This window comes from Mycolicibacterium lutetiense (genome assembly GCF_017876775.1).
Classification (GTDB): domain Bacteria; phylum Actinomycetota; class Actinomycetes; order Mycobacteriales; family Mycobacteriaceae; genus Mycobacterium; species Mycobacterium lutetiense.
Map to the genome: position 1 here is coordinate 226,820 of NZ_JAGIOP010000002.1, position 55,925 is coordinate 282,744.

The window sequence follows — 55,925 nt, forward strand, 5'->3', positions numbered from 1 at the left end:
CGACCCCGACGCCGCGGCTGGTGCCGGTGACGATCGCAATCTTTCCGTCAAGTGAACCCATCGGTGTCTCTCTTCTCTGCTCAGAAGGCGCGAATGCCGTCGCGGTGCGGTCGCATGCCGCCCACCGCTGGGGTAAGTGGAAGGTGTAGGGCGTCGACGATGCCTGGTTCGGCCTCACACACCCACGGGATCGCGTTGAGCGCCCGCATTCCCGTCGCTAACAGCCCTTGGTTACTGGTGTTTTCGCCGGGCCGAAACCCGACCTGGAACTCGGCGTCGAAGCTGGGTTCGCCGTCGATGATGACCCGCCAGATGCCGTCGGTGCCGCCGTCACGACCTTTGGGCCAGTCCGGCGCGAAGTCGTCGGCCATCCGGTCGATGTGCTCGATGGTGATCGCTTCCACGCCGTCGACGACGCCGATGCAGCGCGTCCACACCGCTCCGACTTTGCCCTCCTCGACGACCCCGGACGCCGCATCGATGCGTCGTGTCGCCGGTGCAAACTCACACGATTCCCGGATCTCGTCGAGCGTGACGCCCATGGCGTCGGCCACCATGGTCACCGCTGCGCCCCACCCGAACCTCAACGCGCCCGGAGTGCGAAGTCCCCCTTGATAATCCAGCGGCATGCCGAACCCAAAGGTGTCGCGCACATCGAAGGCGACTGGATACTCCGAATAGTTGGTGATCTCGAGACCCCGGATGGAGTACACGGTGTGTGACATCGTCGTCAGCGCGATCGGCAGTAGGTCACAGCCGAATCCTGGCTCCACGCCCGAGGAGAACAACGAACTTCCTCCGGCAAGCGCGGCTTCGCGCAGCGGGCCCGTGTAGCGGGCCGATAGCGAGCCACGCTCGTAGACCAAGCCCGGAATCGACGTAGTGACCAGGTTCTTGCCCGCCCGCAGGATCCGGCAGAAATCGTCGCGGGCCTCTTTGGGCCGCGACGTGCCGGGCCCCACGTACATCACACAATCGGCGTCAGACGCCAACAGCGCCTCGGCGTCGCGGGTGGCGGCGATGCCAATCGCGTCCAGACCAGCCAACGTGCCGGCGTCCTGGCCGTCCTTTGATTCCGAATGCACCCACACTCCGGCCAATTCCAGATTGGGCCGGTCAAGGATTGTGCGGATGGCGAACCGTCCGATGGTGCCGGTGGCCCACAGGATCACCTTGTACCGCTTGCCGTTTGCCAGGGGATCGCCCACGGTTTCTCCTTCGCATCGACGCCGAAGCCGACCGACGCTGCGGCGCCGACCACCAGTGTCAGAACCATAATGCTATTAATGTTTTGGTGTCAATGTTTTCTCTGGGCCGCGGCCGGTGTGGTCCCCTTAACGGTATGGCTCCCCGAACTGCTCCACGCCGACCCGCGCATGGCAACCAGGCACGTGCTGAGCGCACCCGTGCCCTGGCCATAGATGAGACCGTGCGGTGCGTGCTGGAGGAAGGGTTTGCTGCTGCTAGCGCCAAACACATCGCCGAGCGGGCCGGAATGACCTGGGGTGTCATCCAGTACCATTTCGGTGATCGCGATGGCCTGCTGATGGCCGTCGTCGACCAGGGCTTCGCCGACCTGTTGGCCACGCTCCGGGCGCTTGCGCCGCCCGCCGCGGAGACCGACACCAGACAACGGCTGGATCAGGTGGTGAATGCGGCATGGGAGGCGATGTCAAGCGCTACGTCACGGGCTGCGATCGAGATTCTGATCGGAACCCGCGCCACGCGGGGAACCGCGGCCGCCAAGCATCTGAATCGTCTTGCAAAGACGTTTGCGGCGTTGGGTAGTGCGGTCGCCGCGGACCTCGATGCCACGCAGAGCGTCGCCCTTGGCAACCTTCTGCTGAGCAACCTTCGCGGACTGGTCGCGACCCAGCTGATCATGGCCCGACCCGTCGATACCGCCAGCGACAGAGCGATACTCGCCGACGTCATCAGTAGTTACATCGATAAGGACCGTTGACGGAATGCGTTCTACGGGCGCCGGGCCTTTCCAATTTGGCGACCTGACCATTGCTCGATGCCCAGGAAACTTCACGCGCGCGCGTCACCTGATGCGTGTGTCAACGGAGGGTGTTGCTGCGGGTGTTGTGTTGCTCGCCCGGTGATGGCGGTCGTGCGGACGGCCGGAGGCACGTCGCTCACACTCAAGTAGATTTCAAGCGCAACTCGGCTCCCAGAAAACCTCTGGAAATTCAGTGAATCCGATCAGGACATTATGTATGCCGACAACTGTCGAATGGGCGAGTGAAGCACCGTCTCCTGCATCACCAGTGCGCGGCTGCGCTCGGCGCGCTCCTGACTGCCGCCGGGAGGCCTCCTGGGTGCCGGACGTTGCGGTGCCATGGTGTCTAGATCACCACACGACCAGTCGACATGGTGTTCACGGCGCGCCACGGTGTCGAGTCGCTGGGAGCTGGGACCGTCGCGACAGGGGGAGACTGCTGCGCAATCCTTTTCACGCCGCAGTTTTCAGCGACAGATATCCGTCTGGCCCATTTAGCTAAGTCGCTGTTGTTGGGTCGGCCCTGCTGACGCCACCAAGCAGTTTGAACGGCCCCCACGTGTCGACGCCGCGACACGCGAAACTATTGAACCGCCGACCGCCATCGCGGTCGCTGTAGGTGGATCTAGCTAGCTAGAACTGACCCGCACATGGAGCAGGGACAGCGTCGGACACCCAGCGCTCTCGTACGCTCGCGCAAGGTGCCACCCTCGATCTTCCTACGCGGCACTTGTCAGCTGCACCACAGACGACGGCGAAACAGCCGCGGCGTCTTTGGTCGGCAGCCCGAGCTGCATGCTCGACACATTCAGCACACCCAGTGTCGGAATGATCTGCTGGTACGTGCCCGCCGAGGCGACCAGCTGCAGGGTCACCGTCTCCCCCGGCCGCAGCGTCTGCGCCACCTGCTCCAGCGCAACGGTGACCGTACGCGTCTGCCCGTCCAACGTCACCAGGATCGGAGTGACATGACTTCCGAGCACCAGACCGGTGGTGTCGTCGACCAGCTGGGCGAAGACGTGGCGACTCGAGCCGGTGCCGGAATAGGTGAAAGTGAGCTGCGGCGACCCCACGATGTAGGTGGTCGCGGTCGCCGCCGGGACGGTCAGGTTCAGCGCGTTGATCGCCTTCGTGCCGAACGGAATCAACGGCAATCCCGAGCCGCCGAGGACCGGAAGCAGCGGGAGCACTCCACCGATTGACGTTGCGCGCCACGGGTGAGGACGCCCGCGTGCGGCCCGAACAACTCGACGAGCTGTGCCCTGACTGGCGGGACCGGCAAACCTACGCGTGTGGACCCGGCGCCATGCTCGAGGCGTTCGAGGCTCACTTCAACGCCGCCGGGATTGCCGAGCGAATGCACGTCGAGTCTTTCGAGCACCTACTGATCGGCGGCGTCACCGGCGACGGTGGAACGGTCACCTTCACAGGCAGCGGGGTCACTGCCGAGTGCGACGGCAGGACGCCGATCCTGGTCGCTGGCGAAGCCGCCGGCGCGGTCCTGCCCTACGGATGCCGAATGGGCATCTGCCACACCTGTATCGGCAAGCTCAGCAGCGGATCGGTGCGCGACCTGCGCACCGGTGACGTCACTGGGGCCGGCACCGAGATCCGCACCTGTTTGAACTGCCCCGACGGCCCCGTCACTATTGAGCTTTAGGAGACACGGTATGTCCGAATCGATGATCGAAAGCCCGCTGGCCCGCCTCAGCGCCGAGGAGATCGAAGCGATCGGTAGGGAATTCGACGCCATTCACGAGGAGGTCTTCAACAGTCTCGGTGACCGCGACGCCGACTACATCCGCAGCATCATCGCGCTGCACCGCCAACTCGCACTGTTGTCCCGGGCGATCCTGCTCGGCTCCCGCTACAAGCCGGCGTGGATCCTCGGCACATCGGTGCTGGGGATCGCCAAGATTCTGGAGAACATGGAGATCGGGCACAACGTGATGCACGGCCAATGGGACTGGATGCAGGACCCGCGGATCAACTCCGCGTCATGGGACTGGGACGCCGCCTCCACCCCGGAGGCGTGGAAGCACTCCCACAACTACGTTCACCACACCTATACGAACATCCGCGGCAAGGACAAGGACCTCGGCTACAACGTCATGCGGATAGATCCGCACCAGGAATGGCGCCCGATCTATCTGCTGCAGCCGCTCTACAACCTGCTCCTGGCCGCCTTCTTCGAATGGGGTGTCGCGGCCCACGACCTCGACCGCGACGCGATCAAGGCAGGCACCAAAGACAAAGAGGAATTGCGCCGCCAACTCCGCGGGATGGGCAGCAAAGCCTGGCGCCAGATCGTGAAGGACTACATCGCCTTTCCATTGCTGTCGGGTCCGAAGGGTTTCAAGAAGACCCTCGCAGCGAACTTCACCGCAAACATCATCCGCAACGGGTGGTCCTACGCGATCATCTTCTGTGGTCACTTCCCCGATCAGTGCTACACCTTCAGCGAGGAAGAGGTCGCAGACGAGACGCGGGGCGGGTTCTACATCCGTCAACTGCTCGGGGCTGCCAACATCGAGGGCTCGCCGATCTTCCACGTCCTCTCGGGCAATCTCGGCTACCAGGTCGAGCACCACATCTTCCCGGACATGCCGGCAAGCCGGTACGCGCAGATCGCCCCGAAGGTCAAAGACATTTGCCAGCGCTACGGTTTGCCCTACAACAGCGGTCGGTTCGGCCGGCAAATCGGGTCGGTGCAACGCACCATCCTCCGGCTGGCATTCCCCGGCGGCAGTCCCGCAGCCAAACCCGGCCCCTACCAGCCGGTCGAGGACGACACCATCACGCGCCCGTTGATCGCCGTCTAACGCTGAGTGGTTCCGCGCACCTGGCGAAGCTTGGCCCAGTCCCCGGCCGAGCCATGAGACCTCGGCCCGTCGCCCTCGCGGCAAATCTTTGAGCACCTCAGCCCGCGCGGTGCCTAGGGCCGAATCGAGTTCGGCGGCCCTGTGGAGGAAACGAAGCGATTCGCGAGACAGACGGCCGTGTAAGCATCGTGAGACAGTCCAAAAACCCTAGATCGAACGCCGTGGTCGACCGGATATACGAACGGCGACAACGGCGCAGCCGTACCCGCGGCGACGCCGGCAACGATGAGGAAGGCCCAACGGATGAATGTTCATCCCAGCCACGAACAGCAGAAATCGACGCGGACCGGTCCGTCGCCGCTGCTTCCCGGTGAGGATCCGTTTCATGAACCGCCGGCCGGGTTCGAAGCGTTGCCGCCGGGCACGGTCCTACGCGCCCGCGAGATCGAAATCGCGTTGTTCGGCATTGTGCTGCAGAGGGTTTCGGCGTGGCAGCTGCTATACCGCAGCAGTGATCTGAACCTGCGTCCGGACGCCGCAGTGACCACGGTTCTGCTGCCCGCCTGCGCCGATCCGCGCGAGCCGCGACCGGTGTTGGCCTACCAGTGCGCGATCGACGCGGTCGTCGACCGGCACTTCCCGTCGTATGCGCTGCGCCGCGGCGCCCGATCACCCGGCTGTGTCCCGCAATTCGAACTGCTCGTCATCGCCAACGCGTTGCGCCGCGGATGGGCGGTGTCGATCGCCGATCACGAGGGACGCGGCGGGCACTTCGGCGCACCGCGCGAGCCGGGCTATCGGGTGCTCGACGGCATCCGCGCGGCGACGTCCTTCGAGCCGCTGCTCCTACATCCGGATGCGCCGGTCGCGGTGTGGGGCTACTCCGGGGGCGGCATGGCCAGCTCGTGGGCCGTCGAAATGGCTCCCTCGTACGCGCCCGAACTTCGCATCGTCGGCGCCGTCCTCGGCGCCCCCGTGGGCGATCCCGGACAGACGTTGCTCAAACTCAACGGCACCTGGCTGGCCGGATTGCCCACGATGGTCATCGCAGCGATCCGCCACGTCTATCCCGCCCTGGACCGCCTGCTCGACATCCACGTCACCCCCACCGGGTTGCGCCGACTCGACGAGATCACGACGGTGGGCACGATCGCGGCCATCAAACGATTCCGGTACGACGACCTCGACGACTACATCGACGTCCCGCTCGCCGACCTCCTGGCCTCACCGGAAGTCGCCCTCGTCATCGACGACCTGCGGCTGGGCATGCGCGCGCCGACGTGCCCGCTTCTGGTGCTACACCCAGTGCACGACCAGTTCATCGACGTCGCCGACGTCGACGGCCAGGTACACCGCTACCTCGACGCCGGGGTGCACGTGCAATACCTGCGCGACCGCCTCAGCGAACACATCACCCTGATGCCCCTGTCGGCGCCGACAGCGCTGAATTGGCTGACCGACCGCATCGACGGACGGCCGCTTTCCCCGCCGGGCATCAAGACGGTGTGGTCGACAGCAGCGTCGCCATCGGGGATGCGCGGACTCCTCGCCATGGCGCACGTCGCAATCCGAGTCCTCATGGGTCGAACGTTGACGCCCCGGTCGTGGAAGCAGCACCCCGTTGATGTAGAAGATCGCCAGCCCGCGGCCTAACGTCTGGCTCAACTGGAGCACCGGCTCCGGGTCGCTCCGCGCGGTTGAAATAAGCGTGCCGCGTTGAGCCACCTCCAACCACGCTTTTTGGCCGCAGGCGACAAAACATCCCGGAATCGTTGACCCCTGCGGGCAAGATTTTGTTCCAATTTTCAGCCACACTTTACAAACGACGGGACAAACCGGGGCCGACGTGTGCAACCGCCGGCGATTTGGTTCGGTGATCAGCAGCCGTCCATCATCGCGTCACGTCAAGTGGCGGTTGCCAGCCCGATAGAACGCGTCGAACCAAGGGACGCAGGAAAGCGACTTCACCATGGGACACTTCCGCAGCAACATCCGTGACATCGAGTTCAACCTGTTCGAGGTGTTGGGCGTGGACCGCGTGTTCGGTGTCGGCCGATTCGCCGAACTGGACGTGGAGACCGTACGCGAGATGCTCGCAGAGATGGTGCGGTTGGCCGAGGGGCCGATCGCCGATTCGTTCGCCGACAGTGACCGCAACCCGCCGGTATTCGATCCCGCGACCCACAGCGTGACGTTGCCCGAAGCCTTCAAGAAATCAGCGCGGGTGGTGCTCGACGGCGGCTGGCACAAAGTGGGCGTGTCGGCCGAACTTGGCGGGATCCCGGTGCCGCGCGCACTGGTATGGGCGCTGCAAGAGCAGGTGCTGGGCGCCAACCCCGCCGTCACGATGTACTGCCTCGGCAGCGGGTTCGCCCAAATCTTCTCCGACATAGCCACCGACGAGCAGAAGGAGTGGGCGAAGATCGCCTCCCAGCGCGACTGGGGATCATCAATGGTGCTCACCGAGCCCGACGCGGGCTCCGACGTCGGAGCGGCCCGCACCAAGGCCGTCCAGCAGGAGGACGGCTCCTGGCACATCGACGGCGTGAAGCGGTTCATCACCTCAGCCGATTCCGACGACCTGTTCGAGAACATCTTCCACCTGGTGCTGGCCCGCCCCGAGGGCGCCGCGCAAGGCACCAAGGGTCTGTCCCTGTTCTTCGTGCCGAAGTTCCTCTTCGACTTCGAGACCGGCGAGCCCGGCGAGCGCAACGGCGTCTACGTCACAGGAGTCGAGCACAAGATGGGCCTGAAGGTCTCGGCAACCTGCGAGCTGACCTTCGGCCAGCATGACAAGCCTGCCAAGGGCTGGCTCGTCGGCGAGGTACACAACGGCATCGCCCAGATGTTCGACGTCATCGAGCAGGCCCGAATGATGGTGGGCACCAAGGCCATCGCCACGCTGTCGACCGGCTACCTCAACGCACTCGAGTACGCCAAGACCCGCATCCAGGGCGCCGACCTGACCCAGATGACCGACAAGGCCGCGCCCCGCGTGAGCATCATTCACCACCCGGACGTGCGCCGCTCGCTGATGACGCAGAAGGCCTACGCCGAGGGCCTGCGTGCGATGTACCTCTACACCAGCACCTACCAGGGCCAGGACGGCGTCGCCGAGACGTTGCACGGCATCGACGCCGACCTGGCCGTGAAGATCAACGATCTGCTGCTGCCGATCGTCAAGGGTGTCGGCTCCGAGCAGGCCTACGCCAAGCTGACCGAGAGCCTGCAGACCTTCGGCGGCTCCGGCTTCCTGCAGGACTACCCGATCGAGCAATACATCCGCGACGCCAAGATCGACTCGCTCTACGAAGGCACCACCGCCATCCAGGCGCAGGACTTCTTCTTCCGGAAGATCGTCCGCGACAAGGGTGTTGCGTTGGGCTACGTCGCAGGAGAGATCGAGCAGTTCATCAAGAACGAGTCCGGCAACGGCAGGCTCAAGGCCGAGCGCGAGCTGCTGGCCACCGCTCTGGCCGACACCCAAGCGATGGCGGCCGCGTTGACTGGGTACCTGATGGCCGCCCAAGAAGACATGACGAGCCTGTACAAAGTCGGCTTGGGTTCGGTGCGCTTCCTGATGAGCGTCGGCGACTTGATGATCGGCTGGCTGCTGCTGCAGCAGGCTGCGGTGGCGATCGACGCGCTCGACGCCGGAGCCGGGCTGCCGGCGACATCGGGCCAGGGCGCCAGCGGTGTCGACAAGGCATTCTATGAGGGCAAGATCGCGGTGGCGTCGTTCTTCGCGAAGAACTTCCTGCCCCAGCTCACCAGCACCCGCGCGGTTCTCGACAACCTCGACCTCGACATCATGGAACTCGACGAAGCGGCTTTTTGACGCAACCGGCCCGTTCTGGCTCTCGAGAACGGAGGCAGAACGGCTCATCCCCGATCGACTTGCCCACCCCGAAGACCCTCAATCCGCTCTTCGGAAGCTGAGACTGCGACTGTTTGGCGGGACGGTGTTGGCTCGACGCCCAGCGCTACCGTCAGGTCGAGGATCATGCGGGGATCGGTCAAACGCCCGCCGTAGAGTTCCCGCAGCTGGCCGAGACGGTAGCGCACGGTCCCGGGATGGACGAACAGTTCTGCAGCGATGTCATCTCGTCGTCCATGATGAAGAAGCCAGGATCGCAAGGTGGCGATGAGGTTGTCGCGCACGACGGGGCGCAGCTCGCTCAACGGCGCCAGTGTCTGCGAACGGAGATCTGCGAGTGCCTCGCTGTCGGCTCCCAGCACCAACTCGGTCAGGAGGCGTTCGGTGTCGGTGACCGGTTCAGCATCCAAGTTCATCACCAGTGCCCGTGCCACCCGACGCACTGATTGGCCTGCCTGCATCCACGGCCGCGCCGGGCCGACGACACTTCCTTCTATGGAGAACGACGATAGGAACTCCTCACGCGCGGAACCCCCGACATCAGGGACCAACACCAACGACATCGGGCGTTCAATGGGTCCCACCGCGTCGTCGGGCACCTCCAGGGTGCGACGATCGATCATCATCGCCGTAGCCACCGCCCTGCCGCTGCGCACCGCCACGGCTGTCAACGTTCGCGGCGGCGACCAGTCGGCGCGCTCCGCGCTGACGAGCAGCTCCTCGGCGCTCGCCGAACCGATCAAGCGGCGTGTCAACAGTTCCCGCGCGCGTTGGCGAGCTAAACCTGTCTTGGCGAGTTCGTCGGCATGCCCGGACACCGCCGCCGCCGACAACCGGTCCATGTACGCGAAGATCAGCTCCGCGAACACGGCGAGCTGATCTCCAGGCAAATCGTGAGTGACGGCAAGGCTGCTCCACTGGCGCCAGACCGTACGAGCGCCGACCCGATAGGCCGCCAACAACATCTCCGGACTGCGACTAGCGCGGGCCTCAGCCCTGCCCAACGAGTAGCCCCCGTCCAAAGCGGGATCCTGCGCTGGTGACGTGTCGGGGTCCTTCCCCTCGGCGACGAGTTCGATGAAGACGGTGATGGTCTGATCCACGGCATTCTCGATTAGGCGCCGCTGAGCGCCGACGGCATCGGCATAGGCGGGCACCTCGGTCAGGACACGGGCGATGGTGTGCTGCGACAGCAGGGGCAGTCCGTCCCGAACGGCACGCAGCAACGAGGGCGGCAACCGCAGTCGCAGCGACTGACCGGCCGCTGCCTGCGGATCATTCGACAACGTCATGCGATCCCGACAGACCGTGTCCGTTGGCCAGGAAGAGTAAATGGTACTTCACGGAGGGACCGTTCCGTTGAATTGTTGTGCGCTGAGTATAGGGCCCCCGTACCAATGCGCCGCAGGTCAGGCGCCGCCGTCGTCCACCGTGTCACCTTCAACGCCGCACATCCTCAAAAGCCGGCACTATCAGCTTTGCCGAAACCTCGGCGACTGCGACTCGTTCGAGCTCGACGCCGACACGGTGTTCGTGCGAAGCGGTCACGCGCCGAAACTCGGCAAGTGGTATGTCCCCCGGCTGATGCGCTACGACTCGACCAGTGCCTTAAGGCGCTTCAGCGAGCGTATGCCCTACCTGGCGGGTCGCGAGTCGGTCGGCAATCAGGCCCAGCACACCGCCCGGCGCCTGATACGACAGACGGAATGTCATCTGGGTCCGGCCGTCCCCGTCGTCGCGCAGCCGGAAGCGTCCACGCAGAGTCACGCCTGTGATGCCGATGAAAGCCAGGTCGCGCGGCTCGTCGAACTCGACGATTTCGATCAGGCCACCGACCGGCACTGAACCGATCTTCCAGTGCGCGGTGTAGCGAGCTCCAATCCGGGCCGTCGGTGATCGTTTCCCACCGCGCCAGGTTCGCCATGAACGTCGGATAGCAGTCGGGGTCGCCGATCACTTTCCAGATGGTGTCGCGGTCGGCGGTCACCACGCACCGGCGCTCGACGCGCATCAGCCGAGCACCGGGAAACGACGTTCGGCGGCCAGCCGGTCCACGCCGGCTTGCAAGCTGGCCATCACCTTGTCGTGCACGGCCTGGTCGTCGCCGTCCACGTCGATCGGGTCTTGTACTTCGAGCGCGATCTTGGCCGGCAGCGGAATGTGTCCGGCCAGGTCGCCGATGTTCAGTCCCCACGGCAGCGCGAGGGAGATCGGAACGCTCTTGAGCCGCAGCAGTTTGTCGGCGAGCAGCAGTTTGGCCAGCCACTGACCCCGGTTCAGGAACAGCGCCTCCTGGCCGCCGACGCTGGCCAACGTGCACTCCGCCGATACCACACACGCCGTCCTGGGTGAGCCGCCAGCCGAAACCCTGTTTTTCGTGACCATGTCCGCGGTGTACGGATGTCGCGGCTCAAGGCCGAGCAGGTCGTCATTAGGCCGCGGGTCGGCGATCTCGTGTGTCGGCGGGTGGTGGGCTCCAGGACCGGGGGGTGAGCCGTCGGCCCAAGACGACCTTCGCGGCAACGAGAGCCATGTTGAGCAGTCCGCGTATTCCGTTTAGCGACGCTGCTGTCGACCACACCGTCTTGATGCCCGGTGGGGGAAGCGGCCGTCTGGCGATGCGGTCGGTCAGCCACTCCAGCGCTGTCGGCGTCGACAAGGGCATCAGGGTGATGTGCTCGCTGAGCCGGTCGCGTAGATATTGCACGTGCGCCCCGGCGTCGAGGTAGCGATCGACCTGCCCATCGACGTCGGCGATGTCGATGAACTGGTCGTGCACGGGCGCCACGACCAGCAGTGGACAGGTTGGCGCCCGCTGTCCGAGCCGGAGGCCGTCGATGATGGTGACGATTTCTGGTTCGGCGAGCAGGTCGGCCATCGGTATGTCGAGGTAGTCGTCGCTCATCCCGCGCCGGCGTCGCTCGAACCGTATCGGGCGTTCGTGCCGCTGCCCGCGTTCAACGCGGACTCGAACTTCATCCAGTTGAACCGCGACATACTCGACCTGCCCCTCCCGCAGGCAGACCCGTACGCGGCAGCGGCCACCCAAGAGCAATGCCGACACATGCTGGCCCAACGTCGTGCGCGATCCGGGTACGCGGGACAGGTCCGCGATCGATTGGTGCAACAGCCGGGGAATCTGCCCGACTTGGAGGCCGTCGCTTCAGAACTTCACATGAGTTCGCGCACGCTGCGGCGCAACCTCACCAAAGAAGGAACCTCCTACCGGAGCCTCGTCGATGAAGTTCGCGAGCGTCTCGCCGACGAACTCCTCGCCACCGGCGCACTCAGCGTCGCCGAGATCGGCCGACGTTTGGGTTATGCCGACACACCAAGCTTCACCTCCGCCTTCAAGAGATGGAAAGGCGACGTTCCGCCGCGTACATACGCCAAATATGTTCGGCAGCAATCCAACCGAGGCTCAGACTAACGTTTAGCCGGATGAACAAGCGCGTGCCCAACACCGACGACGACGCCACCGAGCTGTTAGCGATACCTGCCATATGAGCTTCGGCCTGGCCATCTCAGCCCGGCCATCTCACGACCGTACCGGCATGACAAAGCCGAAGCGGATTCCGGTAGCCACCAGGAGTTGTGCGGAAACCCATGAATCCCCGTCGTCGTCTCGTTACGTTTTCTGTCTCGGAGGGCGACGGTTCCCAGCCAATCTGACTAGTCACCACGATTGCAGCATGTGACCCCGCCGTCACGCGTTGGCTCGTCTGTAGAAACGAGACAGCCAGCCGACGCCAGTGCCGACCGGATGTATCCGCAGTTAACGTTGTCTCATTTCCTGTCTTGTCTCCCATGTCGGGCGATCATGATCGGCTGGGTGGACAACTGTCGAATGGGCGAGTGAACCACCATGCCGTGGATGCGCAATCGCCACTCGTCGCGGCTCAACTGCGGAACGCTGAGTGCGGTGTCCACGCGGTAGAAGTCCGCGCTGTCGGTGATGAAGCTGGGCAGCGCAACGTTTTTGGGCTGGGCGTCGGGCGGTAGCGGGGGAGCCGGCACGCGCGGCATCGGCAGCTCAGCGGTGTCGCGTTCTGCCGCCACCGAACTCGTCATCCGGCCGACAACGACACCCAGAAGTCCGGTGGCCGCACCGAATCCGAGCAGACCGGCGGTGGCCAGCCACATGCGCCTGGTGGTGTCGAACTGCTCGGCATCGTCGTTCGGGGTGGTCCACAGTCGCTGCACGAGCAGTCGCAGTACCGCGACTCCACCGGCGGTGCCCACCACCGTCGGCACGATGTCGGCCATTGTCGCGCCGGGCCGCGAGAGCACTGCCGCGCAGGCGACCAGTCCGGCGACCACGAAGATCGCGCTGCCGATCCGGCGGCGCCGGGTTTCGTACGTCGCGGCGATGGCCGCGATGGTGGCGATCACCGCCAGCACGACGACGGCGAGGAACAGTTTGTCCAGGCTGCCCAGCGTTTGGATCACGAACTCTTTGACCGGGCCCGGGGTCAGGTCCACGATCGCCGAACCGACCGCGTTGAGCGGATCGGCCGGTGCCCCGAACGGAATGGTGACAAGCTGAGCGATGCCGAGCGAGACCGCGGCAGCAGCAACTCCGCCGAGCATCCGTGCGTTCGACGAGGGCTCGGGCGAGGGCTCGGACGAGCCCTCGGATGAGGACGTTGAGGAGTGAGCCATCGTCACCAAGCTACTCCCGGAAACCGAACAGGGAGCCTGTCGTGGGGGTGACGACAGGCTCCCTGGTTTGGTTGATTGCTAGGTGGCCGACTGTGCGCCGAGCACCCGCTGGATATCGGGCTTCATCTGCTGCAGCTGCTGTCCCCAGTAGTTCCAGGCGTGCGTGCCGTTGGCCGGGAAGTTGAACACCCCGTTGGTGCCGCCGGCGGCGATGTAGTTGTCCCGGAACGTCACGTTGGTGCGCAGGGTCAGCCCCTCGAGGAACTGGGCCGCCAGCAGGTTGCCGCCGTTGGTCCCGGCATCGAGGTCCGACGGGGTACCGGTGCCGCAGTAGATCCAGACGCGGGTGTTGTTGGCGACCAACTGGTTGATGTTGACCATCGGGTCATTGCGCTTCCAGGCCGGGTCGGTCGATGGGCCCCACATGCTCTCGGCGTTGTATCCGCCGGCGTCGTTCATCGCCAGGCCGATCAGCATCGGCCACCAGCCCTCGGACGGGTTCAGGAAGCCCGAAAGGGTTCCGGCATAGATGAACTGCTGCGGGTGATGGATCGCGTAGGTCAGCGCCGCGCTGCCTGCCATCGAGATGCCGACGACGGCGTTGCCGGTCTGCGAGACGCCGCGGTTGGCGGCCAACCAGGTCGGCAGCTCGTTCGTCAGGAAGGTCTCCCACTTATAGGTGTAGTCCTGACCGTTGCCCTTCGAGGGTTGGTACCAGTCGGTGTAGAAGCTGGACTGGCCGCCGACCGGCATGACCACCGACAGGCCCGAATCGTTGTACCACTCGAATGCGGGGGTGTTGATATCCCAGCCGCTGAAGTCGTCCTGGGCGCGCAGGCCGTCGAGCAGGTAGACCGCGTGCGGCCCGCCGCCCTGGAACTGGACGCGGATGTCGCGGTTCATCGACGGCGAGAACACGTCGAGGTATTCCACCGGCAGGCCCGGCCGGGAGAATGCACCAGCGGTCGCCGAACCCCCTGCGAGACCGATCAGCGCGGGCAGGGTGGCGGCTGCCATTGCCCCAGCCGCCAGTCGGCGCATCCACGCTCCGCGAATCTTGTTGAGGACCTTCATAACGGCAACCAACCGTCCTTTCTGCACGTGTTCCAAGCAGTTTGCCGCTTGCCTCGGTAGTGAAACATGTGCCACACCAGTCACACGCGCAACAACACCGGGCGGGCAGATCGCGGTTTACTAACGGTTGGAACTCGGCGCCGAGACACTTGACGAGTCAGTGCGGCTGGATGATCAGCCACCCGTGTGGCGGAACCCCGGTCCGGGTGACGTCGTCCTGGGGCGGCGCGCCCGAACCCGCGATCACCCGACCCGACCTCACCCCGAGGTCGGGCAACGACAGTGAAAGCGGTGCGTCGTCGATGTTGAACGCGACGATCAACGACTCGGGGCCGGCGCCGGTCCGGTAGACGTAGTGCGTGTTGGTCAGCAGCAAGGGCGCGGTCCTCGCCGTGTGCAGCCACGGATGGCGCCTGCGTAATCCGATCAAATACTGATGCAGCCGTAGTGCATCGGAATCATCTGGGGGAGTAGAGAATTCCGGTCGGACGGCGTCGTCGCCACCGCGACGTTCCTCTTTGACGCCGCGGTAGGCCGACTCGTCGCCGGCATAGATACTCGGGGTTCCACCGCTGGTCAGCAACAACACCAGCGCGTGTTCGAGGTGCGCGGAATTCTGCAACTGGCTGGCGATCCGGGTCACGTCATGGTTGCCCACGAAGGTCAGCGGTACGAAGGTGTCGAGGAAGTCGTTGTGCCGCTTCAGCGCCCAGTCCAGCTCGTGGAAGTTGCCGTCGTTCAGGCTGCTCCAGATGGCCTTCCACAGCTCGTACTGGGTCACCGAGTCGAAGGTGGAGGCGCGGACGGTCGCGGCGTAGTCGCCGTGGATCACCTCGCCGACGAACCAGGCCTCGGGGAACTCGCGACGCACCGACGGCAACACCTGCGCCCAGAACCGGTCGGGTACCGCGTACGCGGCGTCGAGGCGCCAGCCGTCGGCGCCGCGGCTCAACCAGTGCCGCATCACGGCGGCGGTGTGGTCCACCACTGCGGGCTCATCGTGGTCGAGCGTGATCAGCTCGTCGTGTCCTTCGAATGTGTCGAACCGAAAGTCCTTGCCGCGGCGGCGAAACCAGCGGGATGCGGGGTGATCCGGTCCGCCCTCGACGGCCTGACGGTACCGGGCGAAGTCGGTGCCCACGTGGTTGAACACCCCGTCGAGCAGGATGCGCAGTCCGCGTTGTCGGGCCTCGGCGACCAGATGGTCGAAGTCGTCGTCGTCGCCCAGGCGTGGGTCGATCCGGAAATGGTCGGTGGTGTCATACCCGTGGGTGCGTGACGCGAAGATCGGCCCGAGCGCGATGCCGGAGGCGCCGAGTTGCACGGCGTGATCCAGCCATTCGGCGATCCGGCGCAACCGGTGTTCATCGGTCGACGGCGGCTGGTCGGTGGGAAACGCACCGACGAAGCCCAGCGGATACACCTGCCACCAGATGGCATGCGCGATCCACGCGGGCTCAGGCACGAAACCTCACCGCGTACAGGGCCTTCATGGTCTCGGCCAGTTCCGGGGCTGGGCCGTCCACGTCGATACCGGGGGCCACGGTGGTGATGGGTAGCGGCGCCACCGGACCGGCCGGCACACCCCATTCGGACAGCCAGCCGCTCAGTTGCGCCGAGGAGGTGGCGTAGACGATCCGGTTCAGGCCGACCCAGGCGTGCGCGGCGGAGCACATCGGGCAGTGCTCACCTGAGGTGTACACGGTGGCGCGGGCCCGGTCCTCGGGGCTCAGGTGCTCGACGGCCCAGCGGGCGATGGCGAATTCGGGATGTTGGGTGGCGTCCCCGTCCTTGACCCTGTTGCGGTCGGTGAACATCGTCGTGCCAGCGTGATCGACCAGTATCGATCCGAAGGGTTCGTCGCCGTCGTCGAGCGCTTCGCGGGCCAAATCGACACATTTGCGCAGCTGACCCAGGTCGTTGTCGCTGATGGCCACGGAGGCGAGTTTACGCCCGAACCGATGTCGGACCCCTCAGTCGCCGTCACAGCATGGCTTCGCCACGTCGAGTCGGCAGGCGCAGGACGCGCGGATCGCGACGTCCGCGCGCGCCGATGCCAACTCGAGTTGCTGCCCGATGATGAGCGCCTCGGCGTCGCGGCCCAAGCGCGAAAGACACTCGTGGTAGCCGTGCAGACTCCACACGTTGTTCGGATGATGGCTGGACCGGCTCAGGGTGGGGTCCAGGCCGAGGTCGGCGGCGTAGACGCGGGCGGCCTCCTCGACATGATCCTGTTCGAGCAGGAGCGCACCGTAGGCATGCCGGGTCGGCTGCATCCAGCCCCACGGTTCGTCGTAGGGCAGGGCGTCGTCCAGTTCGATGGCCCGGCGCAAATAGCCGAACGAGGTGTCGTAATCACCTTCCCGGTAGGCGATTTCGCCGTTGAGCATCTGCTCGGCGATGGCCAGGATGTCGCGGCTGGTGTTGTTGAACAGGTAGCGCGTATCGGGGATGCGCCGGTACGCCGAGAGGAATTTCTCCCGCTCGGCGCGGGCCTGCTCCAGCTGCCCGGTGGCCGCGTAGGCGACGCCGCGGCCGTAATGGATCGTTGCGGTGGTGGTGCAGTACAGGTCGGGATCGGTGGGCAGCGGTTCGGCGATCAGGTCGTCCCAGCGGCCGAACCGCACCAGCACGTGCACCCGCAGGGGCACGAAGGCCTCGAGCCAGTCGGCCATCGGCGGTGAGGAGACCGAGAGCACATCGGGGGTGAGTTGGGCGGCGAGTTCCTCGGCCGCGTCCAGGGCGATCTGCGAACTGCCCTCGAACATGGCCGAATACACCACGAAATGCAGGTCGTGCGCGCGATACAAGGAATAGAAGTTGAAGGCGCCCTCGCGTGCGACGAATTTCCGGTCAGCGTGTACCGCAGCGAGGTTGGCCGTCACCGAGTTGCGGTAGTCGCCGCACAGTACGTCGATGTGGCTGGCCATGTGTTGCAGATGTCCGGCGTCGGGAACCAGTCCGCGCAGCAGGTCGGCGGCAGGCATTGCTGCCTGCGGTGTTGTCGACATCTCCATTGCGTGGATGTACAGGTGCAGCACCCCCGGGTGTTGCCGTCCGGCAGGGGTGGCCAGCGCCGCGTCGAGGATCCGTTTCGCCTCCACCACACGAGATCCCGGTGCGGGCTCACCGGTGCGACCGTCCCACAACGCCCAGGCGGTCACGTTGAGCAGGGCGTCGGCGGCCAGTGTCTGCACGTCGATGTCGTCGGGATGGGTGGCGGCCAGTGCCGTCATCGCATCGGCGTAGTCGGCATGCCCGGCCGTCAGGGCCTCCGCGTCATCGGGGTCGGCGGTCGGAAATCGCTTGTGCAGAGCGGTGATCAGGTCGCGCTCCAGCGCCGAGGCGCGGCCCGTGGCAGCGCGCTCGAGTTCGGCCAGGGCGCGGGCCAGCGAGGTGCTCAGGTCGGTGGGGTCGAACGCGTCCCAGGCCTTGTTGTAGTTGGGGCCGACCGCGTAGGCGATACCCCAGCGGGCGAGGGCGAAATCCGGGTCGAGCTGCAACGCACGCTCGAAGCACCGGATGGCCTCTTCGTGGTTGAAGGCGTAGGACCAGACCATGCCGCGGTCGAACCAGACCTGCGCCGGCGGTGAGGGGGTGTCCGTCGGACGGTGGTACGTCCCGAGTCGGTAGTACGGTTCGGTCTCGGCGAGATCCGTCACGGTGCTGACGCTACCTGGACGGGTCGACACCGGAGCGCCGAACATGTTCTAGTTCACCCATGCCGGGTTATACCCATGTCGAGGGTCTCAGTTCCGCGGACGTGCAGCGTCTGCGGTCGGTGTGGGCACCGCTGGCCGATTCCGTGCGGGCACTGATTGATGCCTCGATCCGTTCGGAGGTCGACGCCGACGAGGTCGCGGCCGTGCAGGCCCAGATCGATGCGGCGACCGCGCGGTTGCAGGCCAAACAGATCGACGGGCCGTTCGGCGTCCGGTTCACCTCGGACGGCGACCGGATGCCGTGGGGCAACCCGGCGATCGGCATCCGCAATCCGATCGCACCGCCCCTGGTGATCGTCAAGGATCCCGACGGTGGCGTGCGAACCGACTTCCACCTCGGTGCGCCCTACGAGGGGCCACCTGGTCACGTGCACGGGGGCATGGTGGCGATGGTGCTCGATCATGTGTTGGGGGAGGTGGCTGCCAGCGACTCCGATCGCCCGCGGTTCACCGGCACCCTGACCATCCGTTATCTGCGGGCCACCCCGCTGGGTGATCTGCACGCCGAGGGGCGGATCACCCGCACGGACGGGATCAAAGCCTTTGCCTCCGGCCATGTTTCCGATGCCCAGGGAATCACCGCCGAGGCCGAAGGGGTGTTCATCCTGCCGAAATGGGCGCGCAGCTAACGCGAATCACCTGCGGGTTCCACGCGATCGATGGCGATGTCCTGCAGGCTGCGGGTGATCGTGGTCAGTTCGCCGATCAGAATGCGCGCCGCGCCGTTGTCGGCAGACAACGTCGATGCCACGTTGTGGACCCTCCGCAATGCGGCCGACAGTTCGGCGGTGTCCAGGCTCCACGGCACCGCGGGGCTCGGTGGCGCGCCGCGCAGGGCCTCCACGTAGTCGTCCACCGCAGCGATGAACTCGCCGTGCAGGGCCGACGAGGGATGTGTCGGCAGGCTGTTCTCCAGCGTGGTGCACGCGCTGGTCACCGAATTCAATGCGGAGCGGTAGGACCGCAACCAGCGTCGCAGGAGCGGCGGTTCGAGGCTGGTGGCGCCCCACGCGGCCTCGAACGCCGCACGGGCCCGGAAGGCCCGTTGCCACGCCGCCGAGAGGATCTCGGCAGGATGGTCGATTTCGTGCACGAATGCCTTGATCACGAGTGCGGCGTAGTCGATCTCGGTCATCAGCAGTTCACCGGCGCGCTGGCGCAGCCGGATGAGGGCGTGGTCGGGCAGCGCTACGTGGGCCATCACGGCCAGGGCGCCGCCGATCATCATGGCGAACAGTCGGTCGGTGTCACCCGACCACGGCGCGGACGCGCTCACCCCGACCGCGAACATGACGATCGCGCCCACCGCCGCGCCGACCGGGAGATAGCCGAACTGTGCGACGCCGTAGGCCAGCCCGACGAACAGCAGCGCGCATATCGCCGAACCGATCGGGCCGGGTTGCCACACAAGCGTGATGGCCGAGGCAACGATGATGCCGACGCCGAGTCCGGCGATCCGCCCGGCACACCGCGTGTAGGTGTGCGCCGTTTCCGGCCGCAGCACCACCACGGCGGCCAGGGGCATCCAGTAGCCGTGCTCCAGCCCGCTGTAGCGGGCCGCTGCCACCGCCAGCGCGGCGGTCACCGACAGTCGGATGGCGTGGCGCAGGATCGGCGAGGTCCAGGTCAGGTGTGACCGGACGACGGCGGGCGCCGAGGCCAGCGAGCCGATCAGGTCGGGCCGGTGCAGGCGGCCGAACCTCAGCACCGCGGCCTCGCGCAGCTGTTCGCAGAAGCGTTGTGCCAGAGCCGCTTCGGGTCCGGTCACGGCGGCAGCGGCGGTCTGAACCCGCACCAGGGCATGCTCGGCGTCGCGGCGTGCGGTGTGACCGTGGTCGGCGATCGCGTCGAGCAGCACCGCCGCGGCGGTCAGAAGTTGGGGAAGTCCGGTGTCGCCCGGGTTCGTGTCGTCGGTCGGGTCGTCACGGTCAGCGGTGGCGCGCAACGCGGCCAGGGTGCCGGCGAGGCGCTCCGGGAGGCGAAATCCGCCGTGGTAGGCCCGTGGCCGTTGACTCACCTGACTGTCGGCGAACACCTCTCGCAGCCACGTGAGCGGGGAGTCGTCGACGGTCGCGGTGCAATCGGCTGCGACCTTGCGGGCGTCGCCGGCCAACGACTGGTAGGCCCGGGTCAGCCCGTGGCGCTGGGCGCGCCAGCGCCGCGGCGGCCACACGGCGATCAGCGCCGCCTGGACCACTCCGGCGACGATGACCAGGGTGGGTGCCAACAGCGACTGCCCCAGCGTCGGTGGGATCGGTGGCGCCAGCACCAGCAACGCGCTGGCCGCGGAGGCCACCAGGCCGGAGTTGGCACCCAGCGACCACTGCATGCCCGCGGCGAAGCACCACAGGGCAACCACCGCGATGAAGACGGGACTGTAGCCGCCGACGAGGGTGCCCAGCAGCACCGCGATCGCCAACTCCACGGACCCGGTGACCACCAGCGGCACCCGGCCGCCGGGACTGCGCTGCAGCGCGATCGCACCGGCGATCACGCCGCCGCCCAGCGTCCACATCGCTGTCGCGCCGGAACCCCATGCCAGGGCGACCGCAGTCACCGCCAGAACGCCGATCAGGCTTCGGGTCACCGCACCGGCGTCAGGAATATTGAGCCGGAGGGCGTCGGCTGCCTGTCCACCTGTGTGCACCTCACCATTCTTGCTCGCAATCGGCCGTCGGTGGGGCAACCGCCCACGCGTGGCGCACATCACGTACCCGGACGGTCATAGTGGAACGTGTTCTAGTTAGGCTGCAGCGGCCACGGCGCGCACGCGAGGAGTGAGAGATGACCCTGCTGATCGAGGACAACAATCGGGTTCGCACGCTGACCCTCAACCGTCCCGACGCGCTCAACGCGTTCAACGAGGCGCTGTACGACGCGACGACGGTCGCCCTGCGTGCCGCTGCCGAGGATCCCGACGTGGCGGTGGTGCTGCTGACCGGGGCCGGCCGGGGATTCAGCGCGGGCAATGACCTCGTCGAGATGCAGGCCCGCATCGCCAACCCGGAATCCACCCCCGGTGAGCACGGGTTCTACGGGATGCTCGAGGTGCTCGCGGATTTCCCGAAACCGTTGATCTGTGCGGTCAATGGGGTCGGTGTGGGTATCGGCGCCACCATCCTCGGGTTCGCAGACCTGGCGTTCATGTCGTCCTCGGCCCGGTTGAAGTGTCCCTTCACCAGCCTTGGGGTGGCCCCCGAGGCGGCTTCGTCGTATCTGATGCCGCGAATGCTCGGCAGGCAGAACGCCGCCTGGCTGCTGATGTCCTCGGAGTGGGTGAGTGCGGCCGAGGCCCGCGAGATGGGTCTGGTGTGGAAGGTCTGCGAGCCCGACGATCTGCTGAGTGAGGCCAGGGGATACGCCGAAATCCTGGCAGCCAAGCCGATTTCGAGCCTGATAGCCGTCAAGCAGGCGATGGTGGCACCGATTCGCGACCAGATCTCGGCGGCCGTGGAGCGGGAGAAGGCGTTGTTCGCCGAACTCGTAGGTGCGGCGGCCAACGTCGACGCATTGGCTCAGTTCGCCGATCGTAAGGGCTAGTGGGTGGCCCGTGACGGGCAACCGTTGGACTGGTTGGGGCACCCCTCAGCCGCCTGATGGGCGGCGATGATGGCGCGGATGGTGCGTCGGCACCGTCCGCAGTCGGCGCCGGCGCCGCAGGCCTCCGCCACCGCTTTGGAGGTGGTGGCGCCGGACTCGACGATCTCGGTGACGACCTGACTGGTCGCCCCCGTGCACAGGCAGACGAACATCAGTCGTCCTGCTCGTCGACGTTCATGATGTGGGCCAACTTGCCCACGAACAGGCTCGGGTAGGCGCCGAAACCGGCTGTGGTCATCCACTCGGCGGCCGCATCCGGATGATCGATCCACTGCCGGGCGCTGATCTCGTCGGAGACCTCCTGCAGGATCATCACTTCCTGGCCGTCGTCGAGTGCCTGATAGACCCAGATCTTCCGGATACCGCCCTGCTCGAAGCGCTCGAGACCGTCGTGCACCTTGCGCATCAAGGTCGGCACGTCGTCGACGGTGGCCACCGCGCCGACGATCACCCCGGCCACGTGCTCGTCCGGGGCAGGTTCGGTCAGGTCGATCTTCTCCACCACTTCACCGCCGAATATCGGTGGAATATCTTCGACGCCGGAAATGTCGAACCACTCAAAAATTGCCGGTGAACGCAGCACGTCGCGGATTGACCGGGCGTGCCGAATTCCGATCGTGACCAATACCCGGCCCGGCTCCCAAATAGATTTGTAGAGCACCACGTGATGGGCGCCGATCGATAACAATCCCGAGCGATGTTTCTTCATCCATTTCCACATTTGTTCGACATCGTCGACGCGGAAATCGCAGGATAAAATGAGCGAGTGTAAATCGTACTCACTCATTTGTTACCGACCTTTCATTCGGGACCTGGCGTTAATATTAGCGCAGTCTAACCTTAGTTAGGACAGGCAGTCCACTCTTCGTGGCCACGCTTCGGGTGCGGTGACACCGGCTCTCCGGTAATGCCGCACGAACACGCCGAATTGGGCGTCATCATTGCGCTACACCGTGATATCTGGACTAGATTGGATGTGCGCGGTAAACAGCAACACTTGACCAGCCCTCAAGGTGCTTAGGAGTGATCATGCAAGGCGATCCGGATGTTCTGAAATTGCTCAATGAGCAATTGACGAGCGAACTCACTGCAATCAACCAATATTTCCTGCATTCGAAGATGCAGGATAATTGGGGATTTACCGAACTGGCTGAACATACCCGTGCCGAATCATTCGAGGAGATGCGGCACGCGGAGACCATCACTGATCGAATCCTGCTGCTGGACGGTCTTCCGAACTACCAGCGGCTGTTCTCGTTGCGCGTCGGACAGACTCTTCGTGAGCAGTTCGAGGCCGATCTGGCGATCGAGTACGAGGTGGTCGCCCGGCTGCGTCCCGGAATAATCATGTGCCGGGAAAAAGAGGATGCGACCTCGGCGCGGATCCTGGAGACGATCCTCGGCGACGAGGAAGGCCACATCGACTACCTGGAAACCCAGCTCGAGCTCATGGAGAAGTTGGGCGACGCGCTCTATGCCGCGCAGTGCGTCTCCCGGCCACCTCAATAGGGGTCGGTAGCGCAGCCAGTTTCAGTCGTGGCCGCCCTGGGTAGCCGGTGCACCGCCGGTTGTCCGGGGCGGCTTTGCTCGTGCTGTAACTTTCATAGCTTGCCTAACGATATGGATACTGGACCGTACCGGCAGGCCGGCGAAAGGAATCCATGACGAGCCCGACATCAACCGCTGAGCACCCCTCGGGTCCGCCGCTGCTGGGTGTGCGCAGGCGCAACCTGGTGTTCGTCGCGGTCCTGCTCGGCATGCTGCTGGCCTCCCTCAACCAGACGATCGTCGCCACCGCGCTGCCCACCGTCGTGGCGGACCTCGGCGGTGCCGGTCATCAGGCATGGGTGGTGACCAGCTACCTGCTCGCCTCCACCGTCGTCACCGCCGTCGTCGGGAAAGTCGGCGACATCTTCGGCCGCAAAGTGGTCTACCAGGTGGCGGTCCTGTGCTTCCTGGTCGGATCGGTTCTCAGCGGACTGTCGGGATCCATGACCATGTTGGTGGCCGCGCGGGCGCTCCAGGGGATCGGCGGCGGCGCCATCATGGTGACGTCGTCGGCGCTGATCGCCGAGGTCATCCCGCTGCGAGACCGCGGGCGTTATCAGGGTGCGCTCGGCGCCGTATTCGGCGTCACCACCGTGGCCGGCCCGCTGTTGGGCGGTTTCGTCACCGATCACCTCGGCTGGCGCTGGGCCTTCTGGCTCAGCATCCCGGTCGGCGTCGTGGTTCTGATCGTCGCGGCCGCGACCATCCCGGCGATGGCCTCCCGTGGCGCGCGCCCGGTGATCGATTACGCCGGAATCGTGTGGGTCGGACTCGGGGCGTCGGGTTTGACCCTGGCCACCAGCCTGGGCGGTGAACTGGCCTGGACCTCGCCGACCATCATCGGGTTGGTCATCGGGTCCGTCCTGGCGTTGGCGATGTTCGTCCGGGCCGAAACCAGGGCGGCCGAACCGATTCTGCCGATGCGTCTGTTCCGTAATCCGGTGTTCACCATGTGCTGCGTGCTGTCGCTTGTCGTCGGTTTCGCAATGCTGGGCGCCTTGACGTTCATGCCCACCTTCATGCAGTTCGTCGACGGCGTATCGCCGTCCGAGTCCGGACTGCGCACCATGCCGATGGTCATCGGGCTGTTGATCACCTCAACCGTCAGCGGCAGCCTGGTGGGCCGCACCGGCCGGTACAAGATCTACCCGATCGCCGGCACGGCGATCATGCTCGTGGGCTTCGTGCTGCTCTCGCGGATGAACGCCGCGACACCGATCCCGATCCAGTCGCTCTACCTGCTCATCCTGGGTGCCGGCATCGGCATGTGCATGCAGGTGCTCGTCCTCATCGTGCAGAACACCTCCGACTTCAACGATCTGGGTGTGGCGACCTCGGGAGTGACGTTCTTCCGGACCATCGGAAGTTCGTTCGGTGCCGCGATATTCGGGTCGCTGTTCGTCGGATTCCTGTCGGATCGGCTGCCGGGCGCACTCGCGGCCAGCGGCGCTCCACCGGTTGCGGGCGATTCGCCCAAGGCCTTGCACGAGTTGCCGCCCGAGGTTGCGGCCCCGATCGTGAACGCCTACGCCGATTCGCTGGATCTGGTGTTCCTCTGTGCGGCGCCGGTGGCGCTGGTGGGCCTGATCGCCGCGCTGTTCCTCAAAGAGGTGCCACTGCTCGAGGCGGAGGCGACGATGGCGGCCGATCTCGGCGAAGGCTTCGGCATGCCGAGCTCGGAATCGGCGGACCAGGTGCTCGAGACCGTGATCAGCCGGCTGATGCGCAGTTCACCCGAGATCCGGCTGCGAAACGTGGCCGGCGGGCCGGGATGCGAGCTGGACGTGGCGGGGTTGTGGGCGCTGCTCAAGATCTATCGGCACGGCCAGATCTTCGGCTCGGCTCGCCTGACCGAGATCGCCGATCGCCTGGTCGTGCCGTATGAAGTGCTGGAGCCGACCTTCAATCGGTTGGTGCAGGACGGCTATGTGTTGCGCACCGGGGACACCCTCTCGCTGACCCAGAGCGGGGCGCGGCAGGTCGATGGCGTCTCCGCCGCACTCGTGGGGCGGATCGTCGACAAACTGGGCGATTCATCGACCTTCGAGGGCCGCCCGGACCGGGCCCAGGTGGAGGCCGCGCTTGAGCGCATCGCGCACCGGGTGGTGGTGCAACGGGACTGGGGTGACGATCACCGAGCCGTCGAGCTGACCCGTTCCGAAGCCAAAAACTAGAACTTGTTCCAGAATGGCCGGGTTTTACGTACGATTCACCATATGAGCCGTATCGGAGAATTTCCCGACGACGACGTGGCCGGCTGGATCCTCAGGTCTCCCGAGATCGGCACCGCCATGGCCAACTTCACCAACGCGGTGTACACCAAGGGGCGGCTGCCCCTTCGGGTGCGCGAGCTCGCCCGGATGGTGATCGCGCTCGACAACGAGTGCGTGGTGTGCCAGAACACCCGCGACTCCGATGGGGCCGCGGCGGGGGTGGACGAGGATCTCTACGATCACGCCGCCGAGTGGCGGACCTGGCCGGGTTACAGCGCGCAGGAGCGGATCGCCGCCGAGTTCGCCGCGCGCTTCGCCGCAGATCACACCGGGCTGCGCGACGACGAGGACTTCTGGGAGCGCGCCGGTGAGCAGTTCGATCCCGAACTGCTCACCGACCTGTCGCTGTCGTGTGCGATGTGGCTCGGAATGGGCCGGATGTTGCGGACACTCGACATCGGCCAATCCTGCAAGATCACACTCTGACCGACGGGGTCAGACCAGTCCGGTGGCGTCGAACACCCACGACATGTCGGCCGTGGCGAAGTTCTCCAGCCAGTCCGGCGGGGCGTGGTTGGCCAGGCCGCCCATGTCCCAGTAGTCCTTCCACATCGTCACCTTGCCGTTCTCGATCCGGTGCACGGTGACGAACTTCAGCACGGCGGATTCGCCTGTGGCCCAATGCCATTCTTCGTGATGTTCGTACATGGCATCGCGCCCGTTATCGACCAGCAGGCCCGGGAAGTTCTCGTAGGAGGCCAGCGGTTCGAGACCGATCTTGAGCCGCTTGACGATGTCCTCGGGGCCCTTGGCGGCCGCGGCCGGGCCCACCGGCACGTCCAGGTAGATGCAGTCGTCCGACAGGTACGTCTTGAGTAGTTCCCAGTCGCGTTCCGACAGCGCTTTCCACATGCCGTGAACGGTTTCCTCGATCGAGACGTCTTCAACGGACACTGGTCAACTTCCCATCTTCGGCGGAGATTGACGGGACGCGGTGTGCGGCCCGCAGGAACTGGCCGGTGCGCTGATTGCCCACCAGGTCGGTCAGTGCACCGTCGGCGAACACGGTGCGTCCGCCGACGAGCACCGCGGTGACGGCGTCGTCGTTGCGGTTCACCATGCGGGACAACCCGCCGTACTGTTCGACGGTCTCCTCGGCGTAGGCGTCGAGGGAATCGTCGAGGTGGGCCGGGTCGATCACCACGACGTCGGCGCGGTCTCCGATGCGCAGGTGGCCGGCGTCGAGCCGGTACCAGTCGGCGAGTTCACCGGTGAGCCGGTGCACCGCCTGCTCGACCGATATGAACGGCGTGCCCGCCTTCTCGGCGTCGTACACGTGCCGCAGCAGGCGCAGTCCCATGTTGTAGAACGCCATATTGCGCAGGTGCGCACCGGCGTCGGAGAAGCCCATCTGGATACCCGGATCGCGGGCGAGTTTCTTGAGTACCTCGGGGCGATGACCGGAGATCGTGGTGCGCCACCGCAGTGCGGTGCTGTGTTCGAGCACCAGGTCGAGGAAGGCGTCGACGGGATGCAGGCCGCGATCCAGGCCGACCTGTCCGAAGGACAGCCCGATCACGGATTCGTCTGGGCAGTCGACGATGTCGGCGTCGAAGAAGTCGCGCTGCCAGACCCGCACACCGAGCTTGTTCTCGTAGTCCTTGCGGAACGTGCGGCGGTACTCCGCATCGCGTAGGAGGTCGTGGCGCTCCACCTCGTCGCGCAGGTGCAGGGCCGCGGCTCCGGAACCGAACTCCTCGAACACCACCAGGTCGATGCCGTCGGCGTACACCTCGAAAGGTACCGGCAGGTGCTGCCAACGGAAATTGCCGCCCAGCGCGTTGATCACCCGGGCCAGCGGACCCATCAGCAGGATCGCGTACGGGTTGGACTTGACGTCGGCCGCCGAGAGCAGGCTGGTCTTGAGTTGGTTGCGGAAGAAGCCCAGCGACTGAGCGACCTGCGATACGAGGTTGAAGGGGTTTGCGATGTCGGGGCCGGACTGCATGACGCGCCCGGTCCGGCGCAGCAACGACTTGAGGCGGCGCAGCTCCCGAGGCTTCGCGTAGGTGGACGGCAACGTCCGAGAACGGCAGACCTCACCGTCGATCTTGTCGAACAGCAACTGCATGGACGACATTCCGACGAAACCGGCGTCCAGTGCCTCGGTCAGCATCTGCTCCATCCGGGCCTGCTCGGCACGGGTCGGCCGCTGGTCCTTACGGGTGGCCCGGTCCAGCCCCATCACCGCGGTCCGCATATCGGAGTGGCCAATGAATGCGGCCAGGTTGGGTCCCAGTGGACGCGCTTCCAGCGCCGCCACATACTCGTCGCAGTTGGTCCAGGTCTTGTTGTCATCGACGGCGGCGATCACGTGTTCGCGAGGGATGGCTTCGACTCGACCGAACAGATCGCCGGCGTCGACGCCGCCGACATGGACGGTGGACAGCGAGCAAGATCCGAGCATCGCGGTGGTCACGCCATGGCGCAGTGACTCCGACAGCGACGGGCCGTTGAGCACCTCGACGTCGTAGTGCGTGTGGATATCCAACATCCCGGGCATGACCCACTTGTCGGTCGCGTCGATGACCTGCGGGCAGTCCGTCTCGTCGAGACGGTCGGGGGAGATGGCGACGACGTGCCCGTCACGAATTCCGATGTTGCGCACTGCTGACGGGGCGCCGGTGCCGTCGAACCACCGGCCGTTGCGAATGATCGTGTCGAAGCTCACCCAGCCATAGAACAGGCCGGTAACGCCAGTGTCAATGAAAATAGTGAACAGATTTGAAAAAATGTCTACTGCCGAGGTGGGAAGCGCGCTCACCTGGGCTTATAGCGGCGCCCACGCGTCCGGGACCCGCCCGTCGAGGTCGGTGAACCCGTAACGGCGCGCCAGTGCGGCCGAGCTGACCGAACGTTGGTTCCACTGGGCTCGCTGCGGGTCGGCGGCCACCCCGGCGACCCCGCGCCCGACAAAACGAGGGGACTCGGATTCGGCGAATCCCGGCGGCGCGGCCGGATAGCCGTCGGTGCGGGCGAGGTCGAGTGCGCGCCGCCAATTGGTCTCGTCGACGCCGTAGTTGTCGAGCATCATCTCCGACCGCAGCCATCCCGGGGTGACCGCGACGGCGGTCGCGCCGAACGCGGCGAGCTCGTGCCCGTGGCTGAACGCCAGTCGGTTCACCGCGTTCTTGACCAGGTCGTAGAACACCGAGAGTCGAGGGTTCTCCGCATTGAATTCGGTTGTTCCATCGGTGATCTCGACCAACAGCCCACCGGGGCGGTCGGCGAGCAGCGGCAGCAGGCAGTGGGACGTGATCAGGTGCGTGTCCAGTCCGAGACGCAGCATCCGTAACCCGTCGTCAAGATCGTGCTGCCACATCGGTCGTCCCCAGGTATCCGGCGGCCCCTTGAGTACCTCGGCTCCCCAGATGTCGTTGACGAGGATGTCGATGTGTCCGTAATCAGCCTTGAGCCGCCCGGCCAGTTTGCGCACCTGCGTGACGTCGAGGTGGTCGACCTGAACGGCGACGCCGGTCCCGCCCAGTGCCGTTACCAATTCGGCGGTTTCTTCGATGGTTTCGGGCCGGTCGTAGTCGGAGAGGCGGCTTCCGCATCTACTGCTGCGACCGGTGCACACGACGGTCGCACCAACCTCACCCAGCGCTGCGGCGATGCCCCGACCCGCGCCACGGGTGGCCCCGGCAACCACGGCAATGTGTCCCCGCAGCGCCTCCGGGTCGGGTGTCCAGGTCATCCGACGAGTATCGCTCGACCTGCAGTTCTATAGCTGCGGTTCGGCATTTCAGGAGTATTCGCCGGCCGAAACGCTGCCGAGGGTCGATAATCGGCCCACGACCGCGACATCGAACTCAAGGGGGCACGCCATGAACCGGGCGACGGTATGGGCTGCCACCGTGTTGATGGTGGTCGGCACGGCGGTGGCATGCGGGCAGTCGAACACCCCGGCCGACCGTGGGCAGGGCTCGCCTGCAGCGACAGCCGGTCCGGCCACGTCGGTCCCGGCCGGCCCGGTCATCATGATCGAGGGCATGGGCTTCAGCGCCCTGGGACCCGTGGCGCCGGGCACCCAGATCACCATCGTCAACAACGATGAGGTCGAGCATTCGGTGACGTCGCGAACCAAGGGCTTGTTCGACGTCCACGTCGACGGAAAGGGACGGGCCACGCTGACCGCTCCGCAGGAACCGGGTGACTACGCGTACTACTGCCTGTATCACCCCGCGATGCTGGGCACCCTGACGGTCATGTAGGCCAGGCCACCGGCATGCGCTTGATGCCGTGGATGAACGGCGACAGGAGTCGGTCAGGTTCCTCGGTCACCATGATGTCGGGCAATTGGCGGTGCAGTTCCTCGAACGCCACCGTGATCTCGCGGCGCGCCAGGTTAGCTCCGAGGCAGAAATGTGCCCCGCCGCCACCGAATCCGAGGTGAGGGTTGGGATGGCGGGTGATGTCGAACATCCATGGATCGGCAAACTTCGACTCGTCCCGATTCGCCGATCCATACCACAGCGTCACCTTGGCCCCGGCGGGCAGTGATGTCCCGCCCAGCACGGTGTCCTGGGTGACCGTGCGGCGCATGTAGCTCACCGGCGACGCCCACCGCACGATCTCCTCCACCGCGGTGGGAGCCAGTTCCTCGTAGTGCGACCACCACTTCTGACGTTGCTCGGGGTAGCGGGTGAGCGCGAGCACGCCGTGGCTGATGGCGTTGCGGGTGGTCTCGTTGCCCGCGACCACCAGGAGGATGAAGAACGAGGCAACCTCAGCGGAGGTCAACCGTTCCCCGTCGACCTCCGCCTGAACCAGGCTGGTCGTCAGATCCTCGGTGGGCGTCGCGCGCCGTTCGTCTGCGAGCGCGGTCGCGTAGGCGCCGATATCCGTCGCGACAGTGACGAACTCGTCGAAATCGGTGGTCAGGTCGGGGTCGCCGAATCCCAGGATCACGTTGGTCCAATGGAAGATCCGTTGATGGTCGTGCTCAGGGATCCCCATCATGTCGCAGATGATCTGCAGCGGTAACGGTCCGGCGAGTTCGGTGACCAGTTCGGCGGTGCCGTCAGGATTCCTGGCCACCATCTCACTGACCAGGCGCCGGGCCCGGTCCCGCACGGAACCCTCGATCAGCGCCACCACCCGCGGCGTGAACGCGCTGCGCACGATGTTGCGAAGCCGGGTGTGGCGGGGGTCGTCCAATGCAATCATCGAGCCGAAATACTCTGCCAATTCCGCGGTTTGATCACCGATGGTGATTCCGGAGGCAGAGCTGAAGATCTCCGGATGGCGGCTGGCGTGGAACACGTCGTCGTACCTGGTCACCGCCCAGTGCCCGGCGCTCTCCGGCAAGCCGTCGAGGCCGCAGGCCCGGTGGAAGGAGATCGGGTCATCCCGGCGCAGCGCGGCGAACGCCCCGTCGCGGGCATCGTCGTCCGCACGCCAGAACTCCCACAATCCGAGGTCGATCTCCGAGCGTGGCACGTCGACAGGAGGTGCCCCATTGATCCGCGGTGCGATACCCACCCCGCCAGGGTAGGGCCGGAACGGACCGAAGAATGGGTAACGCTCGGATCGGTGGGGGCGATACCCCACGGGGTGCACGTTTCACCGCTCGCAGCCAGATGTGTTGCAAGGCGTTGCGGCGCCGGGCCATTGGGGGATGGCCGGCGTCGGGGTCACGGCCGTAGGAGGTTCAGGTATGAAGCTGACCAAGTTCGTGGCGACTGCGTTGACAGTCGGCGCGTTCGGAATGGGCGTCACGGGGTTGGGGGCTCCGGTGGCGTCGGCATCACCGGTTGCGCCGGTTCCGCTCAAGCCGGGGCACGGCAACGACGACTGCTTCCCGTTCTGTGACGGCGGCGGGCCGCCCGGCCATGACCGTGATTTCGATCGTGGCCGTGATTTCGACAACCGCCGTCCTGATTTCGACAACCGGGGCCACGATTTCGACAACCGCCGACATCGGGACGACAAGGGTCCCTGGTGGTCGAACAACCGGCACGACTGGTGGGATGACCGCCAAGGCCCGCCGCCGTGGGGCTGGGGTCCGCCGCCACCGTTCCAATGGCGGGGCGGGCACCTACCGCCGACCATCAACTACTGGGGCTACAACCTGAACCCAGTCTGGGACCACGGGTTCCGGCAGTGGGGCGTATGGCTGTTCGGCGTCTGGATCCCGATCCTCGGCGTCGGCTGATGCCCCGTCGGTAGCGGTCAGCCGCTCTCGCGGGCGGGGCCCTCGTCGCCGACGTCATCCTGATCGTGACGAACGACGCGGACCCGCCCGTGCGGCAGGCATGCGGCGTAGCCGTGGTGCTTCCCGTACAGCTCCCACGATGTCCGGTCCTCCTCGGGCCGGACATCGATGCGGTGGCCGTCGGAAAAGCTGAGGTGCAGGCTGCCGTTGTCCTCCCAGTCGGCATGCGTGCAGCGCTGCCCCGCGAAATCGAAGAGCGGCCGAACCTCGTTGCGCAGTGCTTGCGGGTCCAGTGACACCACTTCCGAAGCGTCGGCACCGATGGCCGGCAGCGTGAGTTCCAGCGGGACCGAGATGACCAGTTCGTTGTAGTCGTCGAGGTTGAGCACCAGGCCATCGCGAAACGCGATCCGCTGGACCAAGCACCCTTGAATCCATTGTTCGCTCATTGTCTAACTCTGAACCGCCGGACGACCGGGCACAAGAGGCGCCAGCGAGACGTTGCGCTAAACATGGATGGCATGGGAAACGTCCGATGAAGGTCCGGTTCGGGGTAGGAGTCGGCGCCGATACGGTCCCGGACGAACTGGGGGACATCGTCGATCACCTCGAGAATTCCGGGGTCGACTCGCTGTGGTTCTCCGAGCTGGTCTACACGCCGGCGGTGGATCCGTTCATCGGCATGGCCTACGCGCTGGCACGTACCCGGCGGCTGAAGGTCGGGACCTCGGTGGCCATCCTGCCGGGCCGCCATCCGGTACTGGTGGCCAAGCAGCTGGCGTCGTTGGCGGCGCTGGCGCCCAAACGGGTCCTCCCGGTGTTCGGCCTGCATTCGGCCCTGCCGGCGGAACGCGACATCTTCGTGGTTCCCGACGGTCGCCGGGCCGCGGTCTTCGACGAATCGCTGCATCTGTTGCGGTCGGTCCTGAACGGCCATGACGTGTCGTTCGAGGGGGAGTACTTCACCGTCCACTCCGCGCAGGTGCAGCCGGTTCCGGCCAGGCCGATCGACATCTGGTTGGGCGGATCGGCGCCGGCGGCGCTGACCCGCATCGGCAGATACGCCGACGGGTGGCTGGGCAGCTTCCTCACCCCGGACGAGGCGGGCGCGGCGCGTCGGCGCATCGAGGCAGAAGCCGCGGCAGCCGGCCGGGCCATCGAACCCGACCATTACGGCATCAGCCTCGCCGTGGGGGACGGTGCACTGCCCGCAGACCTGCTCGCCGCGGTGCGTCGCCGCAGACCCGGCGTCGACCCGGCCGAACTCGTGGCCGCCGACTGGCCCGACCTGCACCGCCAAATCGATGGCTACCTCGCCGCCGGCCTGACCAAGTTCGTGGTCAGGGCTGCGGGCTCCACAGACCGCGCCGCATTCCTGGACCGGTTCACCACTGAGTTGTTGCCCCGGCAGAACTGACCCCGGCGAGAACTCCGAGGGTGAACCCGGGGGTGTCGACTTCCGTATTAGGGGGTATGCGCAGGCCGTGCGTGTGCTGCGCCCTGAGCGAAGGAGACTGCCATGACGTTGCGACTCCCGCGGTTGCACCGATCGGTCCTATCCGGCCTGGCCGGCGTGCTGGCGGCAGTTGGGGTGGTGTTGGCGCTCGTCGCGGCACCGACCGCAGCCGCCGACGACCGGCTGCAGTTCACCGGCACCACCTTGTCGGGCGCCCCGTTCAACGGGTCGAGCCTGGCCGGGCGGCCTGCGGTGCTGTGGTTCTGGACGCCGTGGTGCCCGTTCTGCAACGCCGAGGCACCATCGGTGAGCCAGGTCGCTGCGGCCAATCCGCAGGTCAGCTTCGTCGGTGTGGCGGCACACTCAGATGTCGGGGCCATGCAGGGATTCGTCGACAAGTACCACCTCAATTTCCCCAATCTCAATGATGCCGACGGGTCGATCTGGGCCCGCTACAACGTCCCGTGGCAGCCGGCGTATGTCTTCTACCGCGCCGACGGAACGTCCACGTTCGTCAACAACCCCACGTCGGCGATGCCGCAGCAGGAGCTGACCGAACGGGTCGCGGCCCTGAAGAGCTAGGCGCCGGGCGTGCCAGACAACCTGGTGGCATTGGCGTTCGGCGCCGGACTCGTCGCGGCACTCAATCCCTGCGGTTTCGCGCTGTTGCCCGGCTACCTGGCGCTGGTGGTGCAGGGCACCTCGCCGCGCGGACCGCTCAACGCGGTGGCGCGAGCACTCGTGGCCACCCTGGTGATGACCGCCGGATTCGTTGCGGTATTCGGCACCTTCGGCCTGCTGACCGTCGCCGCCGCAAACACTGTGCAGCGATACCTTCCCTACGTCACCTTGCTTATCGGGATCGTCCTGATCCTGCTGGGGGTCTGGTTGCTCGCGGGCCGCGGACTCGGGTTGCTGCTGCCCGACGCGGTGGTGGGCCGTGCCGGATGGGCACCCACTGCGCGGCTGGGCTCGATGGCCGGATACGGCGTCGGATATGCGCTGGCATCACTCACGTGCACCGTGGGGCCCTTCCTGGCGGTCACCGGCGCAACCCTGGAATCGAACACCGCGCTGCACCGGGTAGCGGTATTCGCCGCGTACGCGGGAGGGTTCGCCCTCGTCGTCGGCGTGCTGGCCGTGGCAACAGCGTTGGCCGGCACCGTCGTGCTCGACCGATTGCGCCGCGTCGTCCCCTACATCGGCCGGATCAGCGGCGCCCTGCTGATCGCCGTCGGCGCCTATGTCGCCTACTACGGCTGGTATGAGATCCAATTGTTCAGCGCCGCAGGGAATCCCGATGATCCGGTGATCGCTGCCGCCGGCCGCCTGCAGGGCACTTTGGTGGGATGGGTGCACCGGAACGGCGGATGGCCGTGGGTGCTGGCCCTGCTGGTATTGGTGGCGCTCGGTGTGTGGCGGGTCAGATTCGCCGCGAGAACTCGCCGCGCACATCCGGCCACGGTGGACGACGCACCATAGCGATTGTTGCCAATGTCGCTGCCACCAACCCGATCAGTTCACCCATCAACGCGATCCGCGTGGTGTCCACGGCAGGGACCCAGGTGGATTTGCCGTCCTTGACGACGAAAATCCCGAGGGGCCTGGACATGGACCGCCCGCTGTCGGGCCGGTGCCAGACCTTACTGGCCGGTATCACCGTCGCCCCGTCGGGCGTCACATAGGGGTCACCGAAGACCCGTGAGGTCGTCGCGGTATCAGCAGTGATGCTGTCGAGCGCATCGGGAAGGCGCACGCCGGGCATCCTTTCATTCAGCGGTCAAAGTCGGACTCGTCGTCGAGCGGCACGACGATCGCCTGATCGATCAGGTCGGCCTCGGTGGCTTCCACGTCGGGTGAGATGCGCACCCGACGCAGATCCGACAATGCGTCGTCCTCGTCGTCGACACTGACCGGTATCAGTTGTTCCACGACGTCGGCCTCTGGGGCGTCGTCATCGAGGCTGTCCTCATCGAATCCGCCATCGTTCGCGTGCGTCATGATTTCCCCTCACCGACCGGCATCGCCGTGCATACCGATTGTGCTACTTCTGAACTCGCGTTTCAACGCGAATTTCGGTCCATTCAGCGCGCGGGCGGGCCTGCCGGGGTCTCGGTGGCGTCGCGGCGCCGCGCCGCCATCCCGGCCAGCGCCTCGAACACCACCCGGTGCGCGGCGTTCACCGTGAGCTCGGCGTGGTCGTAGGCCGGGGCCACCTCCACCACGTCGACCCCGACGACGTCATGGGCGCGGCACAGCTGTCGCACCATCCGCAGTAGGTCGGCGCTGGTGATACCGCCGGGCTCCGGCGTGCCGGTGCCCGGCGCATGTGCCGGATCGAGGACGTCGATATCGACGGAGACATAGAGCTTTTCGGCTTTCTGTAGTGCTTCGGAAACCGCGTCGGCCATCACCTCCTTGAATCCGCGCTCCCAGATCTCCTGCATGGTGTGCCACGTCATGCCCTGCTCCAGCATCCATTCGAAAGTGTCCTGCGGCGGCCAGTAACCCCGCAGCCCGACCTGGACGAAATGGGTGCCGGGCACCGCGCCGGACTCGATGAGCCGACGCATCGGGGTGCCGTGACTGGCCAGATTGCCCTCGATGTTGTCGGCGGTGTCGGCATGCGCATCGAAATGCACGATGCCGACGTTGCCGTAGCCGTGGACATCGGCCACCGCGGTCGCCGAGGGCCAGGTGATCGAATGGTCGCCGCCGAGCACCACCGGAACGATCCCGCGCGAGGCCACCGCATGAACCCGCTCGCGGATGTTGGCATGGGAGACCTCGGCCTGCCCGTGCGGGCAGTACGCATCGCCGAAGTCGACCACTTCGAGCCAGTCGAAGATCTCCAGGCCCAGGTCGAGGTGATAGGTACCCGGTTCGTAGGCCGTCGCCCGAATCGCGCGCGGACCGAACCGGGCGCCGGGACGATTGGTCGTCGAAATGTCGAACGGTGCACCGACGATCGCCACATCAGGCTGCCAGGTGTCGAGTTGCGCCGCCTCGGTCAGGAACGGCCGGTGCCCGAACGAGACCATGCCCGAGTGCGGCAGGTCGAGTTGCTCGGCCATGCCGGGCGGCAATTCACGCTGTGGATCGTGATCGTGCTGATCGCCCATGTCCAGACATTACCGCCGCGGGCACCGCGGTACGGCCGGGTCGAAAGATTCATTGGCGGGCAACGGAACTGAGCGCGCTGCGAACACATTCTGGAACGGGTCGCTTGGACCAGTCACCGGTCGAGACCACGACGTAGACGTTGCTGCCGCAGACTCTGGGCTGCTCGTCACCGGAGGCGTCGGTGCCGAGCACCGTGAAACCCAGGGTGAAGCTGGTGGTGCCGATGTGCTCGCACTGCACCGCGACCCGCACCGATTCCCGCCACCGGACCGGCGACCGAAAATCGATCTCGGTGTGCACCACCTGCATGTCGAGTCCATCGGCGATCAGGTCGGCGTAACTCACCCGCAGGTGGTCGAACAGCCCGGTGCACGCCTCGTCGAACCAGGTGAGGTAGTGGCCGTTGAACACCACACCCTGCTGGTCGATCTCGGCGTACCGGGGAACGATGCCGAAGCTGTACCGCGTCACCGCTCCACGGTAACCGGTGTTCGGGAGACACTTGCCTGGTGAACCTGGTGACCCTCGAGGACATCGACGCCGCTGCCCGGCGGATCGATGCCGACATCGTGCGAACCCCGCTGCTTCCCGCCGGCTGGGGAGACCGTGAACGGCCGTTGTGGCTCAAGCCCGAGAATCTGCAACCGATCGGCGCATTCAAGATCCGCGGCGCGTTCAATGCGTTGGGTCGACTCGATCCCGGCGTGCGGGCCGCCGGAGTGGTGGCGTATTCCAGCGGCAATCATGCTCAGGCGGTGGCGTATGCGGCCGCGGCCTTCGGCGTCACCGCACACATCGTGATGCCCGAGGAGACGCCGACGGTGAAGGTGCAGGCCACCAGGGATCATGGGGCGCAGGTGGTGTTGTGCGGGGCCGGGCAGCGTGAGTCGGTCGCCGCCGAGCTGGTCGAGCGGACCGGTGGGGTGCTGGTGCCGCCGTTCGACCATCCCGACGTGATCGCCGGTCAGGGCACCATCGGACTGGAGATCGCCCGGGATCTTCCCGATGTTGCATCCGTGTTCATCCCGATCAGCGGTGGCGGACTGGCCTCGGGTGTGGGTACCGCTGTCCGTTCCCTGTGCCCGCAGGCCAGGATCTTCGGTGTAGAGCCAGAACTCGCCGCCGATACCGCCGAAAGCCTGGCTGTGGGTCACCGCGTGGACTGGCCTGTGGCGCAACGGAACCGGACCATCGCCGACGGGCTGCGGTCGACACCGTCGGCATTGACGTTCGCCCACCTGCAACGTGTTCTCGACGATGTCATCACCGTGACCGAGTCTGAGATCCGTTCAGCGGTCCGAGAACTCGCGTACCGTGCGCACTTGGTCGCCGAACCCAGCGGTGCGGTGGCGCTGGCGGGTTACCGCAAGGCGACCGCGCCGTCTGGTCCGGCGGTCGTGATCGTCTCGGGCGGCAACATCGAACCGCTGTCGTTGGCCGAGATCCTGTCCGGGGGTCAGTGAACACCTTCCATCAGGCGGCTGATCCGCGGTGACATCAGCAGGACCACGACACCCGCGAGGATGGCCACCGCCCCGAGAATCCCGAAGTAGGCGAACTCGTCGGCGGGATCGTAGTGCTGCGCGAGGACACCTGACATCGCCGTGCCCAGTCCTACCGAGAAGAACAGAAGTGCCATCATCTGAGATCGGAACGCTTCTGGCGCAAGCTTTGTCGTCACCGAGAGTCCGATCGGCGACAAGAGCAACTCGGAAACCGCGAACACCACCATGATGCCCGCCACCAACAATGCCGGCACCATCTTGCCGGTGGTCTGTGCCATCGGTAGGAACAGCAGGAACGCTGCGCCCACGCCGATCACCCCGTAGCCGAACTTGTGCGGTGTGGTGGGTGCCCGGTTGCCCAGCCGGGTCCACAGGATCGCGAACAAGGGGGAGAGCAGGATGATCCAGACGGGCTCGATCGACCCGATCCAGCTCGACGGCGCGGTCCAACCGAAGACGGACCAGTTGACCCGTTCGTCGGAGTAGATGGCCAGCACGGTGAAGATTTGCTGGAACAGCGACCAGAACACGGCGTTGGCGATGAACAGTGGGATGAAGGCACGAACGCGGATCCGTTCGGTGTCGGACACCTTGGTGCTGGTCAGCATCACCACGAAGTACATGATCGAGGCCACCACGAGAACGGCGGTGGTGAACTGCGACAGGGTCGCCAGTGTGATCAGGTGCGCCGAGAACAGCGCCACCACCGCCAAGGCCAGTGCGGCCACGATGCCGATGGCCTTGCCGATTGCCCTCGGCGGCAACGGGTTCGGCACGATGCGTCCGTGACTCCCGAGGTTGCGCCGGAAGATCACATACTGCGCCAGCCCCAATGCCATACCGATGGCAGCGGCACCGAAGCCGTAGTGGAAGCCGATGCGCGACTGCAACAACCCCGTGGCCAGCGGCCCGACGAAGGCGCCCAGATTGATACCGAGGTAGAAGAGGGTGAATCCGCCGTCGGCGCGCGGATCGTTCTTGTCGTAGAGCGTGCCCAGCAGTGAGGATGCGTTGGCCTTGAGCGCTCCGGATCCAAGCGCCACCAGCACCAGGCCCACCCCGAGGCCGGCCAGCCCGGGAACGACGGCCAGTGCGATATGGCCGGCCATGACGACCACGCCGCCGTAGAACACCGTCCGCTCCATGCCCAGGAGGCGATCGGCGATCCACCCGCCGAGCACGGTGGACAGGTACACCAGTCCGCCGTAGGCGCCGACGATGCCCGTGGCGGTGCTCTTGGGCAGCCCGAGTCCGCCGTCGGCGGCCACGTAGTACAGGTAGTAGCCAAGGATCGTGAGCATCCCGTAGAAGGAGAAGCGCTCCCACAGTTCCACGCCGAACAAGTTGGCCAGCCCGACGGGATGGCCGAAGAAGGTGCGGCGACGCGATGAACCCTGCACTTCCTGCATGCGCGCCCACCTTGCCATGCGATCGTCGCCGGCCGGTTGAAATTGACGGCATCAACGGCAAACTGGTACTGCGTTGTGTACTGGCGATTCTGCGGCACAGCACATTTCGGCGGAGATGCTGAACGGCGACCGACGGTGCGGGGGGTGGGCACGAAGCTGCCACCGGGTAATGTCACTGTGAAACGTTTGGACGACGGCCACGCTTTTCGGGGGTGTATGTGGACGCGGTGCTCGGTGTTTCGTTGACACCGTCCACCGTCGGTCTGGTCCTGGTAGAGGGCTGCGAGGCTGACGGAGCGACCGTCGACCATGACGCCCTCGACATCCGTGGCCTGGCGCCCGCGCGAACCGATGACATCTGCGCCGATGTCGTGAAGGCGGCTCGGCGCGTCGAAAGGGTTGCGGCAGAACGCGGTCTGCGATTGACCGCGATCGGTGTCACCTGGAGTTCCGGGGCGGCTGCCGAGGGTGCGGCGTTGTTGAGGAAGTTCGCCGACGCCGGGTTCGCCGATGTGGTTCCGGTGCGGCTGCCCCAGGCGACCGATGCTTTGGCGCGGCGTGTCGCCGGCATCGTCGGATTCGACACCACCAGCGTGTGCGTCCTGGAACCCGATGTCGTGCAGGCGATGACGGTGGGCGGGAACAATCCGGTACAGACCGCGGTCAGCCGTGGCATCGAAACCGTGGCCGGCCTGACCACCTGGTTGGCCGACATTCTCGGCGCGGCCGATCCGCGGCCCGATGCTCTGGTGGTCGTCGGGTCCGCGGTGGACCTGGACTCCGTGCTGCCGAAGCTGCAGCAGGCCCTCCGGGTGCCGGTGTTCACACCTGCCGAACCCGGTTTGCCGTTGGCCAGGGGTGCCGCGTTGGCCTCGGTGCGCCGCGACCGGTCGACCTTCGATGACGACGGTGTGGCACCATCCGGGTGGCGGTGGCCCGCACGGCAATTGACGCCGCTGGCGATATTGGTCGGTGGCGTGCTGGCGTTTGCGGTCTCGCTCTCGCTGGCGATCGGCCAGCAGCTGATACCCGGTTCGGAGCCGACACCCCACAAGAGCACACGCCCAGTGGTGAGTACGTCGGGTGATTCGGCTGCCGTGCCACAGACTTCCGCGGTCATGTCTGCGGTGCCGACCGCCTCGATATCCGAAGCGCCATCGGTACTCGAGCCCGTGGTGCAGGATGCTCAGCCCGAGTACGTCATCGATGAATCCACGATGGTCCCACCGGAGACCACGGCATGGCCCGACGAACTGATGGCACCAGAACTGCAGCCGGAAGCGCCTGTGGACCCTGCGATGCCACCCCCCGAGTCGGGACAGCAGCCCTTACCTGCGGGTGAGGCGCCGCCTGACCCGCAGGCCGAGACGGTGGTCCCGCCGGCACCGCCACCCCCGACGCCCGAGTTGCCTCCGGTTCCGGAGGCGCCGCCTCCCACCGTGGAGCCTGCCGTTCCGGCACCGGAGGCAGTAGTGCCCGTGCCCGAGCCAGCCCTGTCGGAGCCGGTCGCGCCCTGACCGCTGCGACGTTGCTGGAGACCCCCGCAATGTCGCCGATGCCTGCGGTGAAACGTTCTGGGTCGCTGGGCCGATGAGTTCACCATGGGCAACCTTTCGCGCCACCGCCGACCTCGAATTGCCGCTCCCACGCTGCGCCTGAGAGGTGCAGTGCCGGCGCTCACCTACACTGGTGGAATGCTGAATGCCCCATCGTCGTCATTCGGAACCGTTCGAGTGTCGGTCCGGAAAGTGTTTGCGGCGATTGGTGTCGCCACCCTGGCAGCCGCGAGCACGGTCAACGTGGCATCTGCCGCAGTGAGCACGCCTGCACCCGGTGCGGCCATCGAGCCCGCAGCGGGTTCGACCGTCGGTGTCGCCATGCCGCTGACGGTGACGTTCGACAACCCGGTGACCGACCGGGATGCGGCGCAGAGCAGTCTGAAGATCAGCTCGCCCGACACCCCGACCGGCACCTTCAGTTGGCTCAGCGACGATGTGATGCAGTGGAAGCCCGATCAGCTGTGGCCGGCTCATTCGAAGATCTCGGTCACCGCCGGCGGCGCGAAGACCAGCTTCGAGACCGGGGCCCAGGTGCTCGGTGTGGCTGACATCAGTGCCCACACGTTCACGGTCAGCATCGATGGTGCGGTGGCCCGCACCATGCCCGCATCAATGGGCAAGCCCAAGTATTCGACCCCCATCGGTACGTTCACTGCACTGTCGAAAGAACCTGTCGTGGTGATGGATTCGCGGACCATCGGGATTCCGCTGAGCGATCCCGAGGGGTACAAGCTCACCGTCTACGATGCGGTCCGGGTGACCTGGGGTGGCGTCTACGTGCACGGCGCACCGTGGTCGGTGGGATCGCAGGGTTATTCCAACGTCAGCCACGGGTGTATCAATCTGAGCCCCGACAACGCCGACTGGTACTTCAACACGGTGAACCTCGGCGATCCTATTGTCGTGCAGTCGTAGTCGCGTGCAGGTTCTTCGACGTCGGTGAGGTGGGCACCTCCGCCGGGTCGGGATAGGTCCGCAGTATCCGGTCCGCGGTTCCGGCGGTGGTGACGGTAAACCAGTAGTGCTCGTTCTTGTAGTGGTGTTGCCGATGGTTACGCCAAACCGCGCGGTAGGCACTGCCTTTCGGCGTGTAGTCGGTGTGGATCAGGTAGTGGCACCACTCGTAGCACAGCCCCAGCACGCTCACCACCGACAGGAATGTCAGCCCGAGGCCGGTCCGCGGAAAGGCCAGGAATGCCACCGTCATTGCGACGGGCAGAATCCACAGCAGGGCGCGCCACGGTATGAAGATCAGCGGGATATCGCGCGGGTCGATGTGGTGTAGCCGGTGGTCGCGGGCCAGCAGCGAATCCAGTGTGATCCGACCGAACCGCCGCGGCCGCCAGTGCAGTACGAAAACGTGGACGATCCATTCGAAGAGCGGGAACACCGCAAGCATCACCACGGGCACAAGCGCGTCGGTGAGTTGCCAGTCCCCGACGGCGCAGCGCGCGACGACGCTGGCGACCAGCGCGGCGCCGATCATCCAGGGGGAGGGGTGGCTGACGAATTCGCGCGCCGCGTCGCCCAGCGTGAAAGCCTTGCGCGTCATCGGGATTCCTCCAGTGCCTTGAGTGCGCCCAGGAGCGCGTTGGTGGCGGGCTTCAGTAGGTCCTGAGCCGCCCGGTGCGCGGCCGCCGGGTCGCCGGCTTCGATGGCCGCGACGATCTGCCGGTAGGCATCGGGGCGGCCGACCTCCGCGGCCATCATGGTGGCCAGCGCCGGGAGGGCGGGCTCGTAGGTCTGCCGAAGGGTGTTGTACATCAACCGGAATGCGATCGAATCCGCGCCGTCGACCACGAGGTCCCAGAAGCTGAGTGCCTGGCGCTGTCTTTCCACCGGATCCGGTTCGGCCGCCAGGGCGTCGACCGTGTGGGTCAGTTGTGCGACCACGCCGGACGGCGCCCGCTCGGCGGCCAACTCGGCGACCTTGGGCCCGTTGTGCAGGCGGGTTTCCAGGATGCTGCGCACCACGCTGACGTCGAGTTCGCCCGCGCGCAGCAGCAGCCGTGGCAGGAGGTCCAGGCCGGCGTGCCTGCGGAAGTCTCGCACCGTGGTCGAGTCGCCCTGCCGAACCTCGACCAAGCCGGCTTCGGTGAGCCGCTTGATGGCCTCGCGTACGGCCGGGCGGGACACCCCGAGTACCTCGGCGAGGCGCCGTTCGCTGGGCAGCGGTTCGCCAGGCCGCATCTGCCCGCTGAGTACCTCGGCGACGATCTGCTCGAAAACATCCTCGGGCACGGATCGGCGGTTTACCGGTTGTAACGCCATAGCGACATGCTGCCCGGCGACCGGTCAGAGGTCAAGTGGTCAGACCACTGAATGTGACCGAAGTGCATCTGCGGTCTCGGCGTCGGCCGGCAGAAACGCCTCGATGCTCAGTTCCGCTGCGGTCAGATCCAGCGCGGTCCCGAAGGTGGTGACGGTGCTGAGGAAGGTCAGCACGGTGCCGTCGGATGCGGTCATTTCCAGTGGGACCACCACGCCGCCGAGATCGCGGACCGGCTCCATCCCTCCCGGATAGGACTCGATCTCGGCGAGGAGGCCGGCCAGCTCGGCCGATCCGCTCACGGTGACCTCGCGACGCAACCGGCTGATCAGGTGATGGCGCCATTCGGCCAGGTTCCGGATCCGAGGGGCCATTCCTTCGGGGTGCAGGGTGATGCGCAGCGCGTTGGGTCGGGCCAGCAGGTGCGGTGCGACACCGTCGAGCATCACCGCGGTACCGGCATTGGCCTGCAACAGATTCCACGTGCGATCGACTACCACGCAGGGAAACGGGTTGTAGGCATCCAGCACTCGGGTTACCCCGTCGCGCACGGCAGTCATCTCGGGATCCTCCAGTGTCCGCTCGGCGTAAACCGGTGCCAGCCCCGCGGCCAGGAGCAGTTGGTTCTGGTCCCGCAGCGGTACCTCCAGTGCCTCGGCGAGGCGCAGCACCATGGCCCGGCTCGGCACCGAGCGACCGGTCTCGATGAAGCTGAGGTGACGCGCCGAAACCTCGGCCTCGATGGCCAGGTCCAACTGACTGATGCGGCGGCGCAATCGCCAGTCGCGCATGAGCGATCCGATAGGTGTCTGGGTTGCCGCGCTCGTCACCACCCGAGTCTCGCTCACACCGGGGGGCGATAACCACTACCTGAGGGGTAATTGCCCTGATTACCCGGTCCGCGAGATGGTGGTCTCGTCCCCATGAAGGAGGCAGCAATGAGCGAAAAAACCCCGTCGTGCCAATCGATTCCGCGTTGGCTGCACGCCATCATGGCGGCCGACCGGGCCGGGTCGGCCGCCTACATCGGAGCCGGGTTCTTCTTCGCACCGGTGCTCGCAGTGGTATCGCCGTGGCCCGCGCTGACAACGGCGCTCTGGATTGCGATCGCGCTCGCGGGCCTGTGGCTCGGGCTGCTCGGCATCGCGATGGCAACCGGTCTGGCGATCGTGCTGCGGTCGAATACCGAAATCCCGGAGGACTACTGGCGGTCGATCATCGACTATCCGACGAGCCGCGGTAATCCACCTGCCAATGTTTGATGCCGTTGAGCCAACCCGACCGGAGCCGTTCGGGCGCCGCCAGCGGCGTCAGGTCGGGCATCCCGTCGGCGATCGCGTTGAAGATCAGGTCGATCGTCATCCTGGCCAGGTTGGCGCCGATACAGTAATGCGCCCCCGTGCCGCCGAATCCCACGTGCGGGTTCGGGTCACGCAGGATATCGAAAGAATAGGGGTGTTCGAAAACATCCTCGTCGAAGTTCGCCGAGCGGTAGAACATCACCACCCGTTGCCCCTTCTTGATCGGCACTCCGGCCAGTTCGGTGTCCTCCAGCGCGGTGCGCTGGAATGAGGTGACGGGGGTGGCCCACCGGACGATCTCGTCGGCGGCGGTGGCCGGGCGCTCGCGTTTGAACAACTCCCACTGCTCGGGGTGGTCGGCGAAGGCCATCATGCCCTGGGTGATCGAGTTCCGGGTCGTCTCGTTCCCGGCCACCGCGAGCAGGATGACGAAGAAGCCGAACTCGTCGTCGGAGAGCTTGTGCCCTTCGACGTCGGCCTCCAGGAGCTTGGTGACGAGGTCGTCGCCAGGGTTCTTCGTCCGCTCGGCCGCCATCTGCATGCCGTACATGATCACCTCGACCGAGGCGCTGATCGGGTCGTTGGAGTCGAATTCCGGGTCCTGGTCGCCGACCATCTGATTGGACCAGTCGAACAACTTCTTGCGGTCCTCCTGCGGCACGCCCATGAGGCCCGCGATCGCCTGGAGTGGCAGTTCGCACGCGACCTGCTCGACGAAGTCCCCCGAACCCTCGGCCGCGGCGGCCGCGACGATGGCCCGGGCCCGTTCGGCCAGGTCGGCGCGCAGGCGTTCGATGGCCCGGGGAGTGAAGGCCCGGGAGATGATCTTGCGCAGGTGGGTGTGGTGTGGGGCGTCCATGTTCAGCATGACGAACTTGCCCTGGTCGATCTGCTGCGCGACGGTGCCTTCGCGATACCGCGGAAGCGCGGTCTTCTCCTGGCTGGAGAAGACGTCACTGCGCAGCGACACCTCCTTGACGTCCTTGTGTTTGGTGACGACCCAGAACCCGCCGTCGTCGAAACCGCCTTCACCGATCGGCTGCTCGTTCCACCAGATCGGGGCCAGCTTGCGCATCTCGGCGAGTTCCTCGATGGGCAGTCGTTCGGCGTAGATGTCGGGATCGGTGAAGTCGAATCCTGGCGGAAGATTCAAAGTCGGCATGGCGGTGGGCGCTCCTCGCGACGACGTTGTGTAGTGACCTAGAGCCATTGCTACACCACAGGTGGGGCGTGTCGATGCGGGTTCCGGAAACTCCCACCTCGTTGGTATTGGAACGTGTTCCGTTCCTTGGGCTGTAACGGTTCGGCGAGCGCGACGATTCACTCAGCGTTACCATTCGTCCCTGGAGTAACAGCGAGAGGTCAATGCGATGAGAGTCGACATCCGAAAATGTGCGTCCGTGTTGGTGTGCGGCGTGGCCGGCCCTGTCGTCGCGCTGTCGGTCGCCGCGAGCGCGCTTGCGGAGCCCGCCACACCGGGGGGGCCGTCCAGCCCCGAACCGGCGCCTGCACCGGCAACTGCACCAGCCGTTCAGGCGGCAGCCGGCGATCCGGGCGCAGCGCAGCTGACGCCCACCGGGGGCACCCCGCATCTGCCAAGCCCGGACGCCCTCCCGCCGGGAGCGACGATGGATCCCACCGGGCAGGGCAATGAAACCCCTAACCGGAGCTATCTCAAGGATCTGTGGCATGCCGTACAGAGCCAGGAGATCAGCGGCAAAGAGGCACTGATACTCGGGATCGCGCAACGCGGGATGAACACGCCGGTTCCCGGCCAGGCGCCCGGTCCGAACGTACCGATCTCGCCGAGTGCGCCGGAAGCGCCAGTGCCACCGGCACCGCCGATGCCCGCCGCCCCGGAGCTTCCGCCGCCACCGCCTGCACCGTCGCCCGCGCCCTGAGGGACGGGCTCACCGATCAGGCCGGCCGGCTTACCGCCGAATCCGATCGACCCGGGCGGGCACATGCTTGTGCCACGGTGTGCCCGCATACTCGTCGCGCCACTGCGACGAGGTGAGCTCATTGGGGGCGACGCCGGGCGCAACCGACCGCCCCTGGCCGTCGGTGTGGTCGAGGCCGAACCCATTGGGCAGTGAGACGTGCCCTGGCAGCATGGCGTCGCTGATCTCCACCGTCACCTCCGCGTTTCCCGCCGCGGTGGTGAGCCTGGCCCGGTCTCCGTCGACTAGGCCGACGGCTTCGGCATCATCGACGCTGATCCGCAGGGCTCCCTCGGTGTCGCGCTTGCGCCACGTGGGATCGCGGAAGATGTCGTTGGCGGTGTAGGCCCGGCGTTCACCGGCCGAGAGCACCATCGGGAACTCCGCGGTGGTCAGCGCCGACGGTCTGGCCGGCAACGTTTGGAGAGCGTCGAGCATCTCGGGCATGTTCAGGGCGATCTTGTGATCCGAATGGCTGATCAGGGCGAAATCGTCCGGATATTCGTGCGCGGTGAACGTCAGCCCGGACCGGCCGGCCAGGACGGCCTCGAACAGTGCGTTGCCGTCGGCGTGGCCCGCGCGACGCACCGCGTCGGGATAGGTCATCGCCGCCTTCTGCGCCAGCCCCCACAGGGCCGCGGCGCCGGCCAGGCCGTCGGGAAGCACTGGTCCGAGCGTCTCGTAGAGCACATACGGCAGCACCCGGCCCAGCCCGGGGTTGGCACCCACCGCGCCGAGAAACGCTGCGGCGTAGGCGTCCAGTCCCTCCCGGGCCGCTCGGCGCAACGGATCCAACTCGGCATCGTCGACCGCACCGAGGGCGCGGACCAGGCGGGCCCAGATCTCCGGTTCGGGAAGGGATCCGGGCAACGGCTCGAACAACGGGTGACGCAAGTGGAAGTTGTTGTGTGGGAACTCCAGGTTGAAGAACGTCGCCTCGGGCTTCTCGAACTGATTGGCGGCGGGCAGCACATAGTGGGCCAGTCGGGCCGTCTCGGTCATCGCGACGTCGATGACCACCAGGAGCTCCAGAGATTCGAGCGCGGCCCGCACCGCCGCTGAATCGGCGATCGAGTGAGCCGGGTTGCTGCTCTCGACGATCATGGCGCGGAACCGGTCGGGATGGTCGGTGAGGATTTCCTGCGGCACCGCATTCGATGGGACCAGGCCGGCGATGACCGGCGAGCCGGTGACGGGGCTACGGCCGACCCCGCCCGAACCGAACAGCGGGGCGAACGACGAATGCAGATGCTGCCCACCGCGTTTGGCAAAGTTTCCGGTGAGGATCCACAGCATCTTGTTGAGGTAGGAACACAGCGTGCTGTTGGGGGCCTGCTGAATGCCGAGGTCCTCGAACACCGCCACGCTGTCGGCTGCGGCGATGCGGCGCACCGCGGCGCGCAACAGGGTTTCTTCGACACCGCACCGCGCGGCGTAGTCGCCGACCAGCACCTGCCGGAGCACGTCGCGGACGGGTTCGACACCGTTGACGTGGGTGGCCAGAAATTCTTCGTCGCACAGGTCTTCCTGTACCAGCACAGCGGCCATCGCGGCCAGGCACCAGGCATCGGTGCCTGGTCGTACGCGTAGGTGGAAATCAGCGAGCTTGGCGGTGTCGGTGACCACCGGGTCGATGACGACCATCGCGCGGTCGGGATCCTTGGCGATCTCGTTGAGCACCACCCGGGCCCGCGGGAAACTCTGCGACATCCAGGGGTTCTTGCCCACGAACACCGAGACCTCGGCGTGCTCGAACTCGCCGCGGGTATGCCCGCCGTAGAGGTGGGCGTCGACCCACGCCTCGCCGGTCTTCTCCTGGGCCAGGGCATTTGACCGGTACCTCGATCCGATCGCCTTGAGGAACGCGCCGCTGTACGCGCCACCCAGGTGGTTGCCCTGCCCGCCGCCACCGTAGTAGAAGATCTTGTCCCCGCCGTGGGCGTCCCTGACCGCCAGGAACCGTGCAGCGATCTCGGAAATGGCGGTGTCCCAGTCGATCTCCTCGTAGCTGCCGTCAGATCTGCGGCGCAGTGGCGAGGTCAGCCGGTTGGTGCTGCTCTGGTAGTGGTCCAGCCTCAGCGCCTTGTTGCAGGTGTAGCCCGCCGACGCCGGATGATCCTTGTCGCCGCGGATTTTCGTGATGGCCCGGCCTTCGGTCTGCACCACGATGCCGCAGTTGCACTCGCACAGGATGCATGCGGTGGGTTGCCATTGATCGACGGTCATGACGACGTTCCTTCCGGGAGGAGTGCGCGAAGTTGGCGGTGGACGAGGTCGAGCGGTGTGACGTCGCGGGTTGCCCGTGCCACCACGACCGCACCCTCGATCGCGGTCAGGATCAGCATCGCGAGTTCCTCGGCGCGCTCGGCGGACACCCCGTCGCTCTGTAGTCGGCGGGTGATCTGCCCCGTCCAGCGGGTGAACGCCACCCCGGCACGGTCGAGGGGAGTGGACTCGAAGGACCCGGGTTCGCCGGCCTCGACGGCAACCGCGACGATCGGGCATCCGGCCCGGAAGTCGGTGGCGGTCAATTGTTGACGAAATCCGGCGATCGTCGCGTCGAGCAGCGTTGCGGTGCTGTCCGTCTTGTCGATCCGTGCTGCGATGTGATCGCTCGCGTAATCGATTGCCTCACAAAGGAGTTGGGTGCGACCGCCGGGGAAGTAGTGGTACGCCGACCCGCGGGGGGCGCCACTGTGAGCCAATACATCGGCGATGGCGGTCGGGTGCGCGCCGCGCTCCCGGATCAGCACTGCGGCCGAAGCCACCATGCGTTCTCGAGGACTGGTCACGAACGAACCCCTTCGTCGGCTATGTATGCAACCATACATAATCGGCGGACAAGGGTCTATGCCCGGCGCGACGGCTCGAAGGCCTCGGTTCTAGTGGGCGGTCACCACAGCAGGAGGAAAGCGGACATGCCGGCCAGGCACAGCAGATGATCGCGACAGATCGAGCGCCAGGTGTGATTGTTCGGCCGGGCTGCCCGCCCGGTAGTAACCGGCGATGGACGCCAGCACGGGTTCCGGCAATTCGGCCGACCTGCGATGGGGCAGGACCTGAACATCGAAGATCAGGTCCATCCACGCCGACGGCGATCAGGAACCCGTGCCGGCGGCCTCGATCACACGCCGGCGGCCTCGTTCAGAGCGTTGAGGTTGCCCGTCGCCTCCAGGTACTCCTGTACCCAGCGTTCGATCACGGCGGAGGTCTTCTCGACCTTCTGGAACTGGCCGACGACCTGACCCACCGGGTTGAACGCGACGTCGACACTCTCGTTGGGGTACTTGTGCGTCGCCGCGACGGCCATCCCGGACACCATGTACTGCAACGGCATGCCGAGCGGCTTCGGGTTGTCCGGGTTCTCCCAGGCCTCGGTCCAGTCGTTGCGGAGCATGCGGGCCGGCTTGCCGGTGAACGAGCGGCTGCGGACGGTGTCCTTGCTGGTCGCCTTGGCGTAGGCGGCGTGCTGCTGCTCGGTGTGCTCGGACTCCTCGACCATGACCCACTGGGAGCCGGTCCAGGCGCCCTGCGCGCCGAGTGCCAGGGCGGCGGCGATCTGCTGGCCGCTGCCGATACCGCCGGCGGCCAGGACCGGAACCGGGGCCACCTCCTTGACCACCTGGGGCCACAGCACGATCGAACCGATCTCGCCGCTGTGCCCGCCGGCCTCGCCGCCCTGGGCGATGATGATGTCGACGCCTGCGTCGGCGTGCTTGCGGGCCTGCGACGGCGAACCGCACAGCGCGGCCACCTTGCGTCCCTCGGCGTGGATGCGGTCGATCATGTCTTTCGGCGGGGTGCCCAGCGCGTTGGCGATCAGCGTCATCTTGGGGTGCTTCAGCGCGATCTCGACCTGAGGTGTCGCGGTGGCCTCGGTCCAGCCCAGCAGCTGGAGGGCGTCGTCATCGCTGTGGTCGACCGGCACGCCATGGTCGGCGAGGATCTTCTTGGCGAAATCCAGATGCTCCTGGGGCACCAGGGACTGCAGCATGCCCTTGAGGTCGTCGGCGGACATGTCGGTGTCCATGCCTTCGTACTTGTTCGGGATGACGATGTCGACACCGTACGGGTGGTCGCCGATGTGCTCGTCGATCCAGTTCAATTCGATCTCGAGCTGTTCGGGGGTGAATCCGACGGCGCCCAGCACGCCGAAACCGCCGGCCTTGCTGACGGCGACAACGACGTCGCGACAGTGGGTAAATGCGAAGATCGGGACGTCGATCCCGAGCTCGTCGCAGAGTGCGGTGTGCATTCGGAGCTCCTTGTGATGGCGGTGCGGTGTGAGAGTCCTCGACCGGAACGGCCCGCGTGGAAGTGGAACGTGTTCTAGTTTAGTACCACCCCGGCCTCATTTGGGGTGCAACCCGGGAGTTTCATCCGAGTTCGGCGACGAATGAAACTTCATTTCCGTCGGGATCGGCAACGTCGATGACGGCCACCATGTCCGCGATGACCAGCGGTTCTCCAATGGCCACCCCGTCCTCGCGCAGCCGGGCGGCGGTGCGCTCCAGATCGTCGACCCCGAATCGGACGGCGCCGCGTCCCGCCCCGGCCGGATCGGTGACGACCTGTAGCCAAGCGGTCGCAGTCAACTGCCATTCCGCGACCCCTGGAACGGGTTGCAGGTCGGGTTCTCGGCCGAGGAGACGGGCGTACCAGGCCCTCGCCTCCTCGAATCGACCGGTGGCGATGACGGCCGCGACGTCGTTGATCGCGATGGGTTGCACCGTGACAGGCATCCACCATTTGTAGTCGCGACTGGCCGATTGTCGTGGCGGCTTGGTGTACTAGGTCCATGGCCCGCACGTTGTCGCCACCCGAGTCACTCGAGGAAATCGGGGACGGTCCAGGTGGCGCGCGGGTGGGAGCCTTCTTCGATCTGGACGGCACCCTGGTGGAGGGGTACACCGCCACGGCGCACGCCGGTCATCGCATCCGCCGGCGACAGGCAGCTGCCGGCGAGATCCTGGGAATCGTCGAGGCCGCGGTGCGGTACCGGATCGGCCGGATTCCGTTCGATCGACTGTTGGTCCGAGCGGCCGGATACCTACGGGGTGAATCGCTGCTCGAGCTCGACGAGCTGGGGGAGTACCTGTTCGAGAGCCGCATCAACCAGCGGGTCTACCCGCACATGCGCGAGGTGGTGCGTCGTCACCAGGACCGCGGCCACACCGTCGTGATGAGTTCCTCGGCCCTGACCATCCACGCCGAGCCCGTTGCCCGTCACCTCGGGATCAGCCACGTGCTGTGCAATCGCTTCCTGACCGATGGCCAGGGGCGGCTGACCGGGGGAATCGTCGAACCCATCATCTGGGGTGCGAGCAAAGCCGCTGCGGTGCAGCATTTCTGCCACGACGCACAGGTCGACCTCGCCCACAGCTATTTCTATGCCGACGGCTACGAGGACGATGCGTTGATGCGATTGGTGGGCCGGCCCCGGCCGGTCAACCCGCGGCCGCGCCTGGCCGCAGTGGCCACCGACCAGGGTTGGCCGGTGCTGACCGTGCCGCGACCCGACGGCCGGCGCCGGGGCGATCGTCGGTTGCGACCCGGTGCCTAGTTCAGCCTGTGCAGACCCTTGCCGGTGACGAGGGGAAGGTCGAGGGTGGTGCGGATGCCCGGCTCGGCGCTCACCACATCCGGGATGGCGTTGACGATGCGTCCCGCCGCGGCCACGATCGCGGCGTGGTTGTGGTCGCCTCGATCGCTGGTCGGGCAGATGTCCACGACATACGACGGCTCGCCGGTGATCTCGACGCGGTAGGAGCCGCCGGGCTGGGCCGGTTGCGCCCAGTCCGGTCGCAGGTCAGCACGCACCCGGGTGACGTGTTCGACGACGATCACCGGCTTACCGCCGACCATGCCGTTGATCTGGAAGCGCATCGCCGCCACCGTGCCCTTGGCGATGACGCCGGTCGCGACCTCGATGTCCTCGGGCGCGGGCTCCAACTCGTAGTGCTCGGTGATGTCTTCGACCTCGACGCCCAGTCCGGCGGCGAGCATCCGGATCGCGGTCCCCCAAGCAGCGCTGAGGATCCCGGGGAGAAACAACATTCCGGGCTGGTCGATCGGATTGCCGAATCCCATGACGATCGACATCACCTCGGTGCCGTCATAGGTGGCGTAGTCGGCGATCTCCATGGTCTTGATCTGATCGATGCGCTGACATGTACCGGCGACCGCGAACGGCACCAGGTCGGTGGCGAACCCGGGGTCGACACCGGTGATGAACACGCTTGAATTACCCGCCTGAGCAGCTTCTTCGACCCGTGCGATGGCCTTCTCCGGCATGGCGCCCCAGGGGAATTGCAAGCCGCCCGGGGCTGAGCCGACCACGTTGATCCCGGCGGCCAGTGCGGCCATCACATCGCGGGTGGCTTCCACGGGGCGGGTGTCACCCATCGCGCAGTACACCAGGCAGTCCGGTTCGGCGGCGATCGCGGCATCGATGCCCAGCGTGGCGGTGACCCCGGTGACGCCGCCCAGCCCAGCCAGTTCGCCGGCGTCCAGGCCGACCTTCGCCTCGGTCGAGGTGCCCACCGCGACGAGTTCGAACCGGGGGTCGTCGATGAGCTGGATCAGGGCCAACCGGCCGCAGTTTCCGGTGCCGACGATCGCCACGCGAATGGCCATACAGGTCTCCTCAAGCTGTTCGGTCTAATTGCAGTATGCCGATCCGGCGTCAAAATTGGAACAGGTTCTAATTTGTGGCTGCAGGCGGTAGCCTCACCCGTCATGGGACGGGTTGAAGGAAAAGTGGCACTCATCAGTGGCGGGGCGCGGGGGATGGGCGCCGAGCACGCCCGGGCGCTGGTCGCTGAAGGCGCCAAGGTCGTGATCGGGGACATCCTCGACGACGAGGGCAAGGCGTTGGCGGCCGAACTCGGCGATTCGGCGCGCTACGTCCATCTCGACGTCACCGACGCCGACCAGTGGGACGCTGCCGTCGCAACGGCGACCGAGGAGTTCGGCTCGCTCAACGTGCTGGTGAACAACGCCGGAATCGTCGCGATCGGCCAGATCGGCAAATTCGATATGGCCCAGTGGCAGAAGGTGATCGACGTCAACCTGACCGGGACTTTCCTGGGCATGCAGGCGTGTGTCAAGGCGATGAAAGCCGCGGGCGGCGGATCGATCATCAACGTCTCCTCCATCGAGGGACTGCGCGGTGCCGCCATGGTGCACCCGTACGTCGCCTCCAAGTGGGCCGTGCGCGGCCTGACCAAGTCCGCGGCGCTGGAACTGGGGCCCAAGCAGATCCGGGTCAACTCGATCCACCCCGGATTCATCCGGACCCCGATGACCGAGCATTTCCCCGAGGACATGCTGACCATTCCGCTGGGCCGATCCGGGCAACCCGAGGAGGTCTCCACCTTCGTGGTGTTCCTGGCCAGCGATGAATCCCGCTACGCCACCGGCGCCGAGTTCGTCATGGACGGTGGCCTCGTCAACGACGTCCCGCACAAGCTCTGAGGGTGCACCGGCCGCACGGGGCGGCACTCACCACGGCAGAATGATCGGGCACGGCATCGACTCACCGACCCGGTGCCGCACCGGTCATTGAGGAGCTGCCCATTTCCGCCCGGAATCGCCGCGCCGGTCTGAGTCTGGCGGGTTTCGTTGTCGTCGCACTGCTCGTGTTGTCGCTGTGCGCGGCTGATTTCCCGCCGTTCGCCAAGCCGGAGCCGCCGTCGGGGCGGGTGGAGCTGGCCCAGGGCTGGCAGCTGGCCTCGGCGCGCACCGTGACCGCCGACGGTGCGGCGCTGTCCACGCCGGGCGAGGTGAACGCCGACTGGCACCCCGTCAAGCGCATGCCGTCCACGGTCTTGGCGGCACTGCAGGACGACGGCACCTACCCCGACCTGTACTTCGGGGACAACCTCACCGAGGTGCCCGACGATCTGTACCGCCAGGACTGGTGGTACCGCACGACGTTCGCCGCGCCGCAGGGAAGCTCGAGCTACCGGCTGGAGTTCCCCGGCATCAACTACCGCGCCGAGGTCTGGCTCAACGGCAAGCTGATCGCGGGTAACTCGCTGCTGGTGGGCATGCATACGGCCCACGAGATCGACGCGACTCCGTGGATCAACCCCGGCGGGACCAACACGTTGGCCGTCAGGGTGACACCCGAGCAGGCGTTGCAGGACATCGACGGGGTCGAGCTGGCCGACAGCTGGTGGGACTGGCTCAACTGGAACCACATCGGCTACCAGGGGCCGGACAAGAACCCGCTGCGCGGCAATTCCTATGTGGCCGACCGCAATGCGGGCATCTTCAAACCTGTCTATCTGAGCTATTCGGGCCAGGTCGTGCTCAGTGACCCGCTGGTCACCACCGAGCTGCCGTTGCCCGCCACAGACAGCGCCCGGCTCACGGTCTACGCCGATATCCGCAACACGGCCGATGTGGCGATGCGTGGCGTGGTGCGGGCCCGGATCAGCCGGCCCGGAAAGCCGACCATCTCGGTGGATCAACCGGTCAGCCTGGCGCCGGGGGAGAAGCGTGAAATCCGTTTCGACCCGGACGCTTTCGCAGCGCTGCGGGTGAGCGACCCGGACCTGTGGTGGCCCTACACCATGGGCAGGCCCGACCTCTACGACCTGCGGCTGGAGTTTGTGCGGTACGGCCGGGCAGCCGACACCGTGGATTCACGTTTCGGCATCCGGACGGTGGCTCAGCACCGGGACAACGACGAGCAGTTTCCCGATCTCGGTCGCGGCGGCAGCTTCTACCTGACCGTCAACGGGCGGGATTTTCTGGTCCGGGGTGCGGCGTACACGCCGGATCTGCTGTTCGCCTTCGACCCGCAGCGTGAGGACGCCATCCTGGGATACGTCCGGGACCTGGGGCTGAACATGCTGCGCCTGGAGGGAAAGTTCCCGGGCGACAACATCATCGAGCGGGCCGACGAATTGGGCATTCCGCTGATGTACGGGTGGATGTGCTGCAACCAGTGGGAGAAGTGGTGGCAGTGGGACGACGAGGATCGGCGGGTGGCCGACGAGAGCATGCGCTCCCAGATCCTGTCCCTGCGCGGGCACGCGGCGGCGTTCCTGTGGGCCAACGGCAGCGACGGCAAGCCTCCGGCGCCGGTGCTCGACGGCTACCGCCGCATCCTGGATGAGTTGCGCTGGCCCAACACCGTCGTCGACACGGTGTCGTCCATGGCCCGCGGCGCCGACGGCGAGCCCGACTGGGATGGCATCCACATGGCCGGCCCGTACACCTGGCGCCCGCCGAGCTACTGGTTCGACGGCCGTTATCAGGCCACTCGCGGCTCCAACGCCGAACAGGGCGACAACGAACACATCCCACCGTTCGCCAGCCTGCAGAAGTTCATCCCGCCGGACAAACTGTGGCCGATCAACGAGGCATGGTATTTCCACGCCGGGGCCAACCCCAGCAACGCCGCTCTGGAGAGCATCCGTACCGCGGTGGTCCAGCGCTACGGATCATCGAGCGGCGCAGAGGAATTCGCCCGCAAGGCCCAGCTCGCCCACTACGAGTCGACGCGCGCACAGTTCGAGGCGTTCGCAGCCGGCGGGTGGGACAACCACAAGATGACCATCTACTGGATGCTGAACAATCACTGGCCGTCGTTCTTCGGCCACCTTTTCGAC

The 55,925-nt window shown here is 66.1% G+C and carries 56 protein-coding genes and 2 pseudogenes (2 of these 58 running past the window's edge); 25 read left to right on the forward strand and 33 right to left on the reverse strand.

Going from position 1 to position 55,925, the window contains the following annotated elements; translation table 11 throughout:
• Nucleotides 1–61, reverse strand: partial view of an SDR family NAD(P)-dependent oxidoreductase gene (locus JOF57_RS10230; protein WP_209916190.1) — the 5' portion only. It extends 803 nt beyond the left edge of the window; the window shows 61 of its 864 coding nt (coding positions 1–61); it begins with the start codon at nt 59–61; its stop codon lies beyond the left edge, outside the window.
• A 19-nt stretch (nt 62–80) separates the two neighbouring features.
• Nucleotides 81–1,208, reverse strand: a complete 1,128-nt coding sequence (locus JOF57_RS10235) for an NAD(P)H-dependent amine dehydrogenase family protein (RefSeq protein WP_049924897.1) — start codon at nt 1,206–1,208, stop codon at nt 81–83.
• 134 nt (nt 1,209–1,342) lie between these two features.
• Between JOF57_RS10235 and JOF57_RS10240 the strand changes: the two genes are divergently transcribed.
• Nucleotides 1,343–1,963: a TetR/AcrR family transcriptional regulator gene (locus JOF57_RS10240; protein ID WP_044516855.1), complete on the forward strand. Its 621-nt coding sequence runs from the start codon at nt 1,343–1,345 to the stop codon at nt 1,961–1,963.
• A gap of 761 nt (nt 1,964–2,724) precedes the next feature.
• Here the strand turns inward: JOF57_RS10240 and JOF57_RS10245 are convergent.
• Nucleotides 2,725–3,195 (reverse strand): hypothetical protein, encoded by a 471-nt coding sequence (locus JOF57_RS10245; protein WP_209916192.1) that lies wholly within the window; start codon nt 3,193–3,195, stop codon nt 2,725–2,727.
• A 14-nt stretch (nt 3,196–3,209) separates the two neighbouring features.
• On the opposite strand from JOF57_RS10245, the gene JOF57_RS31205 reads away from it, so the two are divergent.
• The 4 genes from JOF57_RS31205 (at nt 3,210) to JOF57_RS10265 (ending at nt 8,665) form a co-directional block, all read left to right on the forward strand.
• Nucleotides 3,210–3,665 (forward strand): flavin reductase family protein, encoded by a 456-nt coding sequence (locus tag JOF57_RS31205; RefSeq protein WP_273544666.1) that lies wholly within the window; start codon nt 3,210–3,212, stop codon nt 3,663–3,665.
• 10 nt (nt 3,666–3,675) lie between these two features.
• Nucleotides 3,676–4,827, forward strand: coding sequence for a fatty acid desaturase family protein (locus JOF57_RS10255; protein ID WP_084621880.1), 1,152 nt, complete (start codon nt 3,676–3,678; stop codon nt 4,825–4,827).
• 303 nt (nt 4,828–5,130) lie between these two features.
• The gene (locus JOF57_RS10260; protein ID WP_044516851.1) at nt 5,131–6,480 is read left to right on the forward strand and encodes a lipase family protein; all 1,350 of its coding nucleotides are present in this window, start codon (nt 5,131–5,133) and stop codon (nt 6,478–6,480) included.
• A 316-nt stretch (nt 6,481–6,796) separates the two neighbouring features.
• Nucleotides 6,797–8,665 (forward strand): acyl-CoA dehydrogenase, encoded by a 1,869-nt coding sequence (locus tag JOF57_RS10265; RefSeq protein WP_209916195.1) that lies wholly within the window; start codon nt 6,797–6,799, stop codon nt 8,663–8,665.
• A gap of 44 nt (nt 8,666–8,709) precedes the next feature.
• On the opposite strand, the gene JOF57_RS10270 is transcribed toward JOF57_RS10265, so the two are convergent.
• Nucleotides 8,710–9,996 (reverse strand): PucR family transcriptional regulator, encoded by a 1,287-nt coding sequence (locus JOF57_RS10270; RefSeq protein ID WP_209916197.1) that lies wholly within the window; start codon nt 9,994–9,996, stop codon nt 8,710–8,712.
• Between the two features lie 139 nt (nt 9,997–10,135).
• Here JOF57_RS10270 and JOF57_RS31410 point away from each other — a divergent pair, with 139 nt between their 5' ends.
• Complete coding sequence (locus JOF57_RS31410) at nt 10,136–10,549, forward strand: hypothetical protein (protein WP_209916199.1); 414 nt, start codon at nt 10,136–10,138, stop codon at nt 10,547–10,549.
• A 165-nt stretch (nt 10,550–10,714) separates the two neighbouring features.
• Here JOF57_RS31410 and JOF57_RS10280 read toward each other — a convergent pair.
• Nucleotides 10,715–11,017: pseudogene (locus JOF57_RS10280) on the reverse strand (glycerol acyltransferase); the annotation flags it as partial.
• 118 nt (nt 11,018–11,135) lie between these two features.
• Entirely contained in the window at nt 11,136–11,609 is a 474-nt protein-coding gene (locus tag JOF57_RS10285) for a lipase family protein (protein WP_209916201.1), read from the reverse strand.
• A gap of 36 nt (nt 11,610–11,645) precedes the next feature.
• Between JOF57_RS10285 and JOF57_RS10290 the strand changes: the two genes are divergently transcribed.
• Nucleotides 11,646–12,134: a helix-turn-helix transcriptional regulator gene (locus JOF57_RS10290; RefSeq protein ID WP_084621877.1), complete on the forward strand. Its 489-nt coding sequence runs from the start codon at nt 11,646–11,648 to the stop codon at nt 12,132–12,134.
• A 431-nt stretch (nt 12,135–12,565) separates the two neighbouring features.
• On the opposite strand, the pseudogene JOF57_RS10295 reads toward JOF57_RS10290, so the two are convergent.
• The 5 genes and pseudogenes from JOF57_RS10295 to JOF57_RS10315 all read right to left on the reverse strand — a co-directional run.
• Nucleotides 12,566–13,294, reverse strand: a pseudogene (locus tag JOF57_RS10295) (molybdopterin-dependent oxidoreductase); the annotation flags it as partial.
• 150 nt (nt 13,295–13,444) lie between these two features.
• Nucleotides 13,445–14,440, reverse strand: coding sequence for an esterase family protein (locus JOF57_RS10300; RefSeq protein ID WP_209916205.1), 996 nt, complete (start codon nt 14,438–14,440; stop codon nt 13,445–13,447).
• 157 nt (nt 14,441–14,597) lie between these two features.
• Nucleotides 14,598–15,905, reverse strand: a complete 1,308-nt coding sequence (locus JOF57_RS10305) for an alpha-amylase family protein (protein WP_209916207.1) — start codon at nt 15,903–15,905, stop codon at nt 14,598–14,600.
• The gene (locus JOF57_RS10310; protein ID WP_209916209.1) at nt 15,898–16,377 is read right to left on the reverse strand and encodes a nucleoside deaminase; all 480 of its coding nucleotides are present in this window, start codon (nt 16,375–16,377) and stop codon (nt 15,898–15,900) included. The genes JOF57_RS10305 and JOF57_RS10310 overlap by 8 nt, the downstream gene beginning before the upstream one ends.
• A gap of 36 nt (nt 16,378–16,413) precedes the next feature.
• A complete protein-coding gene (locus JOF57_RS10315) occupies nt 16,414–18,147 on the reverse strand; it encodes a tetratricopeptide repeat protein (protein WP_209916210.1) in 1,734 nt (577 codons plus the stop codon).
• A 14-nt stretch (nt 18,148–18,161) separates the two neighbouring features.
• On the opposite strand from JOF57_RS10315, the gene JOF57_RS10320 reads away from it, so the two are divergent.
• Nucleotides 18,162–18,791, forward strand: a complete 630-nt coding sequence (locus tag JOF57_RS10320; RefSeq protein ID WP_209916212.1) for a PaaI family thioesterase — start codon at nt 18,162–18,164, stop codon at nt 18,789–18,791.
• Here JOF57_RS10320 and JOF57_RS10325 read toward each other — a convergent pair.
• Nucleotides 18,788–20,809, reverse strand: a complete 2,022-nt coding sequence (locus tag JOF57_RS10325) for an FUSC family protein (protein WP_209916214.1) — start codon at nt 20,807–20,809, stop codon at nt 18,788–18,790. The genes JOF57_RS10320 and JOF57_RS10325 overlap by 4 nt on opposite strands.
• A gap of 137 nt (nt 20,810–20,946) precedes the next feature.
• Between JOF57_RS10325 and JOF57_RS10330 the strand changes: the two genes are divergently transcribed.
• Nucleotides 20,947–21,702 carry an enoyl-CoA hydratase/isomerase family protein gene (locus JOF57_RS10330; protein ID WP_209916216.1) on the forward strand — a complete coding sequence of 252 codons (756 nt, stop codon included), beginning with the start codon at nt 20,947–20,949 and terminating at the stop codon, nt 21,700–21,702.
• Here the strand turns inward: JOF57_RS10330 and JOF57_RS10335 are convergent.
• Together JOF57_RS10335 and JOF57_RS10340 are read right to left on the reverse strand one after the other, a co-directional pair.
• On the reverse strand, nt 21,699–21,914 hold the full coding sequence (locus JOF57_RS10335) for a (2Fe-2S)-binding protein (protein ID WP_209916217.1): 216 nt from the start codon (nt 21,912–21,914) through the stop codon (nt 21,699–21,701). The genes JOF57_RS10330 and JOF57_RS10335 overlap by 4 nt on opposite strands.
• Entirely contained in the window at nt 21,914–22,549 is a 636-nt protein-coding gene (locus JOF57_RS10340; RefSeq protein ID WP_209916220.1) for a fatty-acid--CoA ligase, read from the reverse strand. The genes JOF57_RS10335 and JOF57_RS10340 overlap by 1 nt, the downstream gene beginning before the upstream one ends.
• A 242-nt stretch (nt 22,550–22,791) precedes the next feature.
• Between JOF57_RS10340 and bfr the strand changes: the two genes are divergently transcribed.
• The 3 genes from bfr (at nt 22,792) to JOF57_RS10355 (ending at nt 26,009) form a co-directional block, all read left to right on the forward strand.
• Nucleotides 22,792–23,271: a bacterioferritin gene (bfr, locus tag JOF57_RS10345; protein ID WP_209916222.1), complete on the forward strand. Its 480-nt coding sequence runs from the start codon at nt 22,792–22,794 to the stop codon at nt 23,269–23,271.
• Nucleotides 23,272–23,423: 152 nt separating this feature from the next.
• A complete protein-coding gene (locus tag JOF57_RS10350; RefSeq protein ID WP_209916224.1) occupies nt 23,424–25,484 on the forward strand; it encodes an MDR family MFS transporter in 2,061 nt (686 codons plus the stop codon).
• Between the two features lie 42 nt (nt 25,485–25,526).
• Entirely contained in the window at nt 25,527–26,009 is a 483-nt protein-coding gene (locus JOF57_RS10355; RefSeq protein WP_209916226.1) for a carboxymuconolactone decarboxylase family protein, read from the forward strand.
• A gap of 9 nt (nt 26,010–26,018) precedes the next feature.
• On the opposite strand, the gene JOF57_RS10360 is transcribed toward JOF57_RS10355, so the two are convergent.
• From JOF57_RS10360 to JOF57_RS10370, 3 genes are all read right to left on the reverse strand, one after another.
• A complete protein-coding gene (locus tag JOF57_RS10360; RefSeq protein WP_209923224.1) occupies nt 26,019–26,435 on the reverse strand; it encodes a nuclear transport factor 2 family protein in 417 nt (138 codons plus the stop codon).
• A 31-nt stretch (nt 26,436–26,466) separates the two neighbouring features.
• Complete coding sequence (locus JOF57_RS10365; protein WP_209916228.1) at nt 26,467–28,254, reverse strand: N-acyl-D-amino-acid deacylase family protein; 1,788 nt, start codon at nt 28,252–28,254, stop codon at nt 26,467–26,469.
• A gap of 99 nt (nt 28,255–28,353) precedes the next feature.
• A complete protein-coding gene (locus JOF57_RS10370; protein ID WP_209916230.1) occupies nt 28,354–29,280 on the reverse strand; it encodes an SDR family oxidoreductase in 927 nt (308 codons plus the stop codon).
• A gap of 130 nt (nt 29,281–29,410) precedes the next feature.
• Here JOF57_RS10370 and JOF57_RS10375 point away from each other — a divergent pair, with 130 nt between their 5' ends.
• Nucleotides 29,411–29,797, forward strand: coding sequence for a cupredoxin domain-containing protein (locus JOF57_RS10375; RefSeq protein ID WP_209916232.1), 387 nt, complete (start codon nt 29,411–29,413; stop codon nt 29,795–29,797).
• On the opposite strand, the gene JOF57_RS10380 is transcribed toward JOF57_RS10375, so the two are convergent.
• Nucleotides 29,790–31,067 (reverse strand): cytochrome P450, encoded by a 1,278-nt coding sequence (locus JOF57_RS10380; protein WP_209916233.1) that lies wholly within the window; start codon nt 31,065–31,067, stop codon nt 29,790–29,792. The two genes, JOF57_RS10375 and JOF57_RS10380, sit on opposite strands and share 8 nt — an antisense overlap.
• Nucleotides 31,068–31,242: 175 nt before the next feature.
• Between JOF57_RS10380 and JOF57_RS10385 the strand changes: the two genes are divergently transcribed.
• Nucleotides 31,243–31,740, forward strand: a complete 498-nt coding sequence (locus JOF57_RS10385) for a hypothetical protein (RefSeq protein WP_209916235.1) — start codon at nt 31,243–31,245, stop codon at nt 31,738–31,740.
• 17 nt (nt 31,741–31,757) lie between these two features.
• On the opposite strand, the gene JOF57_RS10390 is transcribed toward JOF57_RS10385, so the two are convergent.
• Nucleotides 31,758–32,189, reverse strand: coding sequence for a DUF6188 family protein (locus tag JOF57_RS10390; protein ID WP_209916237.1), 432 nt, complete (start codon nt 32,187–32,189; stop codon nt 31,758–31,760).
• Between the two features lie 86 nt (nt 32,190–32,275).
• Between JOF57_RS10390 and JOF57_RS10395 the strand changes: the two genes are divergently transcribed.
• The 3 genes from JOF57_RS10395 to JOF57_RS10405 all read left to right on the forward strand — a co-directional run bounded on the left by JOF57_RS10395 (nt 32,276) and on the right by JOF57_RS10405 (nt 34,678).
• On the forward strand, nt 32,276–33,157 hold the full coding sequence (locus JOF57_RS10395) for a TIGR03854 family LLM class F420-dependent oxidoreductase (protein WP_209916239.1): 882 nt from the start codon (nt 32,276–32,278) through the stop codon (nt 33,155–33,157).
• A gap of 102 nt (nt 33,158–33,259) precedes the next feature.
• Nucleotides 33,260–33,778, forward strand: coding sequence for a disulfide bond-forming protein DsbE (locus JOF57_RS10400; RefSeq protein ID WP_209916241.1), 519 nt, complete (start codon nt 33,260–33,262; stop codon nt 33,776–33,778).
• A 9-nt stretch (nt 33,779–33,787) separates the two neighbouring features.
• Nucleotides 33,788–34,678, forward strand: a complete 891-nt coding sequence (locus JOF57_RS10405; RefSeq protein ID WP_209916243.1) for a cytochrome c biogenesis CcdA family protein — start codon at nt 33,788–33,790, stop codon at nt 34,676–34,678.
• On the opposite strand, the gene JOF57_RS10410 is transcribed toward JOF57_RS10405, so the two are convergent.
• From JOF57_RS10410 to JOF57_RS10425, 4 genes are all read right to left on the reverse strand, one after another.
• Nucleotides 34,620–34,961, reverse strand: coding sequence for a hypothetical protein (locus JOF57_RS10410; protein WP_209916244.1), 342 nt, complete (start codon nt 34,959–34,961; stop codon nt 34,620–34,622). The genes JOF57_RS10405 and JOF57_RS10410 overlap by 59 nt on opposite strands.
• 8 nt (nt 34,962–34,969) lie before the next feature.
• The gene (locus JOF57_RS10415; protein WP_209916245.1) at nt 34,970–35,197 is read right to left on the reverse strand and encodes an Rv3202a family protein; all 228 of its coding nucleotides are present in this window, start codon (nt 35,195–35,197) and stop codon (nt 34,970–34,972) included.
• 83 nt (nt 35,198–35,280) lie between these two features.
• A complete protein-coding gene (speB, locus tag JOF57_RS10420; protein ID WP_209916246.1) occupies nt 35,281–36,318 on the reverse strand; it encodes an agmatinase in 1,038 nt (345 codons plus the stop codon).
• A gap of 49 nt (nt 36,319–36,367) precedes the next feature.
• A complete protein-coding gene (locus tag JOF57_RS10425; RefSeq protein ID WP_209916247.1) occupies nt 36,368–36,790 on the reverse strand; it encodes an acyl-CoA thioesterase in 423 nt (140 codons plus the stop codon).
• A 38-nt stretch (nt 36,791–36,828) separates the two neighbouring features.
• Between JOF57_RS10425 and JOF57_RS10430 the strand changes: the two genes are divergently transcribed.
• A complete protein-coding gene (locus JOF57_RS10430; protein WP_209916248.1) occupies nt 36,829–37,782 on the forward strand; it encodes a threonine ammonia-lyase in 954 nt (317 codons plus the stop codon).
• On the opposite strand, the gene JOF57_RS10435 is transcribed toward JOF57_RS10430, so the two are convergent.
• Nucleotides 37,776–39,233 carry a peptide MFS transporter gene (locus JOF57_RS10435; RefSeq protein WP_209916249.1) on the reverse strand — a complete coding sequence of 486 codons (1,458 nt, stop codon included), beginning with the start codon at nt 39,231–39,233 and terminating at the stop codon, nt 37,776–37,778. The genes JOF57_RS10430 and JOF57_RS10435 overlap by 7 nt on opposite strands.
• A 212-nt stretch (nt 39,234–39,445) precedes the next feature.
• Here JOF57_RS10435 and JOF57_RS10440 point away from each other — a divergent pair, with 212 nt between their 5' ends.
• Together JOF57_RS10440 and JOF57_RS10445 are read left to right on the forward strand one after the other, a co-directional pair.
• Nucleotides 39,446–40,750: a DUF7159 family protein gene (locus tag JOF57_RS10440; protein WP_209916250.1), complete on the forward strand. Its 1,305-nt coding sequence runs from the start codon at nt 39,446–39,448 to the stop codon at nt 40,748–40,750.
• A 177-nt stretch (nt 40,751–40,927) separates the two neighbouring features.
• Nucleotides 40,928–41,707 carry a L,D-transpeptidase gene (locus JOF57_RS10445; protein ID WP_234938093.1) on the forward strand — a complete coding sequence of 260 codons (780 nt, stop codon included), beginning with the start codon at nt 40,928–40,930 and terminating at the stop codon, nt 41,705–41,707.
• Here the strand turns inward: JOF57_RS10445 and JOF57_RS10450 are convergent.
• From JOF57_RS10450 to JOF57_RS10460, 3 genes are read right to left on the reverse strand one after another with little or no spacing between them, the layout of a single operon-like run.
• Complete coding sequence (locus JOF57_RS10450) at nt 41,688–42,344, reverse strand: sterol desaturase family protein (RefSeq protein ID WP_209916251.1); 657 nt, start codon at nt 42,342–42,344, stop codon at nt 41,688–41,690. The two genes, JOF57_RS10445 and JOF57_RS10450, sit on opposite strands and share 20 nt — an antisense overlap.
• Complete coding sequence (locus tag JOF57_RS10455; protein WP_209916252.1) at nt 42,341–43,063, reverse strand: FadR/GntR family transcriptional regulator; 723 nt, start codon at nt 43,061–43,063, stop codon at nt 42,341–42,343. The genes JOF57_RS10450 and JOF57_RS10455 overlap by 4 nt, the downstream gene beginning before the upstream one ends.
• Nucleotides 43,064–43,102: 39 nt before the next feature.
• Nucleotides 43,103–43,852 (reverse strand): helix-turn-helix transcriptional regulator, encoded by a 750-nt coding sequence (locus JOF57_RS10460; protein ID WP_209923227.1) that lies wholly within the window; start codon nt 43,850–43,852, stop codon nt 43,103–43,105.
• Nucleotides 43,853–43,999: 147 nt separating this feature from the next.
• On the opposite strand from JOF57_RS10460, the gene JOF57_RS10465 reads away from it, so the two are divergent.
• Nucleotides 44,000–44,323, forward strand: coding sequence for a hypothetical protein (locus JOF57_RS10465; protein ID WP_209916253.1), 324 nt, complete (start codon nt 44,000–44,002; stop codon nt 44,321–44,323).
• Here JOF57_RS10465 and JOF57_RS10470 read toward each other — a convergent pair.
• A complete protein-coding gene (locus tag JOF57_RS10470; protein ID WP_209916254.1) occupies nt 44,277–45,524 on the reverse strand; it encodes a cytochrome P450 in 1,248 nt (415 codons plus the stop codon). The two genes, JOF57_RS10465 and JOF57_RS10470, sit on opposite strands and share 47 nt — an antisense overlap.
• A gap of 253 nt (nt 45,525–45,777) precedes the next feature.
• Here JOF57_RS10470 and JOF57_RS31210 point away from each other — a divergent pair, with 253 nt between their 5' ends.
• Nucleotides 45,778–46,263 (forward strand): hypothetical protein, encoded by a 486-nt coding sequence (locus tag JOF57_RS31210; protein ID WP_307869993.1) that lies wholly within the window; start codon nt 45,778–45,780, stop codon nt 46,261–46,263.
• A 30-nt stretch (nt 46,264–46,293) separates the two neighbouring features.
• On the opposite strand, the gene JOF57_RS10480 is transcribed toward JOF57_RS31210, so the two are convergent.
• From JOF57_RS10480 to JOF57_RS10495, 4 genes are all read right to left on the reverse strand, one after another.
• Complete coding sequence (locus tag JOF57_RS10480) at nt 46,294–48,528, reverse strand: molybdopterin-dependent oxidoreductase (RefSeq protein ID WP_209916256.1); 2,235 nt, start codon at nt 48,526–48,528, stop codon at nt 46,294–46,296.
• Nucleotides 48,525–49,094 carry a TetR/AcrR family transcriptional regulator gene (locus tag JOF57_RS10485; protein ID WP_209916257.1) on the reverse strand — a complete coding sequence of 190 codons (570 nt, stop codon included), beginning with the start codon at nt 49,092–49,094 and terminating at the stop codon, nt 48,525–48,527. Before JOF57_RS10485 ends, JOF57_RS10480 begins: the two co-directional genes overlap by 4 nt.
• A gap of 332 nt (nt 49,095–49,426) precedes the next feature.
• Nucleotides 49,427–50,557 carry a nitronate monooxygenase gene (locus tag JOF57_RS10490; protein WP_209916258.1) on the reverse strand — a complete coding sequence of 377 codons (1,131 nt, stop codon included), beginning with the start codon at nt 50,555–50,557 and terminating at the stop codon, nt 49,427–49,429.
• Between the two features lie 121 nt (nt 50,558–50,678).
• A complete protein-coding gene (locus tag JOF57_RS10495) occupies nt 50,679–51,044 on the reverse strand; it encodes a VOC family protein (protein WP_209916259.1) in 366 nt (121 codons plus the stop codon).
• A 56-nt stretch (nt 51,045–51,100) separates the two neighbouring features.
• Here JOF57_RS10495 and JOF57_RS10500 point away from each other — a divergent pair, with 56 nt between their 5' ends.
• Nucleotides 51,101–51,865 carry an HAD family hydrolase gene (locus JOF57_RS10500; protein ID WP_209916260.1) on the forward strand — a complete coding sequence of 255 codons (765 nt, stop codon included), beginning with the start codon at nt 51,101–51,103 and terminating at the stop codon, nt 51,863–51,865.
• Here the strand turns inward: JOF57_RS10500 and JOF57_RS10505 are convergent.
• Nucleotides 51,862–52,938: an NAD(P)H-dependent amine dehydrogenase family protein gene (locus JOF57_RS10505; protein ID WP_209916261.1), complete on the reverse strand. Its 1,077-nt coding sequence runs from the start codon at nt 52,936–52,938 to the stop codon at nt 51,862–51,864. The genes JOF57_RS10500 and JOF57_RS10505 overlap by 4 nt on opposite strands.
• 102 nt (nt 52,939–53,040) lie before the next feature.
• On the opposite strand from JOF57_RS10505, the gene JOF57_RS10510 reads away from it, so the two are divergent.
• Nucleotides 53,041–53,778, forward strand: coding sequence for a glucose 1-dehydrogenase (locus JOF57_RS10510; protein ID WP_209916262.1), 738 nt, complete (start codon nt 53,041–53,043; stop codon nt 53,776–53,778).
• A 173-nt stretch (nt 53,779–53,951) separates the two neighbouring features.
• Nucleotides 53,952–55,925, forward strand: the 5' portion of a protein-coding gene (locus JOF57_RS10515; protein WP_209923228.1) for a glycoside hydrolase family 2 protein. The gene runs 753 nt beyond the window's last position; 1,974 of the gene's 2,727 nt are visible here — the first part of the coding sequence; the start codon lies at nt 53,952–53,954; its stop codon lies off the right edge, out of view.

What these genes read in the sequence shown, in the direction of transcription:
- JOF57_RS10240 (WP_044516855.1), top strand. Translation starts at nt 1,343, where the DNA reads ATGGCTCCCCGAACTGCTCCACGCCGACCCGCGCATGGCAACCAGGCA.
- JOF57_RS10255 (WP_084621880.1), top strand. Translation starts at nt 3,676, where the DNA reads ATGTCCGAATCGATGATCGAAAGCCCGCTGGCCCGCCTCAGCGCCGAG.
- JOF57_RS10260 (WP_044516851.1), top strand. Translation starts at nt 5,131, where the DNA reads ATGAATGTTCATCCCAGCCACGAACAGCAGAAATCGACGCGGACCGGT.
- JOF57_RS10265 (WP_209916195.1), top strand. Translation starts at nt 6,797, where the DNA reads ATGGGACACTTCCGCAGCAACATCCGTGACATCGAGTTCAACCTGTTC.
- JOF57_RS10270 (WP_209916197.1), bottom strand. Translation starts at nt 9,996, where the DNA reads ATGACGTTGTCGAATGATCCGCAGGCAGCGGCCGGTCAGTCGCTGCGA.
- JOF57_RS10285 (WP_209916201.1), bottom strand. Translation starts at nt 11,609, where the DNA reads ATGAGCGACGACTACCTCGACATACCGATGGCCGACCTGCTCGCCGAA.
- JOF57_RS10300 (WP_209916205.1), bottom strand. Translation starts at nt 14,440, where the DNA reads ATGAAGGTCCTCAACAAGATTCGCGGAGCGTGGATGCGCCGACTGGCG.
- JOF57_RS10315 (WP_209916210.1), bottom strand. Translation starts at nt 18,147, where the DNA reads ATGTTCGGCGCTCCGGTGTCGACCCGTCCAGGTAGCGTCAGCACCGTG.
- JOF57_RS10320 (WP_209916212.1), top strand. Translation starts at nt 18,162, where the DNA reads ATGCCGGGTTATACCCATGTCGAGGGTCTCAGTTCCGCGGACGTGCAG.
- JOF57_RS10330 (WP_209916216.1), top strand. Translation starts at nt 20,947, where the DNA reads ATGACCCTGCTGATCGAGGACAACAATCGGGTTCGCACGCTGACCCTC.
- JOF57_RS10335 (WP_209916217.1), bottom strand. Translation starts at nt 21,914, where the DNA reads ATGTTCGTCTGCCTGTGCACGGGGGCGACCAGTCAGGTCGTCACCGAG.
- JOF57_RS10340 (WP_209916220.1), bottom strand. Translation starts at nt 22,549, where the DNA reads ATGAGTGAGTACGATTTACACTCGCTCATTTTATCCTGCGATTTCCGC.
- bfr (WP_209916222.1), top strand. Translation starts at nt 22,792, where the DNA reads ATGCAAGGCGATCCGGATGTTCTGAAATTGCTCAATGAGCAATTGACG.
- JOF57_RS10350 (WP_209916224.1), top strand. Translation starts at nt 23,424, where the DNA reads ATGACGAGCCCGACATCAACCGCTGAGCACCCCTCGGGTCCGCCGCTG.
- JOF57_RS10355 (WP_209916226.1), top strand. Translation starts at nt 25,527, where the DNA reads ATGAGCCGTATCGGAGAATTTCCCGACGACGACGTGGCCGGCTGGATC.
- JOF57_RS10360 (WP_209923224.1), bottom strand. Translation starts at nt 26,435, where the DNA reads ATGTGGAAAGCGCTGTCGGAACGCGACTGGGAACTACTCAAGACGTAC.
- JOF57_RS10370 (WP_209916230.1), bottom strand. Translation starts at nt 29,280, where the DNA reads ATGACCTGGACACCCGACCCGGAGGCGCTGCGGGGACACATTGCCGTG.
- JOF57_RS10375 (WP_209916232.1), top strand. Translation starts at nt 29,411, where the DNA reads ATGAACCGGGCGACGGTATGGGCTGCCACCGTGTTGATGGTGGTCGGC.
- JOF57_RS10385 (WP_209916235.1), top strand. Translation starts at nt 31,243, where the DNA reads ATGAAGCTGACCAAGTTCGTGGCGACTGCGTTGACAGTCGGCGCGTTC.
- JOF57_RS10390 (WP_209916237.1), bottom strand. Translation starts at nt 32,189, where the DNA reads ATGAGCGAACAATGGATTCAAGGGTGCTTGGTCCAGCGGATCGCGTTT.
- JOF57_RS10395 (WP_209916239.1), top strand. Translation starts at nt 32,276, where the DNA reads ATGAAGGTCCGGTTCGGGGTAGGAGTCGGCGCCGATACGGTCCCGGAC.
- JOF57_RS10400 (WP_209916241.1), top strand. Translation starts at nt 33,260, where the DNA reads ATGACGTTGCGACTCCCGCGGTTGCACCGATCGGTCCTATCCGGCCTG.
- JOF57_RS10410 (WP_209916244.1), bottom strand. Translation starts at nt 34,961, where the DNA reads ATGCCCGGCGTGCGCCTTCCCGATGCGCTCGACAGCATCACTGCTGAT.
- JOF57_RS10415 (WP_209916245.1), bottom strand. Translation starts at nt 35,197, where the DNA reads ATGACGCACGCGAACGATGGCGGATTCGATGAGGACAGCCTCGATGAC.
- speB (WP_209916246.1), bottom strand. Translation starts at nt 36,318, where the DNA reads ATGGGCGATCAGCACGATCACGATCCACAGCGTGAATTGCCGCCCGGC.
- JOF57_RS10435 (WP_209916249.1), bottom strand. Translation starts at nt 39,233, where the DNA reads ATGCAGGAAGTGCAGGGTTCATCGCGTCGCCGCACCTTCTTCGGCCAT.
- JOF57_RS10445 (WP_234938093.1), top strand. Translation starts at nt 40,928, where the DNA reads ATGCTGAATGCCCCATCGTCGTCATTCGGAACCGTTCGAGTGTCGGTC.
- JOF57_RS10450 (WP_209916251.1), bottom strand. Translation starts at nt 42,344, where the DNA reads ATGACGCGCAAGGCTTTCACGCTGGGCGACGCGGCGCGCGAATTCGTC.
- JOF57_RS10455 (WP_209916252.1), bottom strand. Translation starts at nt 43,063, where the DNA reads ATGGCGTTACAACCGGTAAACCGCCGATCCGTGCCCGAGGATGTTTTC.
- JOF57_RS10460 (WP_209923227.1), bottom strand. Translation starts at nt 43,852, where the DNA reads ATGCGCGACTGGCGATTGCGCCGCCGCATCAGTCAGTTGGACCTGGCC.
- JOF57_RS10465 (WP_209916253.1), top strand. Translation starts at nt 44,000, where the DNA reads ATGAGCGAAAAAACCCCGTCGTGCCAATCGATTCCGCGTTGGCTGCAC.
- JOF57_RS10470 (WP_209916254.1), bottom strand. Translation starts at nt 45,524, where the DNA reads ATGCCGACTTTGAATCTTCCGCCAGGATTCGACTTCACCGATCCCGAC.
- JOF57_RS10480 (WP_209916256.1), bottom strand. Translation starts at nt 48,528, where the DNA reads ATGACCGTCGATCAATGGCAACCCACCGCATGCATCCTGTGCGAGTGC.
- JOF57_RS10490 (WP_209916258.1), bottom strand. Translation starts at nt 50,557, where the DNA reads ATGCACACCGCACTCTGCGACGAGCTCGGGATCGACGTCCCGATCTTC.
- JOF57_RS10495 (WP_209916259.1), bottom strand. Translation starts at nt 51,044, where the DNA reads ATGCCTGTCACGGTGCAACCCATCGCGATCAACGACGTCGCGGCCGTC.
- JOF57_RS10500 (WP_209916260.1), top strand. Translation starts at nt 51,101, where the DNA reads ATGGCCCGCACGTTGTCGCCACCCGAGTCACTCGAGGAAATCGGGGAC.
- JOF57_RS10505 (WP_209916261.1), bottom strand. Translation starts at nt 52,938, where the DNA reads ATGGCCATTCGCGTGGCGATCGTCGGCACCGGAAACTGCGGCCGGTTG.
- JOF57_RS10510 (WP_209916262.1), top strand. Translation starts at nt 53,041, where the DNA reads ATGGGACGGGTTGAAGGAAAAGTGGCACTCATCAGTGGCGGGGCGCGG.